The sequence below is a fragment of the Nodosilinea sp. FACHB-131 genome (assembly GCF_014695395.1).
GTDB lineage: Bacteria > Cyanobacteriota > Cyanobacteriia > Phormidesmidales > Phormidesmidaceae > Nodosilinea.
Map to the genome: position 1 here is coordinate 1 of NZ_JACJOF010000017.1, position 56541 is coordinate 56541.

Here is a 56541-nt window from a genome sequence, read left to right on the forward strand (position 1 = left end):
AGTTACATTGAGCGATTCAACAATACTCTCAGACAGCGGGTTTCACGCTTTGTCAGACGCAGCTTAGCCTTCTCTAAAAGTCTGCGCAATCACATTGGCTTGCTGTGGAATTTTATTCACCACTACAACGCATCATTACCTCTCTAGTACTACCCAACAATGGCTCAAATCACTATCGCCATTCCCGATGATCTGGTTCAGCAGTTAGCCCCCTTTCAAAGCCAGTTTTCTAATCTCTTTACTCGGCTCATCGCCGCTACCCTGCTCGGTCAGCCTATTCCAGGCCAAAGCCTTGCTGCCTCTCCCGCGTTTACCACCTCTGCTACCTACCAAGAAATCCTCGACTTCCTCGTCAGCCAGCCTACCTTGGAGCAGATTATGGGCTTCAAAATTTCTGAGACATCGCAAAGCCGCCTGCGAACACTACTACAAAAGAATCGCGAGGCCACTCTCACCTCTGCCGAAACAGCAGAGCTAGACCTCTATAAGCAGTTCGACACTCTGATCGGGTTTCTCAAAGCCCGCGCTCTCACCGGGCTCAAGTCGGCTCCCAACAACTAGTGTTTTTGTCAAGCTTAATCTTTGGGGTTCGTAGGGTACATAACGCCAAGGCGAGGCTTTGCTAGAGCGAGGCAATGCACCATACAGAGGCTAAAAATCATCGATTAAGCCGCTCAGGCGAGACAGCACAGGATCTTCAGGTACCTCTTCGATCTCTTCTGCGTAGTGCACATCGTCTGAGACTGGCTGAGAAAAACTTGGGACAGCAGAACCAGCGCCGGCCAGATGAACCACTTGAAGCGACAACTGCGCCAGTTGAGCTTCCAAGCGCTCTAGCCGGTCTTTCTCCTGGGCAAAAAAACGCTGCTCTACACTGAGCAGCTGGGCCTCAAGGCTCTCGATGCGTTTGTCTATTGATAATTGACTAGGGTAAGAGTGATTACTCAGCAAAAGCTGGTGGAGCGCTTCTTTGCACAGGCCGCTAAAACTCAAGCCTGGCTGTCTATCTAGCTCAGCCTTTACAGCCGCTAATAGATGTTGATCAAGCTCACTTTGGCGAAAAAGAACCAACTTCTTCGTCTGGCGTAACCACTTCAATACCATCATTCTCATCCTGAAACCATGGTGCCACCCACTGGTCAAAATCTCTTCCCAATCGACGGCAGAGTTTGCTTTCCCAAGACACTCATCTAAGCAAGCAAATCAACATTCGATTGGGAAGAGGTTAGGCACGGCTAACGCCCAAATCAAAAAGCCTAAGCTGCCGCGCGGGCCGCACGAGCCCCTGCCACCTGGGCTTCTCCATAAATATACTGCCCTAGGGCGTTAGCCTGTCGGCTCGGCGTAGCGAGGTGGGCATTGATCTTGGCCTCTTTCAGCAAGCGCTGAATATCTTCCCAAAAGAACTCGCCGCCGCCACCCGTGAGAATGACGTCTGTGACTCGCTCCGGCAGCCAGGCCAACAGCCGGTCACACATCTCCCGAGAGAAATTCTCTTTGAGGTTGGGCAAGATGTCATCTAAATTAGTAGGCCGATTGGCGCCTCGCGGACGGTAGAAGCGTTCTCCTTTGGGCTGGTTTACAGCCGCGATTAACGCCAAAGATTGGCTGTCGGCTCCCTCAATTTGGGAGGCTACCTGCTCATAAAACTGGCTCATGGCGAATGCTTCACTTCTAGAGACACCACGCGCAAATCTAAAGTTATCGACCATGATGCAGTCTGTGGTTTGATGCCCAATATCCACGATCGCAACCGGCAGCTTAGTAAAGTCAACATTAATGTCTTTCTTCTCTTGCACCTCGTTCCAGAGAATGCTGCCATACCCTTCGGGCATGACCCAAACCTTATTAATGGTGATGGTGATCGGTTCACCCCGATAGCTCATCACATGCGGCCCCAGCAGCAGGCTCATCAGCTGCTCTTTCTCACGCTCAAACTGATCTTGCGAATGATAGGGCAGTCCCAGCACGACCGAAATCTCATCCCGCATTTGAAAGTAACCGACACAGGCCAAAACCTTGACCAAAGCATCGTTTACCTTAGATTGACCAACCCCTAAATTAGCGCCAAAATCTTCTGCGAGCTGTCCCATGGCATAGCCGCTGCCCTGATAAACCATCCAAATGTCAGATAGAGGATCCGTTGCCCGGGCCTCGAAGGCGCCTCCCTGCACTTGTTCTATCGACAGATGTTTGACATTCGCCGGAATGAATACAACACCGTTAGGATCCCGGCTGATAGAAGTTTTTGTAGAGGTTCGTCCCAAATCAACACTGAGAATAGATTTGGAGGACAACCCAACGTTTTCCTTAGGTGCTGCGGCTTCGCCTGTGGTTCTCACTGGCGAAGTCTGGTTCATCGGTATCGAAGCAGCTTGTGACATGGTCATTGATTCTGAACCCTTTATCGAGCATCACAAAAACCACCAACCTCATGACCCCGCAACAAAGCTGCGTCAAAAACCTCTAAGGACTTTGACGGAGATCAGGTTTTAGACTTGATGGCTAACTGTCCAAGACTCCTAAATCAACAAAGTGTTCCAGAAAAAAGTTTTCTTCTGCAAGTTTTACTTTGGCATCAAAGTGTTAAGTATTTAAGTGATTTTCCGGGCAACCAACCTGTCAGTATTCTCTATCATTAACGGGTCAAAAAAATTACCAAGATTCTCCATGAAAGCCTGCAAATTCTAAATCCGAGGCCCGTTTATTCAATTCCTGTCGTCATCTACCCGGTGGCGTAATAAGCAAAACTGATGATTCTAGCCTGTGGCTTGTCTACCTTGGTCAGTTCGTAGCTGCCACAAATATATGGTTCAAACCAGGTGGTTGGAGTAGGCGTAGTTTTTCACTAAAGCAACCACAAAAAAGGCTCGGCTAATTTAATTAACCGAGCCTTTTTCACATACTTCAGGCAGCCTAGATTCAGGCTGCCTGAGCGAGTTTAGTAGTCGAAGTCGCCGCCCATGCCAGCGCCAGCGCCAGCGGCCGGAGCCTTCGGCTCGGGCTTATCGACCACGATGCACTCGGTGGTCAGCACCATCGAGGCGATGGAGGCCGCGTTTTGCAGGCCAGAGCGGGTCACCTTGGCGGGGTCCACAATGCCAGCCTCGAACATGTCAACAAACTGGTTGTTGGCCGCGTCGTAGCCGATGTTGAAGTCCTTCTCCTTCACCTGCTCAACGATGACGGCACCGTTGAAGCCCGCGTTTTCAGCGATGCGGCTGAGGGGAGCAGTGAGGGCGCGGGTGACGATTTGGGCACCCAGCAGCTCTTCGCCGCTGAGGTTGTCGCTGGCCCAAGCTTCGAGCTGAGGAGCCAGGTGAGCCAGGGTGGTGCCGCCGCCAGGGACGATGCCTTCTTCAACGGCTGCCTTGGTAGCGTTGATGGCGTCTTCGAGGCGCAGCTTGCGGTCCTTCATCTCGGTTTCGGTGGCGGCACCGACCTTGATTACGGCCACACCGCCAGAGAGCTTAGCCAAGCGCTCTTGCAGCTTCTCTTTGTCGTAGGTCGACTCGGTTTCGTCAATCTGACGACGGATTTGCTCACAGCGGGCCTTGACATCCTGCTCGTTGCCTTCGGCGACGATGGTGGTGGTGTCTTTGGTGATGGTGAGGCGGCGAGCCTGACCCAGCATGTCGAGCTTGGTGTTGTCGAGCTTAAGGCCGGTGTCTTCGGAGATCACCTGGCCGCCGGTCAGCACAGCGATGTCTTCGAGCATGGCCTTGCGGCGATCGCCAAACCCGGGCGCTTTCACAGCGGCCACATTCAGCACACCGCGCATGCGGTTCACTACCAGAGTCGCCAGGGCCTCTTTCTCGATGTCTTCGGCGATGATCATCAGAGGCTTGCCGGAGCGAGCCACCTGCTCGAGCACGGGCACCAGATCCTGCACTAGGGCAATTTTCTTGTCGGTGATCAGAATGTAGGGCTCATCGAGCACCGCTTCCATGCGCTCGGTGTCGGTGACGAAGTAGGGCGACAGGTAGCCCTTGTCGAAGCGCATTCCTTCGGTGACTTCCAGTTCGGTGGTCATCGACTTGCCTTCTTCGAGGGAGATGACGCCTTCGCGACCCACTTTCTCCATGGCGTTGGCGATCATTTGGCCAACTTCGTCGTCGTTGCCGGCAGAGATGGCACCGACCTGGGCGATGGACTTAGAGTCGCCCACGGGACGAGCGTGCTCAGCAATTTTTTCGACCAGAAACGCGGTGGCTTTGTCGATACCACGCTTTAGCGAAATGGCGTTAGCGCCAGCGGCAACGTTGCGCAGGCCTTCTTTGACGATCGCATGGCCTAGCACCGTAGCTGTGGTGGTGCCGTCGCCAGCAGCGTCGTTGGTTTTGGAGGCCGCCTGGCGTAGCAGAGAGACGGCGGTATTTTCAATATGATCGTCTAGCTCAATTTCTTTAGCAATGGTGATGCCGTCGTTGATGATTTGGGGTGCGCCGTACTTTTTCTCGAGCACCACGTTGCGGCCTTTGGGGCCGAGGGTGACGGCTACGGCTTCAGCCAAAATGTCGAAGCCACGCTCAAGGGCGCGACGGGCATCTTCGTTGTAGGTGATCGTTTTAGCCATTGGTAAATAATCCTCTCAACAAAAGGTGAATTGTTGAACTAACTGCGTTGTGTGGTTCTATTAGGTGTGTCGCGGCGCAGCCTGACGCACCAGCTTTGTTTAAGAGAATGTCTCGAAAGGGTGAGACATCTCCTTCAGGAGTTTTCCGAGCGATGCATTGCTTCGCTGTTGGCGAAGCCGGGCCTTAGCCCTATGCACCCTACGGGTTGAGTGGCGATCGCCCAGGTTAATGGTGGGCGGTGCCCACCCTACCTAGCCAAAATCGCCAATCTAAAATCCAAAATTGGCCTAGCCGAGGGCAGCAAGAATGTCAGACTCGCGCAGCAGCACGTAGTCATCGGTGCCGAGCTTGATGTCGGTACCGGCGTACTTCGAGTAGAGCACCTTGTCGCCGACTTTGACTTCCACCGGCTGGAATGAGCCGTTGTCGTCGCGCTTGCCGGGGCCGACCTGCACCACTTCACCCACCTGGGGCTTTTCCTTAGCAGTGTCGGGCAGCAAAATGCCACCGGCAGTTTTTTCTTCGGCTTCGCTGACCTTGACCAAAATGCGATCGCCCAGAGGCTTCACAGTAGACACACTCAGGGTGACTGCGGCCATAACGTACCTCCAAAGGTTTGCTTAGTAGACGTTTGAGTAATTCAGAATGCGTTAGCACTCGCGCATCCTGAGTGCTAATTTAGCCGCCAGAAAGTTCTCTCCGCAATTCTCTGGAAGGTGTGGTTTGCCGAACTTAGGAGTAGGGAATGTAAGGGTAGATGAGTGGATAAGTAGGGGGTGGATGAGTTTAACGAAGTGAAGGCGTAAACCGGCAAAAGAGTTATAGAACCGGGTTACCCATCCACCCATCCACTCCCCACTCACCCTTGCCACTCGCCAAACACAATCGACTGCGCCGCCTTCCCAATGCGCCCGAGGTCTTCGTCAAGCAGCGGCGGCCAGGTGACTCCGGCTTTTTGACCCTGGGCGTAGAGCTGACGGCTCTCGTAGGAGAGGATGAAAAGGGCTTTGGTGAGGGTGCGATCGAGGGTGGGTTCGTTCTTTAGGCCTTCAAATAGCGCCTTGAGGGCGAGCAGCAAAGAGGTGACCTGCCCCGGCACGGGCGGTTTGCCCTGGCGTAGGCAGGCGATAAAGGTATCGGGTAGGTCTTCGCTAGTGCCAAGGGTTTGGCGGACGACAAATTCGCGAGAAGTTTCAAAATCCATAGGGGTAACGGTAGCTGAATAGGGTGATTTAGCCCCGCGTGTGCTGAGGATTGCGGCTGAGTCGACGCTAAGTTTGCCCCAGTTTACCGCCTGGTCGGATTTCAGCAGCATGGAACTGTAGAACGGTGTCTCCCTTCAGTTGATAAGGCGTCACAGTATGCGGGCAAGCTGAGCGTAACGGCGATCGCCCGTTGTTAACCCAAACCTACACAGGTGAGTATGACCATCCCTTCTCCACTGGCAGTTCCTTTGGCGGTTCCGTTTGTCGATTTGACCTGGCAGCATGGGCCGTTGCAGGAGGCCATTCAGGGGGTAATTAATGCCGTCATCAACCAGGGAGACTTTGTGCTGGGCCAGGCTTTGGCCGATTTTGAGGCAAACTTTGCTTTGGCCTGCGGCACCCAGTTTGGGGTCGGGGTTGGCTGCGGCACCGATGCGATCGCCCTGGGTCTGATCGCCTGCGGCGTTGCCCCTGGCGACGAGGTGATTTTACCCGCCAATACCTTTGTCGCGACGCTGATGGGGGTGCTGCGGTCGGGGGCGATACCTGTGTTTGTGGACTGCGATCGTGCCACCGCCCTAATGGATCTCGATGCTGCCGAGCGCGCCATCACCCCGCATACTCGCGCCATTGTGCCTGTCCACCTCTACGGCCAAATGGTCTCGCCCCACGGACTGCTGGAACTGGCCAACCGCCACCGGCTGATTATTTTTGAAGATGCGGCCCAGGCTCACCTAGCCCAGCGCGAGGGCTACACCGCCGGTTCCATCGGTCTTGGAGCGGCCTTTAGCTTTTACCCCAGCAAGAATCTCGGCGCTTTAGGCGATGGCGGCATGTTCGTCACCGGAGATCAGCTGATTGCGGGGACGGCGCGATCGCTGCGCAATTACGGTGCCACCAGCAAGTACTACCACACCGAACCCCAGGGCACTAACAGCCGGCTAGACACCCTGCAAGCTGCCGTGCTCAACGTCAAACTGCCCCACCTAGCGGGGTGGAACCGGGCTCGCTATGCGATCGCCCAACACTACGGTCGCCGTCTCGCCCCCCTAGTTGAGCACGGCATCCTCCCCATGCACAACGACGCTGGCCCCGGCCACATCTACCACCTCTACGTCGTGCGCATTACCGATACCTGCCCCATCAGCCGCGCCAACCTCCAAGCTCAGCTTGCCACCGCTGGCATCCAAACCGGCATCCACTATCCCATCCCTTGCCATCTGCAACCCGCCTTTAGCTCCCTCGGCTATGGCCCCGGCAGCTTTCCCCAAGCCGAAGCCCTTAGCCAAGAGATTCTCTCCTTGCCGATGTACCCCGGTATGACTTTAGAGCAGGCCGATTACGTCGTAGACGCTATGGTTGAAGCAGTAACCGCCGCTAGAGCTGTCAGTGTTTTGCAAGCCGTGAATGGTTAAAGAAAAGTTTTAAGTTTTGAATTTTGAGTTTTGAATTAAAGCCAGAACTCAAAATTCAAAACTAAACACTCAAAACTCCCCACCTCCCTCATCCTCCCCATGCCCTCCCTCCGCCGCTACCTCACCCCTCCCTGGGCGATCGCCGCCCTCCTGGCGATCCTCTACGGGCCGCTGCTGCTTCACTGGGTTGATGGCTGGCTAAACAAGTCCATCAGCATTCAGCATGAGTACTTTAGCCACGGGCTGCTGGGGCTGCCCTTTGCCGCCTATATTGCCTGGGGTAAGCGCCAGGCCTGGGCCGAATTGCCCAATCGCTGCCATCCTCTGGGTCTGGGTCTGGTAGGGCTAGCGGGTCTGATGTATCTCACCCGCCTGCCCGACTGGATGAATCTATCGCTGCCGGTGATGCTAGTGGGGCTGTGTCTGAGCCTAAAATCCGTTGCGGGGTTGCGGCTGCAGGCAATTTCTCTGATTTTGGTGGCGCTGGCAACGCCAAACCAGCTGCCTTACCTGATTGAGCCCTACATTTTGCCTTTGCAGCGATTGATTGCGTCGGTGGCGGGGTTCTTGCTGGTGCAGCTCGGCATTCCGGTGACGGTCGAGAATATTTACCTGTTTGTGAACGGCCAAACGGTGGAGGTTGCCCCTCACTGCGCCGGGCTCAAGATGCTGTTTACCAGCCTCTATGTCGCCCTAATGCTGGCCTACTGGACTGGAGCCTACACATCGCGGCTGAGAACTGTTCTCTTCGTTGGCGGCACGATCGCCATCAGCGTGGTGGGCAACATTCTCCGCAATGCGTTTTTGAGCTATTTCCACGGTACTGGGCGCGATGGCGCTTTTGATTGGCTGCACGAGAGCTGGGGCGGCGACCTCTACTCGGCTCTGATGCTGCTCACTATCATCCTATTGCTGCGACTGATTCAAGAGCGGGTGCCCGCTAGCCTCAATCTAGCGGTGCAGTCGCCGTCATCGTCGGTGTAGGTCTGTTGTCTGTAGAATGCGATCGCTCCTATGACTCCTCAGTCTTCGTCTGATAGCCTGCTCCCCAGCCGCTGGGTCAACTTAGTTCTGGTGGTTGTGCTTACCGCTCTGGTGGGGATAGCGATCTTGCCCGCCTACCTGAGCGGGCAGTGGCCCTGGGCCAACAGCCCCCAGGTCGCCCAGATCGATCAGCTGCGCGCCCTGCAAAAAGAAGGGTTAGCTCTGCCCGGCTGGCAGCAAACCACCGTTGAGCCCATCCCCATCAACCGCCAAACCTGGACTTTGGCGGAGTATCGGGCAGACTCCCCTGAGGCACAATCAGCCCCAGTGCAGCAGTTTGCGGTGTTGCTGCACCCCCAGCCCTGGCACAGCAACCAGCCTCAGCTGGAGTGGATCGACCTGGCCGGGGCGCAAAAATGGCGTGTTGAGTCGCGGCGCAAACTCAGGGTTACCTCCCCCCAGGCTGGGCCAGTGGAGGCCAGGTTTTTTCGGGCCTGGGGCGATCGCCAGAGCTTTGCGATCGTGCAGTGGTACGCCCTGCCCAGCGGTGGCCATCCGTCGCCCAGCCACTGGTTTTGGGCCAACCAGTGGTCCCAGCTCACCCAGCGCCGGCTCACCCCCTGGGTAGCGGTGAGTCTGCTGTTGCCCATGGAGCCCCTAGGCACGATGGATGCCTACCAACCCCTTGCTGAAAACTTAACCGGGCTGATTCAGCAACAGCTAATCGCCGCTGCCTTTAACTGAAAAAATGCCTGCCCTGAGCACCAGGGCAGGCAGCCATCGTGAGTAGCTTGGACCTAAATACCCCAGACAGCTTGGTACCCTAAGCTTCGGGCAACGATGTGGGCTGATTGACAGGAGTATGTTGAGCATACGGGTGACTACAGGTGTTGCATCGCTGCTGGTTGAAGCTGGCAGAGCCATGAGGCTCTCGACTGTCTTGGGAAACGGCTGTGTAACCTTTACCGTGGGGGCATTTGAGAAAGACCGGGCTATAGGAGCTGTTGTTCTGAGGAAATAGGCTGATCTTTTCGGTGAGATACTCGCTTAGGTAAGTGCGTCGGGCAGCTGTAGGTAAGTCGTTTTCTTCTACATCGGTATAAAAGTAGTCGATAAACTCTAGCCATTCAATCAGCTGGTCATCCTCTTCGGCACGGCTCCAAATTTTGGAAATTTGTGCCACCTGCTGATCAGAATCCATATCAGAGTTTGTGATCAACAGATAATAATTCCACACCTGAGCTTTTTGGTCGGGGTTCAGGTTAGAAAGAAACTGTTGATCTAGAGTGGGAGTTTTCATGGTGTTTGTTTGAACGCTCCACGTTCTGTGTGATGTTGCTTGTCACAATCGAGGCACCAGACCACTTAACGCTACTGTCTGCTAAGTAAGGAAACAACCCCTTGATGGTGAATATTAGATGAATTGAATGAACTAAAGTGGTCTGGCCTTTTCGAAGCAGCAGTATCTAATGAAATTTGTTGGCACCTCCTTCATACAGCTCAAGAAAGACTTTTCGCAGTCGCTCCAGGGCGCGCGATTCACGTTTTCTCAACGTCTGAGCGGAGGGTACAATGACTTCCTCAGACTCGGCTATGTATTTGTAGTGCTGACGGATTTGCTCGTAGGTTTTGTGGTGAATAAACTTCATGCGGATGAGTGCCTGATCGGCTTTGGAGAGCCGGTTCAAGGCAACTTCTAAACACTCTAACTGTTCGATCAGCTCAGACTCTATCAGCGGGCTTTTAGAATGCTGCGCTAGCTGCGTTGCCATGGCAACTTTGCGTTCATCCTTAATTGTGGCGTCGACCTTGCTCCTGAGAATATTTAGGCAAACCTGGCGTAGCCAAACCTCTGGCTTTTTTATCGGTAGATTGTGCCTAAGAATATACTCAACTCCCCGTTTAATACCCTCAATCACCACATCGTCGAGATCAATGTTGGCAATGTGCCACTGTCGGGCAAAGCGAATTAGAAATTTATACAGTGCGGTGCCCTTAAACTCGTCGGGCATGAGCAAATAGCTAACGGCTGTAACGAACTCATACACCAGCTCGTGGCCAGGCCCCTGATCAGCGGGCTGCTTTGGGGGGGTATTGGTGGCATTGGTCATTGCCAGAGTCCTCGTAGGGTGAGCGGGGGGCTAACGGAGAAAAACAGATACCATTCGGGGTTAATCAGCTTTAAGTCGGTAGTGCGCTCCAGAGGAAAATCGTGACTTTTTGTCAGTTCACCCAGATCGGTTGGAGAATCTAGGCGATCAACGCAGGGTTGCAGCTTTGTTTGAACGAGTGTCCTTAGGTTGTCTAGCACCCGCCGAGTAAATCGAATGGCGCTAGCAATCCAGCCTTTAAATCGCAGCCGATTGGGTATATTGGCTGCGTCTGAGTCGGTAACAGCGAAATGGCGAACCATCGATCTATGTCCTCAACGAACGGTGCAACGAATTGAACTATCTGTGGGGTAGTGGGCTACGACGGCAAAGTGTGACTCAATTAAACGGGAAGTTTTTGTGCAGCCCCTAAACAGTCAATCCCCTAGCAGCTGACTGATTTTAGGCAGGTTCAATTAGCAGGGTGTTGCCCTGACGATCGATTGGGCGAATGGCATCGCCAGCCTGAAAGCTATAGCCCGCCAAGGCAGCGCGAGCCGTCCAATACACGCCGTTGACGCGTACGACCCACTCCAGACCCGGCTGTTCCACAGAATGAATTACCCCAACGCCGGGATAAAATTTGCCGTCAAGAAGAGCCCTTACTGGTGTATTCAAGATAGTCATGGCAGATGTGCCTCCTTTTCTCGCTCACTAATAAGTGGAGGCAGAGGCCAGCATGTGACATATGTAGTACGAAATGTGTACAAAAAAGCTCACCTTGGTAGGGCGAGCTTTTGAGACATCAGCGTAAATTTTGGTGCTAGATCGCGATCGGAGGGGCGCACAGCCTAATCAGCTGCCACTTCGGTCGATAGTCGATGTTGTCGAGGCAAAGGTTGGTCCAAGCGCTCAACGCAACCAAAATGACAAGGGCGATCGCCGCCTGTAAAACGCACAGATGCGTAGCTCATGGGGTGCGCTCCTAACGCTTACACAAGTTGGCTGCGTTGGGGCAGTAGGTGTGACTACGGTGCGCTTAAACTCGGCTCAGCAGTTGCACCCGCTGCGCAGCGGATGACTTTGAGCGTCCTAACTCGAATGGCGATCGCGGTGAACCGCACAGGAGCAGCAGGCTATAGCCCTACTCCACCACTAGGCGGGAGAGGCTGGTGCCGGGGTAGTAGTTGCCCAAAATTTGGGTGTAGTTGTAGCCCTTAGAGGCCAGTTCCATAGCACCGGTTTGGCTCATGCCGTTGCCGCCGTGGGCGGCCTGCACGATCGCATCCGACGCTGCATAGAGCGATTCGACAATGCCGCCGTTATAGCTAATGAACTCGCCCGTAGTGTCAGCCACCGCCGCCTGGGTCGTGTTGGTCTCTTTGGCGATACCCTTGTAGGCCTGGTAGCGCTGAGTATTGTCAAGGTCGTAGGCGCGCTCGGCGTGACGCACGTGGTGCACCAGCGCGTAAGAGCGAGCGGCTACCGCCTGGGCCTTGAGCGCTTCGGCGGGCCAGCCCACATACATTTCGCTGCCGACAACACTGCTGAGGTAATCGTGCATCAGCACATAGTTGACGGCCATCAGGCCAGAGCCATCGGTGATCATCAGCACGCGACCCTTGTACCAGCTGTCACCCACAAAGACATAGCCGCCTTCGCCGGGCTCTAGCCAAGCGGTGTTGCTGAGGGTGCAGTTGCCGACAGCCATGCCAGACCCCTGGGGTTTGAGCACTAGGCTGCTCTGGGCAGGCAGGTTGCAGTGGTTTTGGCCATTGATATCCATCAGGTAGCCGTCTACAGAAGTGGCTACCTCGAGGCTGGAGGCGTTTTTGGCGACTGCCACCCGCATCTCTAGGTTGGTGTCAATGGTTTTGCCGGGGTCAAAGGCGGCGCCAGCATTGCTAGGAGCTGGTGGGGCCGACGGCTGAGGCAGCGATCGCGTTGGGCCAGAGTTACTAGCTGGTTGGGCAGGTTGGACTTGGGCCTTTGCTGGGCTAGGGGCGGCAACTGGGGCAGCGGCCGCCGTAGGAGCTTTGGCTGCGGCGACGGCTGCCTCGTCGTTGGCAGGGAGCGTGGCCTGCACCAGCAATCGCCGCGCCCGATAGAGATCGACAATCGACTGACGCACCATACCCGTGGTCTCCCACAGGACCGGGCTGAGGTTGCCGGCCTTATTCTCCCGACCCCCAAAGGGAGCCGCCGACACCTGCACCAGCAGTAGGCCAGCAAAAACTAGCCCACCAAAAATCTTAATTCGGTGGCTCTTATTACCCATTGCCAAAGGTGATGGCAGCGGCTTGGCATGCAGCGGTTTGAGCCGAACAGATTTGAGTCGCACCGGTCTCAGCCTTGGCAGCTGAGCTTTCCAGAGATCTCTCATGGTTGTTTAGCCCAATACCCACACGTTATGTAATAGGACCATGGTCAGAAGCCTTTGTCACATTTAAGGATAAACGTTAAAAAATGCGTCAGCTCAAACACATTCGTAACATATGCCTAAAGACATAGATTTAGAAAGTTTGGACGTTTATAGCTTATAGAGCGGCTTGTCAGTTCCTGCAGAAAATCCCTCCAGTCCCTGTTGGTCTTAGCATCAGGCTCAAAAGTTGTTGGTCAAAGCATTAGCCGAGCGCGTTATGGGAGTGGGCAACACCATCTTCATAGATCTCCATCGTTCAAAGGCAACGACCAGGCCGTCTAAAGGAGACGGTTCTTAATCCTCTCAAGTTCCCAACCTAGGGAAAAAGCAGGCTTCTGTCTCCAGAGTTGCCTAGAGAGGCGTGCATTCGTAGTGGCTGTAGGGATGGCCACCGCTGCCCGTTTGGCTTAGCTGCCGGCATCCGTTGGCGCTCAAATCGGAGCCAATGTGGATAAACCAGAGGTCGAAGGGGCGAGGCAGGGTGGAGAGAATTTCGGCCAGCTTTTCTTCAGGGGGCACCGAGGGGTTGCTGGGCAAGGTCCAAAGGAAAAATTGGGGCGGCACAGTCCACCCGCTGTCTAGGGTACTGGGGTTGAAATGGCGGTGGATCTCCCAACCGATGCTCAACATCTCATGGCCAATCACCGTGGGCTTGCCTTCTTCAATGGTGGCGGGAAAGCCTATGAGCACTGGGTGGGTCGATTCTGCTTGGATGGTGCGAACCAGCTGGGCCGGCGCAAAATATTTGGCAAAGGCCAGATTGCTGACGACAAAGAGAGCGCTGGCTAGACCGGCAATCCAGAACAGTTGAACGCTGCGTCGCCCGGAGATTTTTTGCTGAGTAAAGGGAATTTGGAGCGATCGCAACTGGGCTGTGGTCTCTGGCCAGTAGACAGCCAACAGCCCCCCTATCAGCACCATCACACCGGGATGGAACACAAAATTGTACCGATGCCCTCGGGTGATATCCATGCCTAAGCTATAGGTGACCGCAAAAAAGAGGGCGATCGCCGCCAGCACAAACCCGCCCATCAAAAACAGGCCAAACCGGCCGTTGTCAGATTGACTCACCAGGTGCCTGGCCCGCAGCAGTTGTGCCACCATCCACAGCAGCACCGGCAGCAGCACCAGCACCGACAGCACCACGGCGGTGATGCCTACAACGCCTTGGGCATTGGTGATGGGCGTGATCACCATAAAGATCAGCCCGACGAGGGTCTGGGCGATCGGGTCGAGCCACACCCTGGGCTGGCTGAGGTCAATGGCCAAATTAGAGGACTGGCTGCTGCCGTAGAAGTTGAGCAGCACCGGCAGCCATACCAGGCAAGCAGCTAGCGTTCCCAGCATGACTGCGTAGAGCCGTCGCCAGGGGCGTTGCCAGAGCGCCTGGGGATGGGTTCGCCCCTGGTAAATAGCCAATGCCGCTAGCACCAAGGCCTGGGCCAGCAGCGCTAGCACCGTAAAGTAGTGGGTGGCAAACGCCAGGGCATTGATCCCCACCCACAGCAGCGCCAAAGGCAGGGAAATTGGTTGGGGGGCGGCTGCTTCGGGGTGGGGGCGGCGCAGGCTCCACCCTCCTGCGGCAAAACAGGCTAGCCCCAGCGTCACCATCAGGGTGGCCATGCTGTAGTGCCGCGCCTCCTGAGACATGGCCACTCCAAAGGGCGACACGGCCATGAAGGCGGCACCGATTTGCCCAGCCAGCACTGAGCGAAACCCTAACCACCCGGCTAGATAGACTGCTGGCGCGCTCAAGGCCCCAAACAGAGCGGGCAGGGCGCGCGCCGCCCAGGGTAAGGCCACCCCCTGGGCGGTGGGAAATAGGTTCATCCACAGATGGGCGATCGCAAAGTAGGCAGGAGGATGGTTGTCTTCCTGCATGAGGTAGTGAATGGCTGAGCCCACGGTCGCCTCTGGCCGGGGCTGAAGGGGCGTCAACAGCTGGTCTAGGGGAACGACCTGGTCGAGGGGAGCCGAGTAGCTGCTGTTGCCCAGGGTGAAGATCACCGTGGCGGCCTCGTCCATCCAGAGGGGCTTGCTCACCAAAAATGACAGGCGCAGGGCCAGGGCTATTCCAAACCACAGCAGCATCCAGAAGGCTGTGGGTGACAGCTGCCATGTTTTGAATAACCGCATAACACTGCCCAAGAAGTTTCAGAGTTGATAATACTCCCCAGCATCGGCTCTGGGGTATTGTGCCTGAGATACGCCCTGGCGATCGCGCCCGTTAGAAAAACTAGAGAGCTGCAAAAAAAATAAGGGCTCCAGCCTTGGCTGAAACCCTAAAACCTCTAAATTAGGCGATCGCTCAAACGGCGACGTCGGACACTGAATTGAGACCCACAATGTCTTCGTAGGCCGCTGCAATGATGCAAACCGAAAGCGGAATGGTCACGAGCAAGCCAACGCCCAGCAGAAGGGCACCGCCAAAATTCAGCAAGAAAATCAGCAGCAGCAGCCCAAAGAACGAAAACCATTTTTTGGTGATCAGTTTACGGCTGGTTTCCATGGCCTGCCAGAAGTCGGCGCTTTTGTCGATCACCAGCGGTTGGGCAAATAGATAAGCCACGGCCAGGTAAACGCCTGGTAAAACCAACAGCACAAACCCGATAGCGATCAAAACACCCGAGACGAGCGAAACCAGAAAGAGGGGCAGAAACTTATTGAACCCTTGAAAAAAGTCGTTAAATACCGTATTGCGATTTCGCGCTATTTGGAAGGCTACAAAGTAATAACCTGCGGTAAGCGCCGGGGTAACTATGTTAAAGGCCAAACTGAGAATGCCGCCGCTGGGACCATCTGCGCTTCTGGTGCCAATGGGAGCAGGCAGAATAGAGATCACAATTTGGATAAGCACTAGCAGCAGCGTAAACGCGACAAACAGCGGTGCTTTAGCCTTAAAGATCTCCCACCCGCGGCTAAAGTAATCACCGATTTTGACCTCGTAGTCTCGGCCGGTCAAATCAGAACTAAAACTACTCATTGTTCTTCACAATCCCCAAAGATTATTGAGTAGGATATCGGTTTCACATTAACCGGGGGTGAAAACGCGGCAAAAATTAACCTGAGTGCACCTATCTTAGGGTTGATTTGTAACTAGTTCTAACGTTGAAGAGAGAATTTTTGATGGGCATGACAGGGGGCGATCGCCCTCAATCGATCACCGGGCTGCCGTGGTGGTGAATCATGTACCACTGATCAGCTATGCGCTCAAACCCATTGGTGGCCATCGATCGCGCCTCTAGACGGCGACTGCCAAAGCGATCGCTCCCGGCTTCGCTGCCGCTGATTTGCAGCACGTTTTCGATCAGCACCACGTAGGCCAGGTCGCCGCTGATTTCAACGGTGAGAATGTCGGTGTCGATTTCGAGGTAGCTGGTGTTCTCAAAGATGCGGACCCAGGCCTCGCGAATGTCAACCCAGCCCTTGAGGGCATCGCGCCCGGGATGGATGCAGAGGCAGCCCATGCCCTTCGACCAGACCGCCTCCATGGCTTCTATGTCCTTTTTCTCGAAGGAGCGGTAGAAAGCCTGGTTTGCGGCCAAGACCAGTTCGCGATCGCCAGCCATAGGGTCCTCACTGATAAGATACAGGGGCTTTCCCTGCCTCCCGTCTTGAGCATAACCAACGGTAGGGGAAGGCAACCACCTCCGGCCGCAAAGTTGCACACCCGATGCTAAAACTCGCCAATCTCTGTAAGCGCTACGGTTCTAAGCCGGTTTTGCAAAATCTCAGCCTGAGCCTACAGCCAGGGGAAATCTACGGTCTGCTCGGGCCCAACGGGGCCGGCAAAACCACCACCATCAACATTATCTGCGGCCTGCTTAAGGCCGATAACGGCACGGTCACCATCGGCGATCGCCCCGCCGGAGAGGCCACCAAAGCCTGGGTGGGGGTGATGCCCCAAAGCAACCTGCTCTACGGCAGTCTGACGTGTAGCGACAACCTGTTTTTCTTTGGCCGCCTCTACGGTCTCTCCCGCCAGGACTGTCAGCGACGGGTGGATGTGTGCCTGGAGTCGGTGCAACTTTTAGACAAAAAACATGTCCCCGTCGAGCGCCTCAGCGGCGGCATGCAGCGGCGGCTAAGCATGGCGGCGGCGATTTTACACCGTCCCAAGCTGGTGATTCTCGACGAGCCCACCACCGGGCTCGATATTGAGGCGCGTCAAGAGCTATGGCAGCTGATTCGCCAGTTTAAGTCGATGGGGGTGACGGTGCTGCTCACCTCCCACCTGCTAGATGAGGTCGAGCGCTTGTGCCAGCGGATCGGCATTCTGCGCCAGGGGCAACTGCTGGCAGAGGGCACCTTAGAGGAACTGCGATCGCGCATTCCCGCCCAGGAGATTGTCACGGTAGAGACTAAGGATCCGCAGGGGGCGATCGCCCGGGCTCGGCAGCTCGGCTACCCCCACCGCACCTACGGCGGCGACCTGGCCTTTTGGGTGCCCAACCAGCTCGAACTCAAGGACCTGCTCGATCGCTTCGACGGCATTCCGCTCGACTCGATCGCCCGTAGCCCGGTCAAGTTAGAACATGTCTATTTGGAAGTGACTCGGCAGCCTGGGAAACCTATGGGGGTATAGGGTTTAAGGTTTTGGGTATAGGGCTCGTCTCGCACCTTGAACCCTACACCTAACACCTGACACCTCACTCATCTACCCATTATTACGACCAGATCGGCTGTGGCGCTTAGCCCCAGCACCAGAGAGGTGTTGGCATTGGGTAAACCCCCTGGGCGAGTGTCACATTGGCCACAGATTTTGCATAGATCGCTAATCGCTCGCGTCGCTTAAGTAACTCGACCTTAGCTCTTCGAGCACCATTGCCGCCAGCTTGGTTGAGGCCCCCGCTGCGCCCCGCACCGATCGCAGCTCCTCACGCATTGCCTTCAGCGCGTCTGGATTTTCTAAATACTCCACCACCTCGGCGGCTACAGTTTTGGGGGTGATTGGGCCAATGCGCTCGGGCACCACCTCGCGTTTTGCCCAGATGTTGGGCCAGGCAAACAGCCGCTCCTCCTTATATATTTGTCGTAAAACCAGCCGGTTAATTAACTTGGCAAAGCCATCCCCCACTAGAGGTAGGTTGGCCAGCAGGCCCGGAATGCCGTCCCAGGCTTTCATCGCTTCTAGCTTTTGGGTGGCCAGCAGCACCATCATCGGAATACCTAGGGATCCCAATTCTGCGGTGTTGGCCCCTACGGTGGTGAGGCAAAACTGCATCTGGCCCATCACATCGTAGGCGGGGGTGCCCTGCCACAGTAGCACCTCTACCCCAGCTGGGGTCTGCAAGCGGGGTAGGGCCGCCTCTGGTTCTACCAGTTCGGCCGTCGTGGCTCCCTCAACTAGGCGGATGTCTGGGTTGCGGGCCGCATCGGCAAACTGGGCCAGCGCCTCTAGCGACAGCATTGGCGCTACCGGAATCACAAACTGGGTCTGGGGCCGCAGGCGATGGATGGCCTCAGCGGCGGCCAGCGCGAAAGGCAACCCCACGCTGAGCTTGTTCTTTTTTGATCCGGGCATGAGGCCAATTAGGTCGTAGCCGGGTTTGAGGTTAAGACCATCGCGTACTGACTGCGCGTCCTTATCGCCCTGCACATCGGCCATCAGGTCGCCAATCACCTCACACTTGCTGCGAAACTCCTCAGGGGCCGCCTCCACAATGTTGGCCGTCATGCAGCCAAAGCGATCGATCCAGCGGTGCCAGCGGGCATCCCACTCAGCGTAGATGACGGTGCGATAGCCCAGGCGCTTGCCAAACACGACTGGATAGATCTGGTCGCCACCCAAAAACAGCACTACGCCGTGGGGGTGCCAGTCCCAATTCTCTGCTGTTTTGCCGGACAGTAAAAAGGAGAAGAAATGCTCTGGCCCCTGGACGCGATTGACCCCCGGCAGGCAACGGGCCATCTCGGCCTCGCGCCCGGAAGCGTTGGCACAGGGCGACAGCACCACAGAAATGCGAATTTGGCTGGAATTGGGGTGGTGCGATCGCAGCGCCTGCACCACCGGGCGCACCCAGGTTGAAATTTCCCCTGGCCCGTTGGAGAGAATCAAAATATCGCCGGGGGCGTCAGCTGGGACGGTCATGGGGGCAACGCTCATCGTGGGAAATACCTTGCTCTGGGGCCGAGTCCAGCTGTTGACGCTAGACTCTGCTATCAAATCACCATGATACGGACTCATGTTTACGCCGGGCTGGGGTGCCAGAAATCTGGTGCTCCGACAGCGGTGGGCTGGCGGTCTGTTGGTGTAGGGCGATCGCTAACGAATAGGTCGATCAATTTGTCTTTCGCAATACAACGATACGTAACTTAGACTACAGGCTTGCTTTCTCAGGTTTAGGTTCCCCACTTTTGTCATTCTCATGGAAGCTGTTGGAGTCTTGAAACTCTTTTAGAGCAAGAACTCTTCATGGGCCTATAAAAATGGCTCCAGGGAATGCCGGGTTCCCAAATACTATATTTATGAGAATGCTGATAAGCACTGTTACAATCTGACGACTTCCTTCAGGATCGTTGTCGGTGTCTGATCCCGGTGCTAACGTCTGAGTCATGGTTCGGATAGCCCTACAGCAAAAAGAGTTAAAACCATGACCCAACCCCACAAATTATTTCTCTTGGCGCATTAGGCCAGCGCCCTGTCCCTCGGTTCAGATTTAGCGCGTAGCTACGCCCCTTGCCCTCGTTATCTGAACCCAGCACCCCACGGGTAGTTCTGACTCATTCAACCGTTTTTGACCTGACTTCACTGACGACTCTAGTGCTACAGAATTCAGCGCTTCTCTAAACAACCGATTCTGATCAGCACCCTAACTCTAATTACGCTGGCCGAAATTCAGGCTCAGCAGGAGGTTTCTATGCTTTTTAACAGTAAAACCGCTTTGATTACTGGCGCTTCTCGCGGCATTGGTCGCGCCATTGCCCACGCTCTAGCTCGCCAGGGCATGCAGCGTATCTTGCTCGTTGCCCGCAGTGCTCCACGCCTAGAGGAGGTTGCCGCAGAGGTGCGGCAGTTCGGAGCAGAGGCCGTCATTTTGCCCGTAGATTTGACTGACCCAATTGCGGCCAATGTGGTGATTGCCCGCGCCTGGCAGCACTACGGCCCAGTGCATCTGTTGGTGAACTGTGCTGGAGTGGCCCACCAGGCCCCGTTTTTGCAGGCCAAACTGCCCCAGGTACAGTCTGAAATTTCGACCAATTTGATTGGGCTATACACGGTTACTCGCCTGATCGCTCGCCGGATGGCGACTCGCCGGGAGGGCTGCATTGTCAACGTGTCTAGCCTGATGGGCAAGGTGGCGGCCCCAACCATGGCTACCTATTCAGCGACCAAGTTTGCGATCGTGGGCTTTACCCAGGCGCTGCGCGGTGAACTGGCCCCCCATCGGGTGCGGGTGGTAGCCCTGCTGCCCTCGCTGACCGACACCGACATGGTGAAAGGGTTTGAGCGATTTCGCGGCGTGCAGCCCTCGACCCCAGAGCAGGTGGCTGAGGCCCTGGTGCAGGGCCTGAAGCAAGGCCAGTCTGAGATTTTAGTGGGCTGGCAAAGCCATGCCGTAGTGTGGGCGCAGCGGTTGGTGCCTTGGCTAGTCGATGCGATGGTGCAAATTTTAGCTCCAGTCAGACCGGGGCAACGTCAGCAGCGCCCCATTCGTTCAACTTGACTGGGCTGTCAAGTTGAAAGGCTAGCAGGTTGAAACTTGCCGCTCTGGCTTGGCAACCTGGTAACCCGCAAGGTTTGCCCTAAGACAAACTGAGGCTACTTGGCAGAGGCTGTAGTACCAAAAAAGTCGATGCGGTAATCGGTAATCGTGATCCCAGTGCGGGCTTCAATCTGCTGGATCAGATCGGCGGGCAGGGTGACGTCAATGTCGATGATTTCGTTGGTGTCGAGGCAGTTGACGTGGCTGTGGGAGTCGCTCAGGTGGCCGTAAAGTCGACCATCGGCGCGCTCAACGCATTCGATAATGCCCTGCTCGGAGAGGGCGTCGAGGTTTTGATAAACGGAGGTGTGGCCGATCTCGCGGCCCTGCTGATTGAGGCGATCGTAAATTTCGCGGGCGGAGAGGTGGCCCTGGTGCTGCCACAGGAGTTCTAAAATGTAGCGCCGCTGCCGGCTCAGCCGCATGCCAAGGGCCTGGCAGCGCTCAATGGCATCATCCAGACAGGTAATGGGCTTTTTCAGGACAGCTAACTCATCCATGGTAGAGGAAGTAATTCATACTCAGTACCACTTTAACTTGTTTGAAAGAATCGTGTCTAGAACTACAAATATAAGGTGGAAACTTGAAGCAAGTCCGGCCTTATCAAGTATGAAAGGTTGGGTTGGCGTCGTCTAGGTTGCCCAACTGTTAGGAGCTTTAGCATCTACATTGAGGTCTGATGAATCTAACCGCAGATAAATTCATTGAGTTCTGCGGCTGAGCTACTTCCTTGAGCTATTTCTTTGAGCCATAGGCTCTAAAGACATTAACTGAAAAGAGTCTGGTTTAAAGACAGGTGTTCAGCCTAGCGTGACCTAATGGGACGTTTCACCGGTAGAGGTTTGATCGGGTATGAGCTGGCTCTCGAACGTCAGCGGAGCCGGTAAGCCCGCAAAGGTGAGTTGCCCGCTAAAACTGGCTCCCTCGTGGGTGCTGGCGATCGCAACCCTCTCGACCGGCTGCCTACATACCGTCATAGCCGGTGAGCGACCGGCCAAATCGAGATTGGGAGAGCGCCATCTCCCATCTAGATTGAAGGGCTCGCCCCCTGCTTCGGCCGACTTCGCCTTGGAGCTGTCTGCCACTAGCGCTCCGTTGACGAAAACGCCCGACTGCTGAAGGCGCAGCTGCAAAGAGGGGGGCTCAGAACACTGTTCGCTGGGCTCAATTTGCAATTGGTAGTTACCTCCGATCGCAGTCGGGGCTTGTAGACGAGTTGTGCCATACCGGCTGACTACGCTGAAGAGGGTCACCACAGAGCTAATGGCAACCCCATAAAAAATCAAAGACTTTCGATCAAAGTGGCTCAAAGCGCAATCCTCGACGGCAGAAATAAGGTTGATAAAATGAGAAACTGAGCAGATTTAAGCGCTCAGTTAACTAAGATGCGGCGTTTGCCGAAGCACTTAGAACAGAGGCCAAATGGGGAGAGGCCACCTGACGATATTTTCGGGTGATGAGTAGCGACGAATGGCAGTGGTTAGACAGAGCATCGGCATAGCGCCCTAGGGTTTGACGCTCTACTCCCCACTCGCGGCTGGCTCCAGCGATGGTCAAATCAGCGTTGCGAGAGGCTTCCACAATGGCTGCGATTGGCTCGCGGGTAGATTTGACCAGAGTTTCGATGCGATCGCCCATAACCTCGTTCATCTGAGCTATTACTCTACTAAACTCAGTGCTCAGCGCGTAATCACTATAATCATTAATGGCAAGCTGCAAGATTTCTAAGTGACATGTAGGCACATTAGCTACCAATCGCAGCCCTAGCTCTAAAGCTAAGTCATTGTGCGCGCTAGCCATATAAGGCACTAAAACTGTGTCAATAGAAGTGAGATTTTTGTCCGACAAAAACTGCCACATCTTTGGGTACTGCACTTAATACTTGCCCAACCCGACCACCTAAACGGTTTTGGTCAAAAACGGGGCGGTGCCAGCCCATTACAATCAAATTAGAGTGCTCTAACTGAGCGATTTCTGAAGTTTCGCGCGCCACATCGTTAGTAACTTGAACAATCGGCAAAATGGTTTGCTTCGATGCGGCAATACCTAAGGACTCAATTAACTGGTTGAGCGATTGCTGCCGTTGCTCAATTAAGCGATCGATTTCAGTCGGCGTTGTCGAAAAAGCATAATCTTCCTGCATCTCAACTAGGTTTAAAAGATCAACCCTCGCAGATGGTTGGTTTCCGTATGAGGATCACAGCAAGTCAGCATTGGGTTCAAATTCCGACTTGAACTTAATCTCTTCCTTGTTGATGGATGGATCTCCACCGAAAAGTCGATTTTATTCAAGTGGGGAAACAACTAACGTTTTAAGCATGGTTCAGTAGAACTAAATCGGCCGTTAGCTTCTATTGAGTAGTAGCTTTTAGAAAGGAATATAGTCAATATGAACGTTAACGAAAGAAATAACCAAAGACCGGATCCAAATCATGATCCGGATTATAAACTGACGCCTGAGCACAAGCCAAATCCTGATAGCAATCCAGACCCGATCACCGGGGAGCATGGCGCTCGTCCTGTGGGTACAGGGGTTGGTGCAGCAGGCGCAGGCGCCATAGGCACCGCTGTTGGGGTTATTGTCGGTGGCCCAGTTGGGGGTGCTGTAGGCGCTGTAGTTGGCTCGGTAGCGGGTGGGCTGCTGGGTAAGGGGGTAGCTGAAACCCTAGACCCCACGGTTGAAGACGAGTATTGGCGCCATAACTATGCCACTCGCCCCTACGTGGAGGCCGACCATAGCTATGAAGACTATAGCCCTGCTTACCGCGTCGGCTATGAAGGTCACTCAACTTACTCGAAACAGGGGCTGTCTTACCAAGATGCTGAACCCCAACTGAGACAACGCTACGAAGAGCAGGGCACCCGTCGCATAGGCTGGGATAAAGCAAGGCACGCTAGTCAAGACGCATGGCATCGGCGCGAGCATAGCGTTTCTGACAATAGGACTACTCTCAAGTAGGTTCTAGGCGCGATCGCTACACAACACACCTGCGGGGTTCAAAGATTACTTTGGACCCCGCAAGCTGTTTTAACTGTTAATCAGCCAAACTGATCGGCGATCGCAGAGTGATACCCGTTGTTAGGCTCCACACAATCAAATCTAAGCGGGTAGCTTAACGATGAACGTGGTTCCTTTGCCTTCTGCACTTTCGATTTCAATCGTCCCATCGTGGGCTTCGACGATGTTCTTGGCCAAGAATAGCCCTAAGCCCCAACCAGTCTTTTCTTCCGCAGCGGGAGTCCGACGAAATTGTTGAAACAGGATAGATTGAGTTTCTGGAGGAATGGGAGGGCCTTCGTTGTGAACGGCAAGGTGAATGTGGTTTTCAGCCTCATAAAGCTTGACTGTAATCGGTGTATCTGGATCGCCATACTTCACGGCGTTGCTGGCCAAATTTTCAATCACTCGCCGAATTTGTTTGCGGCTGCAGTTGCTTGTAATGCTTGGGTCTGAGACTACGACAAAACGGTCTCCGTAGGTGAAGTTTAAATCTTCGACAACATCTTTAAGCAGCTGAGCAAGGTTGCATTCCTCAAACTCTAGCTTTATGTTTTGGCCGGCCCGTAAGCGACTGGCATCAAGCAGATTTTGAATCATTGCATCCATGCGATCGATGGCGCTAATCATTCTGACTGTGATATCAAGATGGGCATCGCCTCGTTCAAACCGACGCAAAATTAGTTGTGTTCCCATTTTGACAATATTAACCGGACCTCTCAGGTCATGGGTTAATGTCACCATAAACATTTCTTGAATATCTCTCAGGGTGTGGGAAAACTGTGTTGCGGCGTCGTTAACGGCTTGCTCAATGGAGTCGATAATGATGTCGCGCTCTCTCACGCCTAGAGGGCTTTCTTCCTCTAAAACCTGAAATATGACCTGGCGAAGAATGTGGTATTCCAAAATGAGCTGACTGACAGTGTAGTCAGCATAACCAGCGCGCTCATGGCCATGCTGCTTGCCTACGTGGGTGCTTTTTAGCCTAGTTGTCTCGATTTGGGCAGAGGTTTTGCTAGCTTGATCTGAGATTGCATCAGCCAGGTGATTTAGGTAAAGGGGCAAAGAGTTTTGTAGGGCTAGCGAGTTTTGGTGAATTGATGCACTCAACTCGTCACGGGTTCGAATCTCCCAAATCTCCAGAATCTTTTTAGTATTCCGCTTGAGATGTTCAGAAACTGAGTTCGACATCGTTTCTTCTGAGGATTGGGAAGCGGACATTCTGGCAGCGGTTGTTTAAATAATACCGAGACAGTTATATCAGGTAGCCCCAAGGAAGTTCATCACCCGTTTGGTAGAAGCTGGCTATCGGTAAGTTTGCTGTCTGGAATTCTCGTGCTGTTGGGCGTGGTAGAGCAATGCAATGGAAAACTTGGGTTCAAAACAATCGCTTTGAATAGGGTTTCCTCTATAGATTAAGATTAAATGAAATAGCAATAAAATAAATAGCTGCGAAATTTGCGATCGCGTATTGCAGGGCAAGCGAGTAAAGATAGCTGCTGATTGATAGCTGTTTATAAGTTGTTAATGACTACACTTCCCAATTAGGTTGCCCTAGAGAAACTGTCGATCGGGGTTAATACTTAAGAACCTGTAATATTTTGAACCGGCTATGCTGAAGGACATTCGAGAGGCGATCGCTGCCCCTGGTAGCCCTTAGCTCTGCCTTGTCCCGCTGGGGTTTATTCTAAAACTGATGGGTAGCTAGATGAGCGATCGGGGTAGGTAGTCTTGCGGTATGCCGAGTAGCATAATAATTTGACTAGCAACTGTGGGAAAGGGGTGAAGCGCTGAGGAGCAAGGCGATCGTCGTCTCCTACGATGGACTCCGCAGCGCATGCCATACAAGTAAATGGTAGACAAAACGCCTAAACGAATTGGTATTATCTGGGACTCGCTGGCTAAGCGCATCGCCTCAGCAGCTCCCCAACCCGCGCCGATATCGTCTGGTGGTCGGGCGCTTTCGCTGAAGTGGTATCTCGTCCTATTGGTTGCGGGGACATTGCTGCCGGTAGTGCTATTTGCCGCTGCCGTCGTGTTTCGGCTGTCAAGTCAGGAGCAGGCTGCATCGGAGCGGCTGATGCTGCGAGAAGCTCGCAATCTGGCCTCGACCGTAGAAAGTGAATTTTCTAGCACAACTCGAACTCTACAGGCCTTGGCGGCCTCTGAGCAGCTCTATCGAGGCGACCTCGATAGCTTTCACAGTGAGGCGCAGCGACTAACGGCGACGCAGCCTACCTGGCTGACAACGATACTGCTGAGGCCCGATGGGCAAGAACAGCTGAACAGCAGGCATTCCTTGAGCACGCCCCTAACTTACACCCCTGAGCCGGACAGTCTAGAGCAACTGATCGAAACCCGTCAGCCTACGGTGGGTGACCTGGGTGAGGGGCAGCTGGGGTACGACTTTACCTTTCCGGTGCTTGTCCCCGTTCTTCAGGACGGCAACTTGCAGTACGTGCTGACGGCGCTGATTACGCCTGAGACTTTGTCTAAAGTGGTGGTTGCTCGCCTCCCAGTCGACGGAGAATGGACGCGCGTCATTGTCGATGGTCAAGGGGTTGTCGTCGCTCGCACCCGCAATCCTAAGCGCTTCGTGGGAAAGTCTGGCACACCCTCCTTCTTAAAGCGGATTAGGGCCACCGACGAGGGCGTCTATCGGGATATTAGCCTGGACGGGAAGCGGGTGTATGTTGCTTTCAGTCGGGTTCACAATACCCCTTGGACGGCGGCAGTCACGGTGCCGGTCAATGTGATTCAAAGGCCCATGCAGCGGGCGATGTTGTTGGTGGTTGGGCCAGGTTTAGCGCTGCTTCTGGTGAGCGGTGTGGGGGCTTTTTTGCTGTCGCGCCAGATTTCTCGCAGCATTACCAAGGCTGCCCTGGCTGCTGAAGCCCTGGCTAAGGGTGAGCCTCCCCAGGTGAGCACGTTGTCCATTCGGGAAATTGTTTTGTTGGGGCAATCGCTAGAATTTGCGGCCAATTTGCTGTCGCAGCGAGAGCGAGAGCGCACTGAAAACCTAATGCGGGCAGAATCTGCTAGAGAAGAAGCGGAGGCGGCTAACCGCATCAAAGATGAATTTTTGGCGGTGCTATCCCATGAGTTGCGCACGCCCCTAAACCCCATTGTGGGTTGGTCTAGTCTGCTGCGCGCTGGCAAGTTGGACTCCAAGAAAACAGCGTTTGCTTTAGAGGCGATCGAGCGCAATGCTAAACTCCAAACCCAGCTGATTGAAGATCTGCTAGATGTTACCCGCATTATGCAGGGGAAACTGAACTTCAATATGATGGCGGTTAATTTAGGGGCAATTGTTGAAGCCGCGATCGAAACGGTGCGATTAACCGCAGAAACCAAATCGATTAATATTCAAGCTGATTTAGACCTGGCGGTGGGGCAAGTGTTGGGCGATCCTACCCGGCTTCAGCAGGTGATTTGGAACCTACTCAGCAACGCTATCAAGTTCACAAATGAGGGCGGAACGGTAGTTGTTCGGCTGGCGAGAATTGGCTCCCAGGCTCAAGTTCAAGTTAGCGATAGCGGCAAAGGCATTCATCCCGATTTTATCGCCCATGTATTTGAATATTTTCGCCAGGAGGATGGCACAACCACTCGTAAGTTTGGCGGCTTGGGGTTAGGGCTGGCGATCGTGCGAAATCTGGTGGAGCTGCACGGCGGCACTGTGCAAGCAGAAAGCCCTGGCGAAGGGCAGGGGGCAACGTTTACCGTGAGGTTGCCGCTGCTGGAGCGGTGAGGATAGGTGCGATCGCACAACATGTCCCCAGCCAGCTAACTAGGGACATAATTGAGTCCATCTACCGCAAAGACTGGGGCAGCTAATTGACGCAAACTAGCCAAAGCACCGCTGTCAAAACTCAACCCCTATAGCGGTAGCTAGATCACCGCCCAATGGAGGACCCTTGCATGAGCGCACCCCAAAAAACCATCGCAGTCCTAGCCGCTGATGCACCGCTGCGAACGAGACCGTCACTCTATCCAGAGCCTTTTGCCTCAAGAATGGCGGGTCGTGAAAAGCGACCGCTGGGAAGTCTCTTTGAGCTGTCGAACTTTGGTGTTAACCACGTGACATTGGCTCCCGGCGGGGTTTCAGCGTTGCGCCATGCCCATGCCACTCAAGATGAATTTGTTTACGTTATTTCAGGCCAACCCACTTTAGTGACTAATGCTGGCGAAACTTTGCTGCAACCTGGCATGTGTGCTGGCTTTAAAGCAGGCGATGGCGACGCCCACTGCTTAGTCAATCAGACCAGCGAGGATGTTGTTTACCTGGAGATGGGCGATCGCAGCCCCAACGATCGGGTTTTATACCCCGATGACGATATTGAAGCGGTGCTCTCCCCAGACGGCCAGTGGCAATTCAACCACAAAGATGGCTCGCCCTACTGAGCTAGGTCACGCTTGGGGCTTTCTAAGCGCTAGGGCTGAGGGCTTTCTCATCGGTCTTACCTGCGATCGCCTGCTCGGCCATGGCCCTCAATCGCTGAATGCGATCGTCGGTGGAAGGGTGGGTCATAAACAGCGTCATCATCCCTTCCTTAGAGAGAGGGTTGACGATAAACAGGGGTGCAAAGGCCGGATTGCCGTGGATGGGCACTTTTTGCCCCGTTTCCTCCAGTCTTTCCAACGCCCGTACTAGCGCTAGAGGGTTACCGGTAATCTCAGCGGCTCCGGCATCGGCGGCATATTCTCGGGTTCTCGAAAGAGCCATGCGCAGTAGCCCAGCGGCGAAAGGAGCAATCACCAGCAGAAACAAAATGGCAAGGGGGTTGTTGCCGCGTCGTCCCCCGGCTCGGGCCATCGGAAAATACAGTGCCCCAAAGGTCAGAATGCGGCCTAGAAAGGTCAGCGATCCCGCTAGGGTGCCCGCTACAGCCTGGGTAAGGGTATCGCGGTTGCGCACGTGGGTGAGTTCGTGGGCGATAACGGCATCCAGCTCGTCATCGGGCAATAGATCGATGATGCCCTTGGTGAGGGCGATCGCCGCGTGGTTGGGGTCGCGGCCGGTGGCAAAGGCATTGGGCGACTCTGCGGGCACCAGGTAAAGGGTCGGGGTGGGAATGTTGGCGCGATCGCTCAGCTTCTCCAGCCGCTCGTACAGCTCGGGCGCCTCTTCGCGGGGCGTGGGCTGAGCCTTAAATGCCGCCAGTGCCGCCTGGTCAGAGTAGTACCACGAGCCAAAGCTGCTCACCGCCGCAAAGCCTAGCCCATAGAGCAAACCTGTCTCATTTCCGACCAATAGGTAGCCTGCCAGCACAATCAGCCCGCTGAGCAACGCTAATAGCGCAAAGGTTCTGAACAGATTCATGCCAACCATAGATCGCTCCTCAGGCCATGGTGTCTGCTCACAGCATCTCAAAGGTATGCATCACTGAAGTCTACCTAGGGAAAGACATTTGCTTAGCCAGCCTCTCAATCACCTGTTACCAGTAGTGAGGACACTAGTAGAGCACATCGGCTCGCTGGGGCGATTGAGGTAATGGGATATGATCAAGTTGCCGCAGAGAGCATGGATCGCCTATGACAACGCTGTTGATCCAGACAGAAAACCTGCCTCTAAGGGTCAATTTCCCGGCCAGTGCCGAGATGACTGCTGCTGAGTTTTATGACTTTTGTCAGGCCAATCAAGATTTGCGCATTGAGCGTTCGGCTAGCGGTGAGGTGATTGTCATGCCCCCGGCCTTTTCGGATACCGGCAATCGCAACCTCAAGATTGCTCAGCAGTTGGCGAACTGGGCCGATGTCGATGGTACCGGAGAAGCCTTTGACTCTAGCGCCGGGTTTACCTTGCCCAATGGCTCAACGCGATCGCCCGATGCTGCTTGGATCCGCTTAGAGCGTTGGATAACACTGACTGAGGCTGAGCAGGCCTCCTTCGCGCCTCTCTGCCCAGATTTTGTGGTGGAACTGCGATCGTCGAGTGATTCACTCAGTGGGCTAAAGGAAAAGATGGAGGAGTACGTCGCCAATGGTGCAGCTCTAGGCTGGCTAATCGATCGCAAGGCTCGTCAGGTGCATGTCTACAGGCCTAATCAAGCACCCGAAATTTTAGTGAACCCTGTCACGGTTAGCGGTGACCCCGAGCTGCCGGGTTTTACCCTTCAAATGGCTAGAATCTGGTAGAGAAACCGAATTGCTTTGAGCAAACGCGAAGCGCGATTGCAACTGTCCAAACTTCCGGTTGCCTGAGGATGCGGTGATTTAACCTTTAGCTAAACCGGCGAATCGATTAGCCCTGGGTGACCCTGTGGGCGGGGGCTGGAGGCATCCCAGAAGAAGCGGCGTTCTTCAGCGGTGATGGGGCGATCGTTGATGCTAGCTTCGCGACGGCGCATGAGGCCGTTCTCATCGAACTCCCAGTTTTCGTTGCCGTAGGCGCGGTACCATTGGCCACCGTCGTCGTGCCACTCGTATTGAAAGCGTACGGAAATGCGGTTGTCGCCGTAGGCCCACACCTCTTTTATCAAGCGGTAGTCGAGTTCTTTATCCCACTTGCGGCGCAAAAAGGCGCGGATGGCGTCGCGGCCCTGGAAGATTTCAGCTCGGTTGCGCCAGTGGCTGTCTTCGGTATACGCCAGGGCAACGCGATCGGGGTCGCGGCTATTCCATGCGTCTTCGGCCATGCGGGCTTTGGCGATCGCAGTCTCTAGGGTAAAGGGGGGGACGATGGGAGTGGGCATGGGGGTGGGGAAGAGCGAAGAAGGAAGAAGGAAAGGCTGTTGGCGATCGCCAACAGCCCGGAGATTGTGAGTCAGGACGCGCAACCGGGGTCTACCACTTTTTGTAGGGCAGGAATTTGCCGTTCATGATCACTTTGACGCGATCGCCCTTCGGATCCTCAACTTTCTCAATATCGAGGGTGAAGTCGATGGCGCTCATGATGCCGTCGCCAAACTTTTCGTGGATGACGGCTTTCATCGGCATGCCGTAGACCTGCATAATCTCGTAGAAGCGGTAGATCAGCGGGTCGGTGGGGATGACGGGATCGAGCCCGCCTTTGACGGGGAAGTCAGTCAGCGCCTCAATCAACGAGACGTCGGCCCCAAGTGCTTCGATGATCTTGGTGGCCTCCTCCACAGAAGCGCTGGCCTGGCGATAGAAGACAGAGGCAATCCAGACTTCGTCGCAGCCGATTTTAGCTTCGAGGTCGGCGAAGCTAAGGCCAGCGGCTTTTTTGGCGGCCAGCAGTTTTTCGGTGATAGGAGAAACAGTCATGGTTGAATCCTCTTAATTACGTCGTTTACTCAAATACTCGGTAGGGTGGGCATTGCCCACTTACGTCCTTAGCGGAGCTGATATCCCTTCGCGCTTCAATGAATGGGCAGGTGACCAAGGTCGGGGACAGAGGTAGCCTGGGTGAAGGCGCGGTGAAATGGTGGGCATTGCCCACCCTACGGGTTGCTTTAGGTTCACCCATCCACCCCATCACTCACCCCCCCACTCGCTCCGCCTCCACCGCGCGGGTTTCACGAAACAGATGGCTCTCCATCTCGGCTTTGAGGCTCTGATAGGCGGGGTGCTGCTGAATGGTTTCGCGGTTGCGGGGTCGGGGAAAGGGCACCTCCAGGATCTCGTCGATGCGGGCGGCGGGGCCACGGGTCATCATGACGATGCGATCGCTTAGCAGCAGCGCCTCTTCGATGCTGTGGGTAATCATGATCACGGTCTTGCGCTGCTGTTCCCAGATGCGCTCGACCTCCTCCTGCAAAAAGGCGCGGGTGAGGGCATCGAGGGCACCAAAGGGCTCATCCATCAGCAAGATCTGGGGGTTGATGGCCAGGGCGCGAGCAATGCCGACCCGCTGGCGCATGCCGCCCGACAGTTCGTGGGGGTGCTTGCGCTCGGCCCCGGCGAGGCCCACCAGCTGAATGTGCTCTTTGATGATGCGATCGCGCTTTTTTGCTGAAATTTTCGGCTCTACGGTTTCTACCGCAAACCGCAGGTTTTCTTCCACCGTCATCCAGGGCATCAGGGCATAGTTTTGAAAGACCATACCCCGGTCTGGCCCTGGCCCTGCGATCGGGGCACCGTTGAGCAAAATCTCGCCGCTCGTGATCGGGCTGAGGCCCGCAATCATGTTTAGCAGAGTCGATTTGCCGCAGCCAGAGGGGCCGATGATCGACACAAAGGTGTTGGGCTTAATATCGAGGTTAATGTCTTGAATGGCGACAAAATCGCGGCGGGTTTTGCCGGTCAGCTTGCTGAGCAGGTCTTTTTTGCCGGGGAAAACCTTGGCCACCTGGCGAATCGACAGCTGGGCAGTCTGCGATCGCGCGTTGGCTAAATCAATCGCGTTCACGGGAGCAATACTCATGAGTTTCGACCAAAGGCAACAAATTTTTCGAGGGCAGCAAACAGACTATCGAGCACTAGCCCCGTCAACCCAATAATGAAAATGGCCACCAAAATATTCGGTATCGACAGGTTGTTCCACTCATTCCAGATGAAGTAGCCCAGGCCTGTGCCCAGCAGCATTTCCGCCGCCACAATCACCAGCCAGGCAATGCCCATGCTGATTCGTAGACCCGACACAATATTCGGCAGCGCCGCCGGAATAATCACCTTCCAGATCGTCCGCAGACGCGAGGCTCCCAGAGTCTTAGACACGTCCAGATAGTCTTGATTGACGTTAGCGACTCCAAAGGTGGTGTTAATCAGCGTCGGCCAAATGCTGGAAATAAAAATGATGAAAACGCCGGTTTTCTCAGAGTCGCGCAGCAAATATAGGCCCAGGGGCAACCAGGCCAGGGGCGAAATCGGCTTGAGCAGCTGCACGTAGGGGTTAAACGCCTTAAACGCCACCGGCGAAATGCCAATCAAAATGCCTAGGGGCACCGCCACCAGCGACGCTGCAATGTAGCCGATCGCCACCCGCCGCAGGCTAATCAGCAGATTCCAGCCGATACCCAGGTCGTTGGGGCCGTTGCGGTAGAAAGGGTTAGTTACCCACCACCAAAACTCTTTAATTGTCTCGGTAGCGGTGGGCACGCCCTTCACAAACCAGCCCGACTTCGCCCCAATTTCCCAAATCAGCAGAAAAACGCTGAGGGAGAGCATAAACAGCGCGAATGCTTTCACATTTTCGTTTTGCCAGAGCGGTGTCTGCCGCTCCGCTCCGATCAATCCAGGCGTGCTGTGACTCGCCGCCATGATGCAATACCTCCTAAAAACTGCGCCGATGCGGTTTCACCAACTCAGACCGGCCCTAGGCCAACGGCGGGACTCATGTCTGGGCCCAAAACTTACTTCCCAAACTGGTCGATTTGGCTTTTGACATAGTCTGCCGACGCGGCCGGATCAAAGGTGTCGAAGGCTAGAGTTTCGGTGCGATCGGTCTCGAAGGGAGGCTCTTGGCCCAGCTCTAGAGCTAGCTCGCGGGCCAGATCCGTTAAAAAGACCTCTGCACCCACCTGATCAATGTCGCTGTTGCTGACGGTGGCAGCGGTGTTGCCCTCCCCCAGCAGCTCCCAGCGCACCAGCTGGGACGAAATCCATTTGGCAAAGCTCTGCCAGGGGTAGGGCTCGAAGCCAATGCGATTGGGTTCTGAAAGGGTGTTGCCCTGGCCATCGTCAAAGTTGCCGGTCAGCACCGCTTCAACGACCTCGGGAGGCTGGTTTAAAAAGGCGCGATCGGAAATCGCAGCGGCAATCTCGGGCCGGTTAGCCGGATCTTGAGCGTAGGCGGCCGCCTCGATGATGGCCTTGTTCAATGAGCGAAAGGCGTTGGGGTTGGTGGTAATCCATTCGTCGCTGGCGGTGAAGGCGCAGCAGGGATGCCCATCCCACAGCTCTTTGCTCAGCATGTGAATATACCCGGCGCCTTCGTACACGGCCCGCTGGTTGAACGGGTCAGGCATCAGCATGGCGTCAATATCGCCAGCGATCAGCTGAGCAATGCTGTCCGGCGGAGGCACGGGACGAATCTGCACATCTACGTCAGGATCCAATCCGCCGGAGGCCAAGTAGTAGCGCAGCAGCAGGTTGTGCATCGAGTAGGGGAAGGGTACGCCGATCACAAAGCCCTTAAAGTCGGCGGGGCCGTCAACCTTGCCCTTGTGGCGCTCGGCCACGGTGATGGCCTGGCCGTTGACGTTTTCGATGCTGGCCAGCTTGACACCAAAGGCGGCGGAGCCAAGGCCTAGAGTCATGGCGATGGGCATGGGGGCCAGCATGTGGTAGGCGTCGAGTTCGCCTGCGATCGCCGAATCGCGCACCGCACCCCAGCTCGGCATCTTCACCACCGTGGCGTTAAAGCCGTACTTTTCGTAGAAGCCCAGCGGCTCCGACATGATAATTGGCGTCGCGCAGGTGATAGGAATAAAACCCACCTGAATGTCGGTTTTCTCCAAGTTGCTAGTGTCAACGGGGGCCACGGTCGACTCTTCTGCCACCGGCTCGTCGCTACCACCAGCGCAGCTGGCCAGGGTCACCAGGGCTGCACCTACGGCCATGTTGCGCAGGAACTCGCGACGGGTCGCCCCACTGTTGCGAACTGAATCGGCAAAGAAGAGCCCGGCCTGGGGGCCAAAGGCTGCCGCAAAGGCATTTTCTAACCCGCCTGCCTGCTCACACAGCGCCAGAATCAGCTTTTCGCGCTTGGGGTCGTTGCGGCCCACTCGCTTGAGGAACAGCGCCTTGCGCAGCTCGTAGGCATTAACAGTGTCGGCAGCGCGCAGCTGGTTTTGCTTGTAGACCCCCATCTTTACTAGGTCGTCGACTATATCGACCGGGTCTTGGGGCATGGTTTCCATAAACCGCGAGTGATTGCCCGTAAAATGCACCGTGCCGCAGTCCCGACAGGGATGACCGGGCAACATTAGGGAGGGCGACGTGCAACTCAAACTGCCCCAGTCGTTGAGCGACTTTGCTACTGCTGAAATGACCATAAACAGATGGTTGAACGCGACAAAACCCTTTCCCGATCAATTTGCAAACCCAACTGAGTAATCTAGATGAAGAGCATTTAGCTGCTTTCATACCTACTCTTATTTGCGGGTCAGATCCAAGTTATTGAATAGGTTACCAAGACCAAATTGAAAGCGCACTGGAACAAATTTTGCACATAGTGGGACTTTCTTTTGGATTTAGTTTCGAGCCTAAAATCAAGCACTAATCTGTTAATTCTGATACAGAAATTCGCCTCCAAATCTGAGGAGAAACACCATGAAGCTGACGAAATTGACGGGTGAAATAGCCCGCATCGCTATAGCCTGAAGCTTCAGCAATTTGGCGGATGCTGTCGGTGGTAGTGGCCAGCAGAGTTTTGGCCTCGGCCATGCGGCGCTCAATAATCCATTGTTTGACCGTGCGCCCAGTGTATGACTGCACCAAACTGGTCAGATAAGCTGGAGAATAGCCCGCATCTTGAGCCACATCATTGAGGCTGATTGGCTTTTGGTAGTGGGCTTCGATAAAGCAAAAGACGTTGGCTAGCTTGGGCTCAACGGGAAAAATATTGGTTGATAGGGAACTTTGGGACAGTTCTTGGGGCTGGCTTACCCCGTCGGCGTAAAGCTTTGAGAGCTGCTCCTGGCGCTGCAAGCGGCTGTTAACGGCAGCCAAAAATTGCTCGACAGTGCAGGGTTTGGTCAAGTAGTCGTCAGCCCCCAGTTCCATGCCTTGGCGCAGATCGGCCATGGTGACCTTGGCGGTGAGAAAGATGAGGGGAATCAGCGCTGTCTGCTTGGTTTTGCGCAGTGCAGAGAGCACCGAATAGCCATCCATATCGGGCATCATGATGTCGCATACAACCAGGTCGGGGGTGTGCTGCTGGGCCATTGCCACCCCGGCGGTGCCGTCGCTGGCCCCCACGGCCCGAAACCCCTCAAACTCTAAGCATTTGAGAAAAAGATGGCGCGTTTGGGTTTCGTCCTCAATGATGAGAATAGTCTTCACAAGAATTCTCGTTTTTTCAGATCGGCAGCGTTTACTGGAGCGATTCAAGTACTGAGTTTTTTAGATCAAATCGACTATCAAAATTTATTATGCAAGTAATATCAATACAGCTTAAATAGAGCTAGAGAGCCAAGCTATAATTCCAAAAAATCCAAATTTGCACCATAGACGCTTGTCCCTACCATTGAGTACGTAAATTGCTCCACAGTTCTGTAGTAAACCTTAGGGGAATAGGCTGTTGTATAGAGTGATACCTTCTTTTTGGCTGACGGAATGGACCTAGGGCTGGCTTTTCCCTAGAGCTGGCAAAATGTTTTGTTGCGATCGCTAACCCCAGATGACCCAAACCTACTGGCTACCCCCTAGAGATGCTTCCTCCACCGCACCCCTGGGACAGCTAGAGCACCTGCGCCGCCAGCACCAGCTGATTCTCAATGCTGTGGGCGAGGGCGTTTACGGGCTGGATATGGCGGGCAACGTCACCTTCGTCAATCCCGCTGCTGCCGCCATGATCGGCTGGTCAACTGAGGAGCTGATTGGCCAGTCAATGCATGCGGTGATGCACCATTCTCTAGCCGATGGTCGCCCCTACCAGCGGGAGGCCTGCCCGATCTATGCGGCGTTTCAGGATGGCAGCGTGCGGCGGGTGACCAATGAGGTGTTTTGGCGCAAAGATGGCACCAGCTTCCCGGTCGAATATATCAGCACCCCCATGCGGGATGAAGAGGGGCGGCTGATTGGCACAGTGGTAACCTTTCGCGACATTACCCAGCGGCGCTGGGCCGAGCAGGTATTGCAGCGGGCCAACGAAGAGCTGGAGCAAAAGGTGCAGGAGCGCACCGCCGAGTTGCAGAATGCCAACCAGCAGCTGCGGCAGCTGAGCGATCTGCGATCGCGCTTTGTCTCCATGGTTTGCCACGAGTTTCGCAACCCGCTCAACAACATTGCGCTGACGGTGTCATCACTCAACCGCTACGACACCCAGCTGCGCCCTGACGAAAAAACTGACTACCTGCTCATTATCAACGCCAACGTCGAGCGCATGACCCAGATGATCGACGACATTTTAGTGATCGGCAAGATCGAGGCCAAGGTGTTGGAGGTCAACCCCAGACCGCTGGATCTGGTAGCTTTTTGCCAGGAACTGCTGGCCGAGGGTGACTACCAGCGGCCCCAGTGCCCGATTCAGTTTGGCTGCCGTAGTCATCGGATGCTGGCCTGTTTAGATGAGCGACTGCTGCGATCGATCCTCAGCAATCTGCTGTCGAACGCAATTCGCTATACTCCGCGCGATCGCCCCATTGGGCTGAAACTGGCCAAGCAGCGGAGCCAGGTCATCATCAAAGTGCAGGACGAGGGGATTGGCATTCCTTCAAGCGATCGCAGGCAGCTGTTTGAGCCTTTTCACCGAGGTCAAAACGTTAGCAACATTCCAGGAACGGGGCTGGGACTGAGCATTGTGAAGCAGTTTGTGCAGCTCCAGCAGGGCTCTATCAAAGTCACCAGCCGGGTGGGCATGGGAACTACGTTCACGGTCAGCCTGCCAGCGTAATGGGCTTACTTAAAAGGTGGCAGGCTGCGGCTGAGTGATTCGCGAAGCGTAAAGCCTACGGCATCCCAGAAACGGGAACCAATTCGGAACGAGTATTCGTTTCAAAATCGCGTCTGGATCCGCTCTGCAACTGCTTTGAGGCGATCGCCCCTAGGGCAGCACCGAATGGGCTGGCCTGTGCCACAATTATCGCCGTGTGATGGAGGGATGACATTGTGGCACAGCAGTCGGGCAAGGGCCTTTTACTGGTCGCGATGGCCTCTTGGGGGCGGTCTTTAACCATTGCAGGGTTAGTTGGGGGAGTGGGCCTGCCCATGCTGCCGGTCTTCGCCCAGGTCGAGATCCCATCTAGGCAAAACCAGCCGGCTAGCGCTGCCCTTCCCGACAGCTTAGAGCTATACCTAGAACTTACTGACGATTCCGAGGTAGAGAGCTTTCCTTTAGTCCCCACTGCCGAGCCATCGCCCGCTCCACGCCCTGGTCGGCGGCCTACCCATGTGCCGTCGCCGCCGCCGCTGCCTCCCTCCCAGCGACCCAGGGTGGTTCAGCCCGCTAATTCAGACAATGCCACAGTAGACTCGCCCAGCCCCACCTCGGGCGACCCCGCCGAGCAGATTGCCCCGGCAGTGATCGAGCTGTCGCCCACCGGCCGGCCCCCCAGCCCGGTCGTGTTTCTGGCCATGCAGCAGGAACTCAAGAACCTGATTGGCCGCTTCGAGAGCGCCCTGATTATGGCGAACTCGCTGGATGCGCCCACGGCCCTCACCCTGCCCGATCGCCTGCCCGTGCTCACCGCTGCCGCCGACCAGGTCAATGTGGCCGGAGGGCGTGGGGCCGATCTGCACCCTACCCTGGGCGAGGCCCAGCAGCTTTTGAATGATTGGGATGGGCTGCTGGCGGCAGATAAACATAGCGAGGTACGCGATCGCTGGCTAGCCACCCGCACCGCCCTGTGGGAGAACTTCCCTACCGATCGCCCCATCAACCAGGGTGAGATTCGCGCTATGTGGCTCGATCGCGGCACCATTGTGCGGGCTAGGTCGCCCCAGGGGCTGAGCGAAATCTTCGACAAACTGGCGGCCGCTGGTATCAACACCGTCTTCTTTGAAACTGTGAATGCGGGCTACACCATCTACCCCAGCCAGGTAGCCCCCGAGCAAAACCCTCTCACCCAAGGTTGGGATCCCCTCGCCGCCGCCGTGGATTTGGCCCACCAGCGGGGCATGACCCTGCACGCTTGGGTGTGGGTATTTGCAGCGGGCAACCAGCGCCACAACCGCCTGCTCAACCAGCCTACCAACTACCCCGGCCCGGTGATCTCGCGACACCCCAGCTGGGCCGCCTACGACAACAGCGGCAGCCTCATCCCTCGAGGGCAAGATAAGCCTTTCTTAGACCCTGCCAATCCCGAGGTGCGCAGCTACCTCACCCGGCTGATGACCGAAATCGTCACCAACTACGAGGTCGATGGCCTGCACCTCGACTACATTCGCTACCCCTTTCAAGATCCTGGGGCCAACCGTACCTACGGCTATGGCGAAGTTGCCCGCTGGCGCTTTCAAGGCATGACCGGCGTGGACCCTGCCACCCTCAATCCCCGACCCGACGACGCCCTCGATCGCAACCAGCGAATTCAGCAGCAGGTGCTCTGGGAGCGCTGGAACGAGTTTCGAGTGCAGCAAGTCACCTCGTTTGTGCAATCCATCTCCAGCACCCTGCGGCGGCAGCACCCCGGCTTGGTAATGTCGGCGGCAGTGTTTGCCAACCCCGAGCACGAGCGATTACAGCGCATTCAGCAAGACTGGGGAGCCTGGGCCCGAGCCGACTACCTCGACTGGATTGTGCTGATGAGCTATGCGGGCGACACCAGTCGCTTTGAGCGCATTGTTTCCCCCTGGTTGGTGAATGAATCCTTTGGCTCAACCCTGGTCATTCCAGCGATTCGGCTGCTGAATCTGTCGAATGCTGCCACCCTCGACCAGATGCAGGCCAGCCGCGACCTGCCCACCCCCGGCTATGCTCTATTTGCCGCTGCCGATCTCAATACTGAACTCAACACCGTGCTGGCCCAAACCCAAAGCGGCAGCCCACCTGGCCCCACTGCCCCCTACGCCATGGCTGCTAGCCGTTATGCTGCTCTCCAGCGCGAGTGGAGCTGGCTGCTGACTCACCAGCGCCTCTCGATGGATCGCAATGACTTAGAACCTTGGATTGGCGAGGTCAATGACCTGGGCGGCAAGTTTGACGCCCTAGCCCAAGAGCCATCCCACCGCAACCTGGAAAATGTGAAAGCTGGACTGGCTAGGGTACGCACCTCGGTGAATCAAAGAATGTCGGTAGATACGGCAAATAGTGGCTATAGGCTGCGATCGTGGCAGCACCGATTAACGGCGATCGAGCAGTTGCTAGAGCATGGGGAGAAAACTCAGCTTTAGCTATAAGGCGAGCAGTCAAGCGCTACAACCGGCACCCTAGGCTATTAATGTCCAAGAAAGGCTTGATTTAGGCTAGGAGATCAAGGATATTCTCTTATTAAATTGACTGCCATCTCTTCGACGAACTCGTGTTCGCAAACTTTGTGAAAGAGCAGAAAAGTTTACGGTTTGAAGCTGAGGTGTTTTTTGTAAGGAAAACTCATGAGTAAGACCTATGCTTTTGACCGCAGGATATCTGCTTTCCCGATCTTCAAGAAGTATTATGTTGACTCATCAGTCAAGAGCGTTGAGACAGGTGGGTGCTCAGACGCCATACCGGAAATTCCCTAGTCCACAACAATTATCGAGCTGCTAATTGCAGTTCGATAACTGTTGTGAAGGTCAAACGGGCGATCGCTAAGAGATTTGGGGATCTTCGGGTAGGGGCACGGTGAAGTTAGCCTGTTTAGCGATCAGCTCTAAAAATTTAGCAGTGCTGCGATCGGGGTCGTAAACACCGTTTTCCCACTCGCTAACGGTTTGGCGGCGTACGCCCATCTGCTCAGCAAACTCCATTTGGGTAAGGCTCATATGCTTGCGCAGGGCGCGGATGGCATCTTGCTGCCAAACGATTTTGCCGTCTTTTTGCTCAATGTTGTATTGAGCCTCAAACTTGCGAAAGGTGACAGTTTTGCTGTCCACATCAATGTCGTAGACGTGGTAGCCCGCTCCTACCCAGGCTCCGGCCTGGAGAGCGGCAGGAGTATCGCGGTTGCTCCACCAGTTCTTGCGCTCAACCGCTGAGTGGGGTAGCGGGTTCCCAAGCAAAGCCTCGATGTCGGCGAAGGTCAGCAAAACTTCGGCCTTGCCAGAGGTCTTCAGGTGATTGAACAGAGGAAAGTATTTGCTGCCGGGTTTCATAGGTAAGCGCGATCGCGACTCAATCTCAGCGGTAAACCATATGACTCTCTATAATGACGCAAAAACCTGACTTAATGACCGCAGAGTTAGCAAGACATTGAGAACTTTGATCTGGGCGGTTCATCGTATCCCTTTGAGTTAATGGTCTTTAAGGGGAAGAGCGATCGCTATTTACGGTCACATCGTTGGTGCTGTTCCTACGCCAAACATTTTCTCTGTTGCACTGGCATCCATAGATTCGTTACGGTAGCAAAGCTGACTCTGCTTCATATCGCCTATGGCCCGTCCTGAGCTCGACCTAAACACCGTTGACCGCGTCATCGAAATGGCCTGGGAAGATCGCACACCCTTTGAGGCCATTGAGACTCAGTTTGGGCTAGCAGAGAAACAGGTGATTGCCATCATGCGTTGCTACATGCAGCCCTCTAGCTTTCGTCTGTGGCGAAAGCGGGTGACGGGGCGCAATACCAAGCATCAGCACAAGCGAGACTTTGCCCTAGGCCGGTTTAAGTCGGCTAACCAAAAATAGAAGCGTGGCATCTCATCTGCGCGCCAAGCCCTGCGACCTGTGCCAGGCTCCAGCAACCGTGCGGTACCGTATTCAATGCGCCCCTGGAGCAGCCTGGGTATTGGCCTGCCCCCACTGCCAAAAGACTCAACGCGAGCAGAACCCCAATTATCGCTATGGCGGCACCTGGAAAGCTCGCCTCAAAAAGGGCTAGCCCCACTCATTTTTATTGCCATAGTCGCTTTTCTTTAAACATGAAAGCGCTCTGTAAAATTACCTAGGCTTATTTCAAGCTTATAAGAAACCTTGTCGATTCTTCACAGACTCAGATTAAACCGAGTTATGTTGAGGGAACTATAGGTGTAACCGTTAATTGCCTAATGCACATAGCCATGAAAACTTCTACAGTTCTGGTGCATTCAACCCTTGCCCAAGCGCCTGCCGCCAGCCGGCCCCAGCTTGATAACCCTTGGATGCTCTCGTCTGGGGGATTGCTAGTGCTATTGCTAGGGTTGGGTGTCTATTCTCACCTGCAAACTCGCCGTCTGTTAAAACAGCTCAAATTCGAATCCTACAAAAATCAAGAGCTGCAAAAAAAGGTCAAGCTAGCTCTCAAAACCATCAGCAAGATGGAGCAAAACCCTGACCTAATTCACTCTCGCGAATTTAACCTTGACTACCTGCGCATGCGCATGGACGAAGAGCATTTCCACACCTCGATTGTGAACCAGCTCAAGGTCAAAGTTAAGCAAAAAATTAGTGTTGCCCTGCGTCCCCGTCAGGCTGAAGAAGGGTTAATTGGGGTGGCTAGCAAGCCTCGCGTAGTGGATGAAATATTTGATGTCGAGTATTCCCCTCAAGACAACCCTACTGCGAAAAAGCGGGTGCTGTTTCGCATTCAAATTCGGCTGGCCAAGCTGCCGACCCAGGCTACTTCCTCGACCATCGGTCAGCTGGTTGAATGTATTGAAAACTTTATGAGCCCCGATGCGGAAGAAACCCACTGGCAGCCCACTATCCAGGGGCGCATCGCCAATATGCACTGGGACCAAAAAGCTAAGCCCACTCCCCTGCTGGTGATTGAACAATCTAGCGAAGGGGCGAATGTGACGTTGCGCAGCCGCAATGAGTTGCCGACCAGCATGAGCAGCACCAGCAGAACGCCCAAAAGGAACCCGGCCTAACTGCTCAGTTACTGGTTGATTGTAAGCAACTAGTCAATAGACAGCGGATGCCATGGCGGTGGCATCCGCCACTGGTGCTGGGGCCGATCGCGCCTGGGCCATATCCGAGAGAATGGCATCAAGCAGTTGCTCGCGCAGGTCGGGGATGACAGCCAGAGCCCGAGTCCAGTCAGGAATTTGAGTACCGGTGGGGTCGTCGAGGTACTGGTTGCCGGCTTCAAGAATCACCTGTTCAAAGGTTTCGATGGTGATTTCTTCCTGGTGGCGATCATACTCTAGACCGTTGAAGCGGGCATCGACGAAATACTGACGAGCAAGGTTTTGGGCCTCGCGGCGGTACTTAATCCGCAGGGCGCGAATGTGGTCTTGGCCAATCACCACCTGTTCGGTTTCGGTCAGGGTTCTAAACACCGACTGCAGAATGTCGCGGCACATTTTTTGCAGCCCTGAGTTGGTTGTGCTGCCTAAGGTCTGGTGCTTGTGCTCAAAAACGCCCAGGTCGATTTGGGCAATGCGCTTGAGGGAGACGTTGCGGTAGACCTCGGCCAGCAGACCCACCTCTAACCCCCAGTTGCCAGGGATGCGGGTGGTCAGCGCCAGGTCGGCGGACAGGGCAAACTCGCCTGAGAGGGGGTAGCGATAGGCGTCGAGATAGCGTAGGTAGTCGCGGTAGCCAAACAGCTCCATCAGCGAGGTGAGCAGCGGAGTAACAAACAGCCGGGTGACCCGACCGTGCATGCCACGGGGATCGCCGCCGACGCGAGCGTAATAGGCTTTGCTGAAGTCGATGCCAAAGTCTTGCTCCAGTAGGGGGTATAGCAGCTTCAGGGGATAGGCGCGATCGTAGGTGACAATGTCGGCATCGTGGAGGGCGATCGCCGCCGCATGCAGAGAAGCTACTCCTAGCCCGAGCCATACGGCGACACCCTTGCCCTTAAATCGCAGCAGGTCTAGCCCTTTGTCTTTAAGGGTTTGCAGAATGTCGGTAATGCGCGGCCCATTTTCCCACAGGACAAAGGTGGGCTGGGGCAGCGGCTCGAAAAACTGCACCGCATGGCGATACTGCTCAAAGGTATCGGCATAGAGGCAGACAATGACGTTATTGACAAACGGAGAATGGCTGAGGTGGTCGCGAATGGTTGCCAGGGCCGGGCGCTCTAGCTCTTCGTAGAGCGACGGAATCAGCACGGCGGTAGGGTTGGTTTGGCTAAGCTCGGTGAGACGCTGCTCTAAACGCTCGAAATCGTACCCCAGGTCGTGGATGGTGGTGATTAGCTCTTGCTTATAGTCCATACCCTGATATCCCTAGAATGCTAGGTCTCATCATAGGGATAAGTGGCGATCGCAAGATGTCTGAATCACTACCCGATGCTCGAACGCTGCCCGGCGTCTATGGATTGCACCTTAGGCAAAGTCGTGGGCCAATATGGCCTGGCCGCGGCGGTAGAGCTCTTCGGCGTAGCCCGTCCAAGTGCCCTGACCCCAGTAGCGAAAGCAGCTGGTTTGCAGCAGCAGGTTGTGAATCAGGGCGTTGCGATAGCGGTGCTGGCCCTCTAGGGCATCGCCCCGCTCGGGTTGACGAGCCATGGTTTGGTGAAATTGGGCCGACAGGCGCTGCATGGGGTCGAGCACGTTGTCGTAGCCCACAACCCAGCTGCGATCGCCCGTCCAAGACCCGCCTTCCATGGAAAAGTTGCTGTCTTCGGCGCGCAGGGCGGCGATCGCCTCTGTCACGGCCTCAGGGCCGCTGGCATCACCCATAGCCTGCCACAGACGAGATTGCCCCACCGCCTGACAGATCGGGAAGGTCTCTGGTCCGGCCCCCGCCGCTGCCAACAGCTCCAGATATTCGGTGCCGTTAAAGCCCACTACCCCTTGGCGGCCGCCCCCCTGATCGCGCATTTCGTACCACGACCGCATGAAGGCGCTGGGGAACTCATTCATCATCACGCCGCCGTTTTCGCCGTCGCTGATTTGGCTGACCAACTGCGGCACTGTAGCGTTGCCGAGGGCAACTTGGCTCAAGGTCTTGGCCTCCCAGTAGGGCTGCATCTGACCCACCAGTTTGGTGTCAGAACCCTGAGTCTTGACGAGAACCACAATCTCTTCCACCTCGCCCTGGGCATTGCGGGCTACCAGGCGGTGGGGCAGGTGGGGCTGCGATAGGCCATGACCCTCTACCGATTCCACCGTGTGCTCCTGCACTAGCATCCAGCGGTAGCCGCAGTCCTTGAGGGTTTTGACAAAGGCGTAGAGCACATCGGGATGGTTGGGCAGGTGCATCTCCGGCGGCGAGAAGCCCCGCACGCGGGCCAGGGCTTCGGCCCCAAACAGAGCGGCAAAGTGGTGCTGCCAGGCGCGAATGTGCAGCTTGAGGTCGGGCACGGGGGTAGAGGGCACCACCGCGTGGCCCCAGCAGGTGCCCAGCCATTCGACGTAGGGTTGGTAAGTAGGGTCGCAGGCCAAGCGGCGCAGCTTGGCCAGAATGTCTTGCCGGTCCATCTGCTGGAGGCCCCACAGCAGAGTGCCCGAGTAGTCGAGCATGACGCGAGGGTTGCAGCCCTGGTTCACCAGTTCTGGAATAAAGTCGCCCAGGCGGGCGTAGCAGTAGGCGAAGGTGCCCGCGTTGTGGTTATCCCCGTCGTAGGGATGCTCAAACATGTATTGGAGGTGGTTGATTAGCTCACCCGTGGCCCCAGCCGGAATGGTGGGCTGGTGCATGTGCAGGGCGATCGCAAAGCCCGCCGAAATATCGGCCAAATTTAGGTTGGTGTGGGGCAAAAACACCGGCTCCGGGTTAGCCATAATGCCGGCGATATCGGCCTCTCGACCCGACAGCGGGGGCAGCCCGTCTTCAAGGGCGGGCCAGTCTATAGGGGAGAGCACAGCACCGGTCATAGACACCTCGTAGAAACGATTTATCCAGCAGCGGTGGATAAACCTATGGTCACTATTTAGTGTGACACCGGGCGGAGCACTTATACTAGAGCGATTTACATTTCGTGGCCAATGGGCTAAAACGGCTTAAAAGCTCAGGCGCACACCGCCATAAGACAGCTCTTAAGGCCGTTATACTAACTTGTAGAATTTCAACACAGCCTGCTGACCTAGTGAGGGAATTGCAGTGAATGTCAAAGAAGCCGTCGCACGGGCTAAGCAATATATTTTTGAGCTTTTTTCGGATGAAAACCCCAAGAATATTGGGTTGGAAGAGGTCGAGTTTGATGATCAAGCTAATGAGTGGCTCGTCACCATCGGCTTTTCTCGCCCTTGGGATAATTTAGCAGAGTCTCCCCTTGCAGCAATCTCTAACCTGCAAAAACCGCCAGCTAGAGCTTATAAGATTGTGAGAATTTCTAACGATAAAGACAAGGTAGTCTCCGTGAAATCCCGTGAGATAAAAGTTTGACTGCGCGCACAGTTTTGGTTGACACGAACCTTCTCGTTTTGCTGATTGTGGGAGCAACGTCGCGAGACTACATAGCCAGACACAAGCGCCTGACCGCATTTATTCCAGGAGATTATGATGTTTTGCTTGGGCTAATCTCAGATGCTCAAGCGGTACGAGTGACGCCAAATATCCTCACAGAGACATCTAATTTGGCCGCTTACATTGACAATCCGGCCAAAAGCCGAATTTTTGACACGTTTCAACAGCTAATTTCCAGTTTTCTGGAGGTGTATGTTCCCAGCACTGCTGCCATCGGACGTTGGGAATTCATTCGCCTTGGGCTAACCGATGCGGCAGTGCTTGAAGCGTTGACCGACCAAGTAGTTCTTCTCACCACTGATTTAGATTTATTTTTGGCGGCTCAGTCCACTGGGGCCGCAGCTATTAACTTTAACCAAGTGCGCGATCAGTATCTATGACTCACGACCTGACTGCTAGCCGCGCTAAACCACCAGTTGGGGACGGCTCGACTGGGGCTGGTTGAGTTCAATGGTGGCTACCACCTGCCCGTGGTCGGACTGCCAGGGTTCAATCGTCTCATCTAGTAGGGTTTGGTCAAACAGGTGGTCATTAAACACCGACACATAGGTGACTTGGCCAATGCGATCGCGGTTTTGGGCCGAAAATTCTTCGCTCACCATGATGTGGTCGAGGCTGTCGTAGTGGCCGTTGTGAATGTGGGTGTAGTAGTGGTCGCCGTAGCCCAGCCGGGCCTGAATGTCTTTGACCTGGTACAGCAGCACGTCCCATACGGGGGCTTTTTTGCGGTAGGGCCAGCGTTCCCAGGGGGGCTGCCCAGCCACAATTTGGGTGGTGACGGCGGTGTGGTTGTCGTTGACATCGCCCACGACAATCACCGGATAGCGGCGATCGCGCAGTCCCTCCATCAGCAAAAACCGTAGGGCAGCGGCCTCGGCGGTGCGACGAATCAGCGAGCGGGCGTAGCCCTTAGCAATTTCGACCGGGTCGCTGCGATCGACACCGTTGGTCATCATCGGTCGCTTTGACTTCAGGTGCACCACAAACACGGTGCAGTGAATCGCCTCAGTTAGAGCCAGATCGACAGCTAAGACCGGGTGCGAAAACCGCCGAATTGGGATCTCAGCCCCCTCTAGATCCAGCACGCTCTCGGGCGGAAAGTTGTCGTACATGCGCTGCCCTAAAACCTGAAACCGGGTTGCCAGAGCCACCCCAGGTCCCCGCCCAAACCCCTCGGCCATGACAATTTCGTGCTGCTGGTGGTACTCACTGCGGTGCAACGCTTCTTTCAGCGCCCCCCGGTGAAACACCTCCTGAAAGCCGCAGATATCGACCTTCATGCGATCGAGCTGGGCCCCAATCCAGGTGAGCTTTTTGAGGTAGTTGACCTGGGAATGGACTTCGCCAGGATAAAACTCGCGATCGGGCAGCATCAGGTTGTTGAGGTTAAACGTGCCGATGCGAAACTGATTGCGTTCCATAGCTGCCGCTGAGTGGGGGTGCGTTTAAGAATAGCGCCGTTGCCACCAGCGGCTATAGACGCTGCTTAAGGGATGGGAGGATTGGGCAAGGGTTCATTGGAGAGGGGCTCAATCGCCATGTCTTCGGGGGCGTTGGTTTCGGCAAACTGGGCGTCTTGCAGCGTTAGCTTGATGGCGGCTAACACCTGAGAGGTGACCTGCAAAAACGACTGCTTGCGGGAGTTCACCCAAAACTGCGCCTCAAGGTTCACAGTGCTGGGGGTCAATTCTCGCACCAGCACAATGGGTTCAGGATCTAGCTCCACCCCCTCAATTTGCTTCATCTGCTGCTGAATGCGGTTAAACAAGTCGGGCAAATCGGCATTGTGGTCGATGCCCACGGTGACGCTGCTGAGGCGCACGGGCGAGGCAGTGTTGTTGGTAATGCTGCTCTGAAATACCTCCTGGTTGGGAATGTAGACCAGGCGCCCGTCGTAGGTTTGCACCGTGGTAGCCCGCAGCTGAATTTGCGTGACCGTGCCCTCGAAACTGTTGATGACGATCTGGTCGCCAATGCGAAAGGGCCGGGTAGCCAGCAAAATTACCCCAGAGATGTAGTTGCTCAACACATCGCGCAGGCTAAAGCCGATGGCAACACTGGTTAGTCCCAAGGTGCCCAGCAGGGCGGCGAAGTTGAGCCCCATTACCCCTAGGGCCACCACAGAGCCCAATGTCCACACGCCGCCGTAGCAGAGGCGGCTGATCAGCTCTTCGGTGGTGCGATCGCCCTCGGTTTTTGAGGCCCACACCAGCACAGCGTGGCGCGCCGCCGCCGCCAGCAGCCAGGTCAGCACCAGCACCACCAGCGCCCCCAGCAGAGCGGGCAAATTGTCTAGAGTGTTTCTCACCAACTGCTGGGCGGTGCCGCGAATGCGGTACGACACCGCCACTGCTAGATTAGTGCGGGCCATAGCCTGGTTGAGCAGCGCGGCCCAGCGCTGGGCTAGGGTGGCTATGTCGCTGTCAAAGTCCAGCGCGTCTTGCTGGGTCACAGTCATGATCACCTGCTGGTTCACTTGCAGGGTGGCCAGGTTGCGATCGCCGTCAATGTTCACGGTCAGGGGGGCTGGGTTATCGGTCTGGTTGAGCAGCGCGGCAATGCGTCGGTTGATTTGCCTCGCTCGCTCAACCGCGCTAACATCGGGCAGCCCTCCTACCTGAAGCACGGGCTGCCCCTGCACCAGCACGTCGGCAAAAAACTGCTCCGCTGGGTCTACGGTTGTCTGGGCAAAGGCGGGTAGGCCCCCTTGGGGCACCGGCCAGCCAAGGCAAAAAGCCAGTCCTAGGCCGAGCGCCAGCAGCCAGAGTCGCCGCCAATGGTTCTGTCTTCCCCAAGCCATACTGTCATCCAACTCCGCTAGGCCAATTACCCGCAATCCCTGCTCGGCAATTCTTCATTCAATCCCATCTCGGGCGCTATGGCACACCCAACCTTGGCCTCAACCCACCGCCGACTGCTGATTACCGGCGCTAGCGGCTTTTTGGGCTGGCATCTGGCCCGTGCGGCCCAGGCGACCTGGCAGGTCGAGGGCACCTACCACCGCCAGGCTCCCCCACTGCCGGGAGTCAAGCTGCACTGTATCGATCTGACCGATGCGATCGCCGTTAACGACTGGCTCACACAGGTCTCTCCCGATGCCGTGATCCACACCGCCGCCCTGTCGCAGCCCAACCACTGTGAGCAAGACCCCGACCTCTCCTACGCGATGAATGTCGAGGCGACGCGGGTGCTGGCCCAGTTTTGTAGCCGCCACCAGATTCCCTTGGCCTTTACTTCCACTGACCAGGTGTTTGACGGCCAGGCGGCTCCCTACGACGAAACCTCGCCTCCAAACCCCATCAGCGTTTACGGTCGCCACAAGGTCGAAGCTGAAGCCATCATTCAAGCCTTACATCCCGCCGCCGCGATCTGCCGCCTGCCGCTGTTGTACGGCCCCCCAAGCCCGACGGCAGAGTGTTTTTTGCAGGGGTTTCTACGCACGCTGGAGGCGGGGCAGCCCCTGCGCCTATTCACCGACGAGTTTCGCACCCCGGCTTACGTCGAAGACGCCGCCGCTGGCCTGCTGCTTGCCCTAGAGAAGGCCTCAGGTCTGCTGCACCTCGGCGGTCCTGAACGCCTCAGCCGCTACGACTTTGGCCTGCGGATGGCCGAGGTCTTTGGCCTCGATCGGGGCCTCATTCTGCCTAGCAAACAGGCCGATGTCACCTTGCCTGCCCCTCGTCCGGCCGATGTGTCCTCTGCCAGCCAAAAGGCGTTTGAGCTGGGGTATCGCCCGCGCGGCATCGTGGCAGGGTTGACGGCCGTGAAAGAATGGACGTTAACATTTGGCGCTCAATAACCTTTTGGGGGCATTGGCGCCTTTGCGTTCTTACCCTCTGCCACTATGGATGACGATAAGCTGCCTCCGGTTTGGCACAAGGTTCAGATTCTCAGTGGTCTGGCGGCAAGCGTCTTGGTGCCTCTAAGCATTGGCATGGTGAGGCAGGGCATCAATGCCAAGGGCTACTCTCCCGCGCCGCTACCCGAGGCCACCCAGCAGGAGCCTCAACAAGATCCAGGAGTTGAGCTGGTGGCCACCTTCGAGGGTAGCCGCTCGGCTGGGGATGGGAAGATCTACTCCTACAACGATGGCTTGGGCAATCAGATCATCGGGTATGGGCACCTGATTCAACCCCATGAGCAACAGTCGGGGACTATCACCATTGACGGTGAAGCGGTGCCCTTTGCCATTGGCATTAGCGCGGCCCAAGCTAAAGCCCTACTCGATCAAGACTTGAAGCCCATTCGCCAAGAGGTTGACAAGCTCGTTGCCGTTGAGCTTACCAACAACCAGCGTGCCGCCCTAGCCTCATTTATGTATAACGTCGGGCCGCAAACTTTTGCGGAAAGCACGCTGCTGAAAAAGCTCAATGCTGGGGAGTACGATGCCGTGCCCGCAGAACTCATGAAATTTATCAGGGCTGGTGCTGAAGAACTGCCGGGCTTAGTGACTCGGCGCAAAGCCGAAATTGAGCTGTGGCACAAGCCCGATGCTCCTGCCCCAGGGAAGCATTCTGCGCTGTGTGGTCGCAAAATCTGTTCTAGTCGCTGAGTTAGCGGAACCCGCACCGCCTGACATCTATTGAGAGATAGACGCCAGGATTAAAAACTGTAAAGTAAATTAAACCCAACAGCTTAGGGGATTCAAGACTATGGTTGGCGAACGGTTGCGAGCGGCCAGAGGCGTCCTGGTCCGTTCATCAAGGCTTTTAGTAATGACGGGCGTTGCGATCGCAACAGTAGCCTGTGGCAAACCCGTAGAGCCCGCTGCCCAGGCCCAGCCCGAGCAGCAAGACGGCCCCACCGTAGTCGATACAGCCGTGGCTGCCGCTGCCGATGATTCGAGCCGCACCTACACTGGCACCACCAGCCCAGCGCGGGAGGTCTCGCTGCGATCGCAGGCCGAGGGGCGGCTGCTCTCCCTGGCCCGTGATGTGGGCGACACAGTGCAGCAGGGCCAGGTGATTGCCACCATCGACAATGTGCTGCTGCAAACCGCCGTGGGCGAAGCCCAGGCCGAACTCGCCGCCCGCCAGTTTGAGGTCGCCCAGGCCGAGGCCGAACTGGCCGACATTCGCACCTCCATCGAAGACGCGCGGGTACGGCTTCAGCAGGCCAGCAACGACGCCCAGCGCCTGGCGACCCTCGCCTCCCAGGGCGCGATCTCGACCCAGGCCGCTGAGCAGGCCCAAACCACCCTGAGCACCTCCGAACAGGCTCTCGCTTCGTCCCAAGAGCAGGTACGCACGCGGCAACAGGCTGTGGCGGCCGCCCAGCAGCGCGTCGAAGCCCAGCGAGCAATTTTGCGCGAGGCTCAGGAGCGGCTCTCCTTTGCTAACCTAACGGCCTCGCTGTCAGGCGTCGTGCTCGAACGCGTCGCCGAACCCGGCGATTTAATTCTTCCTGGCGAAGCCGTCTTAACGCTGGGCGATCTGTCAGAAGTGTTGGTGGTCATTCAAGTGGCTGACAGCAACCTCAGCGAATTTAGCGTTGGGCAGTCGGTTGAAATTGCCATTGATGCTTTCCCCGACGACACCTTCACCGGGCGAGTGACGCGCATTTCGCCGGTAGCCGACAGCACCTCGCGCCTGCTGCCCATTGAGATTACCGTGGCTAACCCCGGCAACCGCATCAGCAGCGGTCTGCTGGCCCGGGTTACCAGCACCGGCAATGAGTCCGATGTCGTTGTGGTGCCTGAAAGCGCCCTAGAAACCGCAGAAAACAGCGACAACCAAATCTTTGTCGTCACTGAGGCCGAGGGCGACCCGGTGGTTGAGTCGCGATCGGTGCAGGTGGGCGATCGCGCCGATGGCCAGGTCACCATTCTCTCCGGCCTCACCCCCGGCGAGCAGTATGTTGTCCGCAGCAGCCAGCCCCTAGAAGCAGGGCAAGCCGTAGAGCTCAGTTTGACCTCTGAAGGATAAGCAAAGTTTTGAATTTTAAGTTTTGAGGTTTGAATTGAGCGCTTCCTAGAGAACTCAAAACTAAGCACTCAAAACTAACTTCACCATACTGATCGCCACGCTCCCTCATACCCTCCCCACCATGACCACCCCCTCCTCCTTTCCTAAGAGCAGCTTTAGCATCAGCGGGCTGGCGATTCGGCGGCACATTGGCACCCTGATGCTGACGCTGACTGTTTTCGTGATGGGCTTTTTCATTACCTCTCAGCTGCCGGTAGACCTGCTGCCCTCCATCACCTACCCCCGCATTGGCCTGCGGGGCGACACGCCGGGTCTGTCGCCCGAGGTAGCCATCGACGAGGTGACTCGACCCCTAGAGGAAGCCCTGTCCGCCACCGAAGGCGTCGTTCAGGTGTTTTCGCAAACCCGAGAGGGGCAGGTCAGCATTGACCTCTATTTTGAGCCCGGCGGCAATATCGACCAGGCTCTCAACGACGCCACCGCCACCCTCAACCGTGCCCGCAGCACCCTGCCCGAAAACATCGAAACCCCGCGCCTGTTTAAGGCCGACCCCTCGCAGCTGCCGGTGTACGAAATGGCGCTCACCTCTGACCGGCTCAGCTCGCAAGAACTGCGTATTTTTGCCGAAGAAGAGCTGGCCCGAGAGCTTCAGCAGGTGCCTGGCGTCGCTAGCACCGATGTCTCTGGTGGTGTCAACGAGCAGGTGCAGGTGAACGTCGATCTGCGCCGCCTTCAGGCCGCAGGCATTGCTGTGACCGACATCCTCGACGCCCTGGAAGAGCGCAACCAGGATATCTCTGGCGGGCGGCTGCGGGGTGGCAGCGAAGAAAATCTCACTCGCCTAGTGGGACGGTTTGAGTCAGCGGATGAGCTGCAAAATATTTCCATTACCGTGCCGGATACCGACCCGCCTCAGCAGGTCTACTTACAGGATGTTGCCACCGTCATTGATGGCACCGAAGAGCAGCGGGTCTTCGTCAATTTGAACGGTCAGCCCGCCGTCAAGGTGAGCATTCAAAAGCAGCCCGCCGCCAACACCATCGATGTCGTAGATGGGGTCAAGGCCAAGATAGAAGAAATGCGTCAGGCTGGCCAAGTGCCTGAGGGTATGAACACGGTTGCCACCCTCGACGAGTCACGGTTTATTCGCAACTCCATTAACAACGTGACCATGTCGGGGTTGAGCGGTGCTGCCCTAGCAGGGTTGGTAGTCCTCCTGTTTCTAGGTTCTCTGCGGCAAACCTTCATCATTCTCACCGCTATTCCCCTAGCCACGCTGATGGCCCTCATCTTGATGGGGCTGTTTGGGCTGTCGCTCAACGTGTTTAGCCTGGGGGGCTTGGCTCTGGGCGTTGGCATCGTGGTGGATAACTCCATTGTCATGCTAGAGAATATGGCCAAACGGGCCGAAGAACTGGAAAAATCTCGCCAGGAAGGTGGCTACAGCGTTCGTGAGGCGATTTTTCAGGCCGAAGCCAGCAGCCAAGAGTTAGAAAGCGCTCTGTTTGCCTCTACTATCACCAACCTGGTAGCAGTGCTACCCTTTTTGCTGATTGGCGGCTTCATTGCGCTCATCTTCAACGAGCTGATTTTGACTGTTAGCTTCTCCGTTGCCGCGTCTCTGGTGGTGGGTCTGACCGTCGTGCCCGCTCTAGCCGCACGACTGATTATGGGTCGGCCAACGCGATCGCTGCAAAGCTGGGGGCCATTCCGCTGGTTTAACAACCGCTTAGAGGGCGTTACCATCGGTTACGGTCGCTTACTCAGCCGCGTCATTCAGAACAAGATTTTAGTCATTGCTGTGGTGCTACTAGTCTTTGGCGGCGGTAGTCTTTGGATGGTAGGCCAGATTCCCCAAGAAATTTTGCCCCGCATTAGCACTGGCCAGGCCCGGGTCAACGCTCGCCTACCCGCTGGCACCTCCGTCGAAGATAACCGACGGGTTATGCAAGCCGTTGATGAAGTGCTGCTAGCCCAGCCCGAAACCGATTATGTATTTACCACCGCTGGCGGTTCTCTGTTTGGCAGCAGCACCAGCGAAAATACCCTGCGGGGCAGCAGCACTATTACCCTCAAGCCCGGCACCGATACCGTGGCCTATGTGGAGCGGGTCAATGGAGAGCTAAGCGGTCTTCCCCTGGTGGATACCCGCATTAACGTTAACCCTGAATCGGTTCGGGGTCTGGTCCTGAGCAACTCTCCAGTGCGCTCTGACCTAGATGTCGGCCTCCAAGGCAATGATAGCGAGGCTTTACTTGAGGCCGGTCAGCAGGTGGTTGCTGCCCTGGGTGAGCGGGCTACCCTGGCCCGCTTTCGTCCCGAAGGCGAAGAACCCCAGGAGGAAGTACGCATTCTGCCCGACTGGGCTCGGGCTGCTGACCTAGGCCTCTCGGCCGCAGATATTGGGGCTACTATTCAAACTGCCCTAAACGGCTCGGTGCCCACTCAGCTTCAGCGAGGCGATCGCCTAGTGGATGTGCAAGTGCAGATCGAGCCCGGCAGCGTGCAGCAGTCGTCTCAGCTGCTCGACATTCCGCTCTTTACCGATGGTGGTCAGCGCATTCAGCTGGGTGATATTGCCACGGTTGGTCTGGGGCCAGCGCCGGGCGAAATCCAGCGCATCAACCGGCGGCAGGTTTACCTGATTGGGGGCGACTTAGCTGAGGGGGCTAGCCTAGGGGCAGCCCTGGCTGAGGCGCAGGCCATTCTTGCAGACATCGATCTGCCTGAGGGCGTGTCTGTGCTGCCGAGTTCTGCCGCCGCAACCAACAGTGAACTACAGAAATCTTTGGTGGTGCTCGGTGCCCTCGCCGCTTTCCTGGTGTTTGTGGTGATGGCAGTGCAGTACAACTCGCTGATTGACCCGCTAGTGATTATGCTTACCGTGCCCCTGGCTCTAGCTGGGGGGATTTTGGGTCTCTATGTAACCCAGACGGCGATCGGGGCCACGGTAGTGGTGGGTGCGGTACTGCTGGTGGGCATTGTGGTTAACAACGCCATCATTATGGTGGAGCTGGCTAATCAAATCTATGAGGCCACTGGTTGCTCGCGCGAAGAGGCCATTCTACGCGCGGCTCCCCATCGTCTGCGCCCTATCTTAATGACCACATGCACTACGGTACTGGGGCTGTTTCCCTTGGCCCTAGGTATTGGTGAGGGAGCGGAGTTTCTGCAACCCTTGGGCGTTGTGGTGTTTTCGGGCTTATCGCTAGCCACAGTACTGACGCTGTTTATCATTCCCTGCTTCTACACCCTGCTCCATGGCGGGTTTGGTTCAGGTGGCAAACGCGCGATCGCCGAAGACGATTCGATTGAGCCGGTGGATTCGCCTGAAGTTCTTCGGTCCTAGATACCAAGACTTTCTACCGTTGAACACAAAGCCCCACCTAGTGAGCTGGGTGGGGCTTTGTGTTTAGCCGTCTATTTGAGGCTAGGATATGCCGCTGAGTGAGCCTTGCTCAGCCGAGAGTTCCAGTTTCAGTCGGTGTTGATCATGCCCTCTTCGGGGTTAATTAGCCGCCAGAGCTTTTGCTTGATCTGAGTGTCAAAGACTTCCCACTTAAGCCGGTTGAACTCCGAGTTTTCGTAAAAGCCCGACAAAAAGCCTACCGGAATTTCAAAGCCCCCGGCCATCGATCGCCCGCCGCCAAAGAAGCGGCCCTCGCTGTCTTGGCCAAAGGCTTCTTTGATAAACTCGTCGGGGTCGAGGGTGATTTTGCTGGTGCGCAGCGAGCCAATCACCACCTCGCGCTCTTCATCCTCGTCGTGGACAATGCCGTAGACCACGGCAGTATGCACGTTTTCTTCAGTGACCAGAAAGTCTGCTGCTTGAGGAATGGCGTCGCGGTCGTCGTAGCGCAGGTAGCCGACCCCGGCGATAGAGACGTTGTTTTGCACTTTGCGGTTGCGCAGCGATCGCTCGATCACGTCCATCACCCGCTTTGAGCGCGAGGCTTGCAGCACCGCACTCAGCAGTTGACCATCGTAAAACTGGCTCAGATAGGCCGCCGCCATAAAGTCGCTAGCCCCAGCATGCATCAGCTGGTTGGTGTCGGCTCGCAGCCCGTGCATGAGAGCAGTGGCGCACTTGGTGTGTTTGCTGTTGTTGCGATCGAGGTTCAGCAGCCCCTGCTGCAAATACTGAGTGAGAATGGTGGCCGTGGCCCGAATGTGGGGCCGCAGATCGACATATTCTGCGTCGAGCTTAGACTGGGGGGCGTGGTGATCGATCACCAGCACCAGGGGCAGCCCACCCTCCCGCAGGTGTTCGTAGAGCTGGCTCGTCGTTCCTTGGTTATCTACCAGCACCAGCCCCTGGTAGTCGGCCAGGCTAGCCCCATCGGCAGCGGTCAGCCAGCGACGGGCAGGCAGACCCGTGAGCCGGACGAGGGCAATATTTTCCTGGTGGCTGAGGGTGCCCGCGTAGACAATGTCGCACTCGATTTTGTAGTTGCTGGCAATCAGCTTGTAGGCCCAGGCCGACGACAGCGCATCGGGGTCAGGAAAGTCTTGCAGCAGCACTAGGTGGCGATCGCCGCGATGCTTCTCCAGCAGCCGACGCACCGCCAGTACCGGATCCTCGGAGTCGCTGTCGTTTTCGGGGCGGGGCACAAGAGAAATCATCCCGCTGCCGTTAGAAAAGTTGGCTTCAGCGGTCTCGGAGTCTATATTGAATGTCATCATGGGCAATTCCTTGTGCGACAGCGCGCTCGATGGTAGTTAGACATAGCCCCTTAGTGCAAAGACAAGGGATCGACCTCAACGGCGTTAGGGGAGCTAACGTCAACCCGCTTGGCTCACCATCGTCTTGATTCAAAAGCGCTGTCAATAGCGCTGCGGCCCTATTTCATTATCGCAAATTGCAGCGGAACTGCTAGAGTCACCCGATAGAGTCTTGTGCTAACGGTTGTTAGACTGTGGGATTTCACATTTTCATGACCCTGAGGCCGCACCTCAAAGGATGAATCTAGCCGATGGCTTCGACGCTACACCATCGGCTACTCTTAGCGCAGTCATGAGATGCCAATAACGTACTTCTTCCACTCCTGATGTACGCCGCTGTGAATTTGCCGCGTCACCTCAAAGTAGAGGCTGCTGTGGGGCTTACGGGGTTGGCTAAAGAGCGGCATGTTGGCCTCCCGCGGGGTGCGGTTGCCCTTTTTCACGTTGCAGCGGACGCAGGCGGCCACCATATTTTCCCAGGTGTCGCCGCCGCCGCGCGATCGAGGTATCACGTGGTCG

56 protein-coding genes and 1 pseudogene (1 of these 57 only partly in view) are annotated in these 56541 nt (G+C 55.8%); 23 read left to right on the forward strand and 34 right to left on the reverse strand.

Annotated elements, in window-relative coordinates; translation table 11 throughout:
- The coding region (locus tag H6F75_RS11515; protein WP_242019556.1) for an IS1 family transposase at window positions 1–147 on the forward strand (147 nt) is incomplete at its 5' end.
- Between the two features lie 12 nt (window positions 148–159).
- Window positions 160–561, forward strand: coding sequence for a hypothetical protein (locus H6F75_RS11520; RefSeq protein WP_190752318.1), 402 nt, complete (start codon window positions 160–162; stop codon window positions 559–561).
- 90 nt (window positions 562–651) lie between these two features.
- On the opposite strand, the gene H6F75_RS11525 is transcribed toward H6F75_RS11520, so the two are convergent.
- Together H6F75_RS11525 and H6F75_RS11530 are read right to left on the reverse strand one after the other, a co-directional pair.
- Window positions 652–1107: a plasmid segregation centromere-binding protein ParR gene (locus H6F75_RS11525; protein WP_190752320.1), complete on the reverse strand. Its 456-nt coding sequence runs from the start codon at window positions 1105–1107 to the stop codon at window positions 652–654.
- A gap of 149 nt (window positions 1108–1256) precedes the next feature.
- Window positions 1257–2297, reverse strand: coding sequence for a ParM/StbA family protein (locus tag H6F75_RS11530; protein ID WP_242019921.1), 1041 nt, complete (start codon window positions 2295–2297; stop codon window positions 1257–1259).
- Here H6F75_RS11530 and H6F75_RS28095 point away from each other — a divergent pair.
- A complete protein-coding gene (locus H6F75_RS28095; protein ID WP_242019938.1) occupies window positions 2209–2496 on the forward strand; it encodes a hypothetical protein in 288 nt (95 codons plus the stop codon). The genes H6F75_RS11530 and H6F75_RS28095 overlap by 89 nt on opposite strands.
- A gap of 445 nt (window positions 2497–2941) precedes the next feature.
- Here the strand turns inward: H6F75_RS28095 and groL are convergent, their stop codons facing one another.
- From groL to H6F75_RS11545, 3 genes are all read right to left on the reverse strand, one after another.
- Complete coding sequence (groL, locus tag H6F75_RS11535) at window positions 2942–4576, reverse strand: chaperonin GroEL (protein WP_190752325.1); 1635 nt, start codon at window positions 4574–4576, stop codon at window positions 2942–2944.
- Between the two features lie 288 nt (window positions 4577–4864).
- The gene (groES, locus tag H6F75_RS11540; protein WP_073609036.1) at window positions 4865–5176 is read right to left on the reverse strand and encodes a co-chaperone GroES; all 312 of its coding nucleotides are present in this window, start codon (window positions 5174–5176) and stop codon (window positions 4865–4867) included.
- 260 nt (window positions 5177–5436) lie between these two features.
- Window positions 5437–5781, reverse strand: coding sequence for a Dethiobiotin synthetase (locus H6F75_RS11545; RefSeq protein WP_190752327.1), 345 nt, complete (start codon window positions 5779–5781; stop codon window positions 5437–5439).
- A 219-nt stretch (window positions 5782–6000) separates the two neighbouring features.
- Between H6F75_RS11545 and H6F75_RS11550 the strand changes: the two genes are divergently transcribed.
- From H6F75_RS11550 to H6F75_RS11560, 3 genes are all read left to right on the forward strand, one after another.
- Window positions 6001–7197, forward strand: a complete 1197-nt coding sequence (locus tag H6F75_RS11550) for a DegT/DnrJ/EryC1/StrS family aminotransferase (RefSeq protein WP_190752328.1) — start codon at window positions 6001–6003, stop codon at window positions 7195–7197.
- Window positions 7198–7296: 99 nt separating this feature from the next.
- Window positions 7297–8181, forward strand: coding sequence for a cyanoexosortase B (crtB, locus tag H6F75_RS11555; RefSeq protein ID WP_190752330.1), 885 nt, complete (start codon window positions 7297–7299; stop codon window positions 8179–8181).
- Window positions 8182–8211: 30 nt separating this feature from the next.
- Window positions 8212–8925 carry a cyanoexosortase B system-associated protein gene (locus H6F75_RS11560; protein ID WP_190752332.1) on the forward strand — a complete coding sequence of 238 codons (714 nt, stop codon included), beginning with the start codon at window positions 8212–8214 and terminating at the stop codon, window positions 8923–8925.
- Window positions 8926–9004: 79 nt separating this feature from the next.
- On the opposite strand, the gene H6F75_RS11565 is transcribed toward H6F75_RS11560, so the two are convergent.
- The 9 genes from H6F75_RS11565 to H6F75_RS11600 form a co-directional block, all read right to left on the reverse strand.
- Window positions 9005–9481, reverse strand: a complete 477-nt coding sequence (locus tag H6F75_RS11565; protein WP_190752334.1) for a hypothetical protein — start codon at window positions 9479–9481, stop codon at window positions 9005–9007.
- Window positions 9482–9647: 166 nt separating this feature from the next.
- Entirely contained in the window at window positions 9648–10292 is a 645-nt protein-coding gene (locus tag H6F75_RS11570; protein WP_190752336.1) for a sigma-70 family RNA polymerase sigma factor, read from the reverse strand.
- A complete protein-coding gene (locus tag H6F75_RS11575; RefSeq protein WP_190752339.1) occupies window positions 10289–10594 on the reverse strand; it encodes a hypothetical protein in 306 nt (101 codons plus the stop codon). Before H6F75_RS11575 ends, H6F75_RS11570 begins: the two co-directional genes overlap by 4 nt.
- Window positions 10595–10733: 139 nt before the next feature.
- On the reverse strand, window positions 10734–10958 hold the full coding sequence (locus H6F75_RS11580; protein ID WP_190752340.1) for an NfeD family protein: 225 nt from the start codon (window positions 10956–10958) through the stop codon (window positions 10734–10736).
- Between the two features lie 164 nt (window positions 10959–11122).
- Complete coding sequence (locus H6F75_RS28480; protein ID WP_277874253.1) at window positions 11123–11245, reverse strand: hypothetical protein; 123 nt, start codon at window positions 11243–11245, stop codon at window positions 11123–11125.
- Between the two features lie 170 nt (window positions 11246–11415).
- Window positions 11416–12654 carry a SpoIID/LytB domain-containing protein gene (locus H6F75_RS11585; protein WP_242019912.1) on the reverse strand — a complete coding sequence of 413 codons (1239 nt, stop codon included), beginning with the start codon at window positions 12652–12654 and terminating at the stop codon, window positions 11416–11418.
- 390 nt (window positions 12655–13044) lie between these two features.
- Complete coding sequence (locus H6F75_RS11590; protein WP_190752342.1) at window positions 13045–14829, reverse strand: hypothetical protein; 1785 nt, start codon at window positions 14827–14829, stop codon at window positions 13045–13047.
- A 172-nt stretch (window positions 14830–15001) separates the two neighbouring features.
- Entirely contained in the window at window positions 15002–15676 is a 675-nt protein-coding gene (locus H6F75_RS11595; protein WP_190752344.1) for a hypothetical protein, read from the reverse strand.
- A 169-nt stretch (window positions 15677–15845) separates the two neighbouring features.
- Window positions 15846–16262 (reverse strand): nuclear transport factor 2 family protein, encoded by a 417-nt coding sequence (locus H6F75_RS11600; RefSeq protein ID WP_190752346.1) that lies wholly within the window; start codon window positions 16260–16262, stop codon window positions 15846–15848.
- Between the two features lie 104 nt (window positions 16263–16366).
- Here H6F75_RS11600 and H6F75_RS11605 point away from each other — a divergent pair, with 104 nt between their 5' ends.
- Complete coding sequence (locus H6F75_RS11605) at window positions 16367–17278, forward strand: ABC transporter ATP-binding protein (RefSeq protein ID WP_190752348.1); 912 nt, start codon at window positions 16367–16369, stop codon at window positions 17276–17278.
- A gap of 189 nt (window positions 17279–17467) precedes the next feature.
- Here the strand turns inward: H6F75_RS11605 and H6F75_RS11610 are convergent, their stop codons facing one another.
- Window positions 17468–18880 carry a lipid-A-disaccharide synthase gene (locus H6F75_RS11610; RefSeq protein WP_347710641.1) on the reverse strand — a complete coding sequence of 471 codons (1413 nt, stop codon included), beginning with the start codon at window positions 18878–18880 and terminating at the stop codon, window positions 17468–17470.
- 673 nt (window positions 18881–19553) lie between these two features.
- Here H6F75_RS11610 and H6F75_RS11615 point away from each other — a divergent pair.
- The gene (locus H6F75_RS11615; RefSeq protein WP_190752350.1) at window positions 19554–20360 is read left to right on the forward strand and encodes an SDR family NAD(P)-dependent oxidoreductase; all 807 of its coding nucleotides are present in this window, start codon (window positions 19554–19556) and stop codon (window positions 20358–20360) included.
- Between the two features lie 95 nt (window positions 20361–20455).
- Here the strand turns inward: H6F75_RS11615 and H6F75_RS11620 are convergent, their stop codons facing one another.
- From H6F75_RS11620 to H6F75_RS11635, 4 genes and pseudogenes are all read right to left on the reverse strand, one after another.
- Window positions 20456–20899: a Fur family transcriptional regulator gene (locus H6F75_RS11620; RefSeq protein WP_190752352.1), complete on the reverse strand. Its 444-nt coding sequence runs from the start codon at window positions 20897–20899 to the stop codon at window positions 20456–20458.
- Window positions 20900–21214: 315 nt separating this feature from the next.
- The gene (locus H6F75_RS11625) at window positions 21215–21655 is read right to left on the reverse strand and encodes a hypothetical protein (protein ID WP_206754678.1); all 441 of its coding nucleotides are present in this window, start codon (window positions 21653–21655) and stop codon (window positions 21215–21217) included.
- 124 nt (window positions 21656–21779) lie between these two features.
- A complete protein-coding gene (locus H6F75_RS11630) occupies window positions 21780–22049 on the reverse strand; it encodes a hypothetical protein (RefSeq protein ID WP_190752356.1) in 270 nt (89 codons plus the stop codon).
- A gap of 169 nt (window positions 22050–22218) precedes the next feature.
- A pseudogene (locus tag H6F75_RS11635) lies at window positions 22219–22566 on the reverse strand (universal stress protein); the annotation flags it as partial.
- A gap of 354 nt (window positions 22567–22920) precedes the next feature.
- Between H6F75_RS11635 and H6F75_RS11640 the strand changes: the two are divergent.
- A complete protein-coding gene (locus tag H6F75_RS11640; RefSeq protein WP_242019914.1) occupies window positions 22921–23358 on the forward strand; it encodes a hypothetical protein in 438 nt (145 codons plus the stop codon).
- A 141-nt stretch (window positions 23359–23499) separates the two neighbouring features.
- On the opposite strand, the gene H6F75_RS27735 is transcribed toward H6F75_RS11640, so the two are convergent.
- Complete coding sequence (locus H6F75_RS27735; protein WP_199303891.1) at window positions 23500–24618, reverse strand: HAMP domain-containing sensor histidine kinase; 1119 nt, start codon at window positions 24616–24618, stop codon at window positions 23500–23502.
- A gap of 631 nt (window positions 24619–25249) precedes the next feature.
- Between H6F75_RS27735 and H6F75_RS11650 the strand changes: the two genes are divergently transcribed.
- Together H6F75_RS11650 and H6F75_RS11655 are read left to right on the forward strand one after the other, a co-directional pair.
- Complete coding sequence (locus tag H6F75_RS11650) at window positions 25250–27148, forward strand: ATP-binding protein (protein ID WP_190752360.1); 1899 nt, start codon at window positions 25250–25252, stop codon at window positions 27146–27148.
- Window positions 27149–27318: 170 nt separating this feature from the next.
- Window positions 27319–27801 carry a cupin domain-containing protein gene (locus tag H6F75_RS11655; protein ID WP_190752362.1) on the forward strand — a complete coding sequence of 161 codons (483 nt, stop codon included), beginning with the start codon at window positions 27319–27321 and terminating at the stop codon, window positions 27799–27801.
- A gap of 22 nt (window positions 27802–27823) precedes the next feature.
- Here H6F75_RS11655 and H6F75_RS11660 read toward each other — a convergent pair whose 3' ends face one another.
- Window positions 27824–28729, reverse strand: coding sequence for a M48 family metalloprotease (locus tag H6F75_RS11660; protein WP_190752364.1), 906 nt, complete (start codon window positions 28727–28729; stop codon window positions 27824–27826).
- A gap of 203 nt (window positions 28730–28932) precedes the next feature.
- Between H6F75_RS11660 and H6F75_RS11665 the strand changes: the two genes are divergently transcribed.
- Window positions 28933–29535, forward strand: coding sequence for a Uma2 family endonuclease (locus H6F75_RS11665; RefSeq protein WP_190752366.1), 603 nt, complete (start codon window positions 28933–28935; stop codon window positions 29533–29535).
- 89 nt (window positions 29536–29624) lie between these two features.
- On the opposite strand, the gene H6F75_RS11670 is transcribed toward H6F75_RS11665, so the two are convergent.
- The 6 genes from H6F75_RS11670 to H6F75_RS11695 all read right to left on the reverse strand — a co-directional run bounded on the left by H6F75_RS11670 (window position 29625) and on the right by H6F75_RS11695 (window position 35307).
- Window positions 29625–30092, reverse strand: coding sequence for a nuclear transport factor 2 family protein (locus tag H6F75_RS11670; RefSeq protein ID WP_190752368.1), 468 nt, complete (start codon window positions 30090–30092; stop codon window positions 29625–29627).
- 91 nt (window positions 30093–30183) lie between these two features.
- The gene (cynS, locus tag H6F75_RS11675; RefSeq protein ID WP_190752370.1) at window positions 30184–30627 is read right to left on the reverse strand and encodes a cyanase; all 444 of its coding nucleotides are present in this window, start codon (window positions 30625–30627) and stop codon (window positions 30184–30186) included.
- Window positions 30628–30841: 214 nt separating this feature from the next.
- Complete coding sequence (locus H6F75_RS11680; RefSeq protein ID WP_190752372.1) at window positions 30842–31726, reverse strand: ABC transporter ATP-binding protein; 885 nt, start codon at window positions 31724–31726, stop codon at window positions 30842–30844.
- Window positions 31723–32562 (reverse strand): nitrate ABC transporter permease, encoded by an 840-nt coding sequence (gene ntrB / locus H6F75_RS11685; protein WP_190752374.1) that lies wholly within the window; start codon window positions 32560–32562, stop codon window positions 31723–31725. Before ntrB ends, H6F75_RS11680 begins: the two co-directional genes overlap by 4 nt.
- A 92-nt stretch (window positions 32563–32654) precedes the next feature.
- The gene (locus H6F75_RS11690) at window positions 32655–34298 is read right to left on the reverse strand and encodes an ABC transporter substrate-binding protein (RefSeq protein WP_190752376.1); all 1644 of its coding nucleotides are present in this window, start codon (window positions 34296–34298) and stop codon (window positions 32655–32657) included.
- 223 nt (window positions 34299–34521) lie between these two features.
- Window positions 34522–35307 carry a response regulator gene (locus H6F75_RS11695; RefSeq protein WP_190752378.1) on the reverse strand — a complete coding sequence of 262 codons (786 nt, stop codon included), beginning with the start codon at window positions 35305–35307 and terminating at the stop codon, window positions 34522–34524.
- A 337-nt stretch (window positions 35308–35644) separates the two neighbouring features.
- Between H6F75_RS11695 and H6F75_RS11700 the strand changes: the two genes are divergently transcribed.
- Both H6F75_RS11700 and H6F75_RS11705 read left to right on the forward strand, forming a co-directional pair.
- Entirely contained in the window at window positions 35645–36859 is a 1215-nt protein-coding gene (locus H6F75_RS11700) for a PAS domain-containing sensor histidine kinase (RefSeq protein ID WP_190752380.1), read from the forward strand.
- Between the two features lie 215 nt (window positions 36860–37074).
- Window positions 37075–39294, forward strand: coding sequence for a family 10 glycosylhydrolase (locus H6F75_RS11705; RefSeq protein ID WP_347710642.1), 2220 nt, complete (start codon window positions 37075–37077; stop codon window positions 39292–39294).
- Window positions 39295–39690: 396 nt separating this feature from the next.
- On the opposite strand, the gene H6F75_RS11710 is transcribed toward H6F75_RS11705, so the two are convergent.
- Window positions 39691–40194, reverse strand: coding sequence for a helix-turn-helix transcriptional regulator (locus H6F75_RS11710; protein ID WP_190752383.1), 504 nt, complete (start codon window positions 40192–40194; stop codon window positions 39691–39693).
- A gap of 277 nt (window positions 40195–40471) precedes the next feature.
- Between H6F75_RS11710 and H6F75_RS11715 the strand changes: the two genes are divergently transcribed.
- The 3 genes from H6F75_RS11715 to H6F75_RS11725 all read left to right on the forward strand — a co-directional run bounded on the left by H6F75_RS11715 (window position 40472) and on the right by H6F75_RS11725 (window position 41886).
- Window positions 40472–40723, forward strand: a complete 252-nt coding sequence (locus H6F75_RS11715) for a TIGR03643 family protein (RefSeq protein ID WP_190752385.1) — start codon at window positions 40472–40474, stop codon at window positions 40721–40723.
- Between the two features lie 4 nt (window positions 40724–40727).
- Window positions 40728–40916: a hypothetical protein gene (locus tag H6F75_RS11720; protein WP_190752591.1), complete on the forward strand. Its 189-nt coding sequence runs from the start codon at window positions 40728–40730 to the stop codon at window positions 40914–40916.
- Between the two features lie 178 nt (window positions 40917–41094).
- Window positions 41095–41886, forward strand: coding sequence for a hypothetical protein (locus H6F75_RS11725; protein ID WP_242019915.1), 792 nt, complete (start codon window positions 41095–41097; stop codon window positions 41884–41886).
- Between the two features lie 33 nt (window positions 41887–41919).
- On the opposite strand, the gene H6F75_RS11730 is transcribed toward H6F75_RS11725, so the two are convergent.
- Window positions 41920–43179 carry a glucosyl-3-phosphoglycerate synthase gene (locus H6F75_RS11730; protein WP_190752387.1) on the reverse strand — a complete coding sequence of 420 codons (1260 nt, stop codon included), beginning with the start codon at window positions 43177–43179 and terminating at the stop codon, window positions 41920–41922.
- 111 nt (window positions 43180–43290) lie between these two features.
- Entirely contained in the window at window positions 43291–44784 is a 1494-nt protein-coding gene (locus H6F75_RS11735) for a glycosyl hydrolase family 57 (protein WP_190752389.1), read from the reverse strand.
- A gap of 226 nt (window positions 44785–45010) precedes the next feature.
- Here H6F75_RS11735 and H6F75_RS11740 point away from each other — a divergent pair, with 226 nt between their 5' ends.
- Together H6F75_RS11740 and H6F75_RS27740 are read left to right on the forward strand one after the other, a co-directional pair.
- The gene (locus H6F75_RS11740) at window positions 45011–45295 is read left to right on the forward strand and encodes a hypothetical protein (protein ID WP_190752391.1); all 285 of its coding nucleotides are present in this window, start codon (window positions 45011–45013) and stop codon (window positions 45293–45295) included.
- Window positions 45296–45486: 191 nt separating this feature from the next.
- Window positions 45487–45756 (forward strand): hypothetical protein, encoded by a 270-nt coding sequence (locus H6F75_RS27740; RefSeq protein ID WP_199303893.1) that lies wholly within the window; start codon window positions 45487–45489, stop codon window positions 45754–45756.
- A 24-nt stretch (window positions 45757–45780) separates the two neighbouring features.
- Here the strand turns inward: H6F75_RS27740 and H6F75_RS11750 are convergent, their stop codons facing one another.
- Complete coding sequence (locus H6F75_RS11750; RefSeq protein WP_190752395.1) at window positions 45781–46797, reverse strand: endonuclease/exonuclease/phosphatase family protein; 1017 nt, start codon at window positions 46795–46797, stop codon at window positions 45781–45783.
- A 65-nt stretch (window positions 46798–46862) separates the two neighbouring features.
- Window positions 46863–48176, reverse strand: a complete 1314-nt coding sequence (locus H6F75_RS11755) for a mechanosensitive ion channel family protein (protein WP_190752397.1) — start codon at window positions 48174–48176, stop codon at window positions 46863–46865.
- A gap of 78 nt (window positions 48177–48254) precedes the next feature.
- Between H6F75_RS11755 and H6F75_RS11760 the strand changes: the two genes are divergently transcribed.
- The 4 genes from H6F75_RS11760 to H6F75_RS11775 all read left to right on the forward strand — a co-directional run bounded on the left by H6F75_RS11760 (window position 48255) and on the right by H6F75_RS11775 (window position 54649).
- Entirely contained in the window at window positions 48255–49175 is a 921-nt protein-coding gene (locus H6F75_RS11760) for an SDR family oxidoreductase (protein ID WP_190752399.1), read from the forward strand.
- A 45-nt stretch (window positions 49176–49220) separates the two neighbouring features.
- Window positions 49221–49928 (forward strand): lysozyme, encoded by a 708-nt coding sequence (locus H6F75_RS11765; protein ID WP_190752401.1) that lies wholly within the window; start codon window positions 49221–49223, stop codon window positions 49926–49928.
- A 163-nt stretch (window positions 49929–50091) separates the two neighbouring features.
- Window positions 50092–51300 (forward strand): efflux RND transporter periplasmic adaptor subunit, encoded by a 1209-nt coding sequence (locus H6F75_RS11770; RefSeq protein ID WP_199303894.1) that lies wholly within the window; start codon window positions 50092–50094, stop codon window positions 51298–51300.
- Between the two features lie 121 nt (window positions 51301–51421).
- On the forward strand, window positions 51422–54649 hold the full coding sequence (locus H6F75_RS11775; RefSeq protein ID WP_190752405.1) for an efflux RND transporter permease subunit: 3228 nt from the start codon (window positions 51422–51424) through the stop codon (window positions 54647–54649).
- Window positions 54650–54777: 128 nt separating this feature from the next.
- On the opposite strand, the gene H6F75_RS11780 is transcribed toward H6F75_RS11775, so the two are convergent.
- Both H6F75_RS11780 and H6F75_RS11785 read right to left on the reverse strand, forming a co-directional pair.
- Window positions 54778–55923: a bifunctional oligoribonuclease/PAP phosphatase NrnA gene (locus H6F75_RS11780; protein ID WP_279308302.1), complete on the reverse strand. Its 1146-nt coding sequence runs from the start codon at window positions 55921–55923 to the stop codon at window positions 54778–54780.
- Window positions 55924–56312: 389 nt separating this feature from the next.
- On the reverse strand, window positions 56313–56541 hold the 3' portion of the coding sequence (locus H6F75_RS11785) for an HNH endonuclease (protein ID WP_073606362.1). It continues 272 nt past the right edge of the window; 229 of the gene's 501 nt are visible here — the last part of the coding sequence; its start codon lies off the right edge, out of view; its stop codon occupies window positions 56313–56315.

Coding starts and splice junctions, on each gene's coding strand:
- H6F75_RS11520 (WP_190752318.1), top strand. CDS start 160: ATGGCTCAAATCACTATCGCCATTCCCGATGATCTGGTTCAGCAGTTA.
- H6F75_RS11525 (WP_190752320.1), bottom strand. CDS start 1,107: ATGATGGTATTGAAGTGGTTACGCCAGACGAAGAAGTTGGTTCTTTTT.
- H6F75_RS28095 (WP_242019938.1), top strand. CDS start 2,209: ATGAATACAACACCGTTAGGATCCCGGCTGATAGAAGTTTTTGTAGAG.
- groL (WP_190752325.1), bottom strand. CDS start 4,576: ATGGCTAAAACGATCACCTACAACGAAGATGCCCGTCGCGCCCTTGAG.
- groES (WP_073609036.1), bottom strand. CDS start 5,176: ATGGCCGCAGTCACCCTGAGTGTGTCTACTGTGAAGCCTCTGGGCGAT.
- H6F75_RS11545 (WP_190752327.1), bottom strand. CDS start 5,781: ATGGATTTTGAAACTTCTCGCGAATTTGTCGTCCGCCAAACCCTTGGC.
- H6F75_RS11550 (WP_190752328.1), top strand. CDS start 6,001: ATGACCATCCCTTCTCCACTGGCAGTTCCTTTGGCGGTTCCGTTTGTC.
- crtB (WP_190752330.1), top strand. CDS start 7,297: ATGCCCTCCCTCCGCCGCTACCTCACCCCTCCCTGGGCGATCGCCGCC.
- H6F75_RS11560 (WP_190752332.1), top strand. CDS start 8,212: ATGACTCCTCAGTCTTCGTCTGATAGCCTGCTCCCCAGCCGCTGGGTC.
- H6F75_RS11565 (WP_190752334.1), bottom strand. CDS start 9,481: ATGAAAACTCCCACTCTAGATCAACAGTTTCTTTCTAACCTGAACCCC.
- H6F75_RS11570 (WP_190752336.1), bottom strand. CDS start 10,292: ATGACCAATGCCACCAATACCCCCCCAAAGCAGCCCGCTGATCAGGGG.
- H6F75_RS11575 (WP_190752339.1), bottom strand. CDS start 10,594: ATGGTTCGCCATTTCGCTGTTACCGACTCAGACGCAGCCAATATACCC.
- H6F75_RS11580 (WP_190752340.1), bottom strand. CDS start 10,958: ATGACTATCTTGAATACACCAGTAAGGGCTCTTCTTGACGGCAAATTT.
- H6F75_RS28480 (WP_277874253.1), bottom strand. CDS start 11,245: ATGAGCTACGCATCTGTGCGTTTTACAGGCGGCGATCGCCCTTGTCAT.
- H6F75_RS11585 (WP_242019912.1), bottom strand. CDS start 12,654: ATGAGAGATCTCTGGAAAGCTCAGCTGCCAAGGCTGAGACCGGTGCGA.
- H6F75_RS11590 (WP_190752342.1), bottom strand. CDS start 14,829: ATGCGGTTATTCAAAACATGGCAGCTGTCACCCACAGCCTTCTGGATG.
- H6F75_RS11595 (WP_190752344.1), bottom strand. CDS start 15,676: ATGAGTAGTTTTAGTTCTGATTTGACCGGCCGAGACTACGAGGTCAAA.
- H6F75_RS11600 (WP_190752346.1), bottom strand. CDS start 16,262: ATGGCTGGCGATCGCGAACTGGTCTTGGCCGCAAACCAGGCTTTCTAC.
- H6F75_RS11605 (WP_190752348.1), top strand. CDS start 16,367: ATGCTAAAACTCGCCAATCTCTGTAAGCGCTACGGTTCTAAGCCGGTT.
- H6F75_RS11610 (WP_347710641.1), bottom strand. CDS start 18,880: ATGAGTCCGTATCATGGTGATTTGATAGCAGAGTCTAGCGTCAACAGC.
- H6F75_RS11615 (WP_190752350.1), top strand. CDS start 19,554: ATGCTTTTTAACAGTAAAACCGCTTTGATTACTGGCGCTTCTCGCGGC.
- H6F75_RS11620 (WP_190752352.1), bottom strand. CDS start 20,899: ATGGATGAGTTAGCTGTCCTGAAAAAGCCCATTACCTGTCTGGATGAT.
- H6F75_RS11630 (WP_190752356.1), bottom strand. CDS start 22,049: ATGAACGAGGTTATGGGCGATCGCATCGAAACTCTGGTCAAATCTACC.
- H6F75_RS27735 (WP_199303891.1), bottom strand. CDS start 24,618: ATGTCCGCTTCCCAATCCTCAGAAGAAACGATGTCGAACTCAGTTTCT.
- H6F75_RS11650 (WP_190752360.1), top strand. CDS start 25,250: ATGGTAGACAAAACGCCTAAACGAATTGGTATTATCTGGGACTCGCTG.
- H6F75_RS11655 (WP_190752362.1), top strand. CDS start 27,319: ATGAGCGCACCCCAAAAAACCATCGCAGTCCTAGCCGCTGATGCACCG.
- H6F75_RS11660 (WP_190752364.1), bottom strand. CDS start 28,729: ATGGTTGGCATGAATCTGTTCAGAACCTTTGCGCTATTAGCGTTGCTC.
- H6F75_RS11665 (WP_190752366.1), top strand. CDS start 28,933: ATGACAACGCTGTTGATCCAGACAGAAAACCTGCCTCTAAGGGTCAAT.
- H6F75_RS11670 (WP_190752368.1), bottom strand. CDS start 30,092: ATGCCCACTCCCATCGTCCCCCCCTTTACCCTAGAGACTGCGATCGCC.
- cynS (WP_190752370.1), bottom strand. CDS start 30,627: ATGACTGTTTCTCCTATCACCGAAAAACTGCTGGCCGCCAAAAAAGCC.
- H6F75_RS11680 (WP_190752372.1), bottom strand. CDS start 31,726: ATGAGTATTGCTCCCGTGAACGCGATTGATTTAGCCAACGCGCGATCG.
- ntrB (WP_190752374.1), bottom strand. CDS start 32,562: ATGGCGGCGAGTCACAGCACGCCTGGATTGATCGGAGCGGAGCGGCAG.
- H6F75_RS11690 (WP_190752376.1), bottom strand. CDS start 34,298: ATGGTCATTTCAGCAGTAGCAAAGTCGCTCAACGACTGGGGCAGTTTG.
- H6F75_RS11700 (WP_190752380.1), top strand. CDS start 35,645: ATGACCCAAACCTACTGGCTACCCCCTAGAGATGCTTCCTCCACCGCA.
- H6F75_RS11710 (WP_190752383.1), bottom strand. CDS start 40,194: ATGAAACCCGGCAGCAAATACTTTCCTCTGTTCAATCACCTGAAGACC.
- H6F75_RS11715 (WP_190752385.1), top strand. CDS start 40,472: ATGGCCCGTCCTGAGCTCGACCTAAACACCGTTGACCGCGTCATCGAA.
- H6F75_RS11725 (WP_242019915.1), top strand. CDS start 41,095: ATGAAAACTTCTACAGTTCTGGTGCATTCAACCCTTGCCCAAGCGCCT.
- H6F75_RS11730 (WP_190752387.1), bottom strand. CDS start 43,179: ATGGACTATAAGCAAGAGCTAATCACCACCATCCACGACCTGGGGTAC.
- H6F75_RS11735 (WP_190752389.1), bottom strand. CDS start 44,784: ATGACCGGTGCTGTGCTCTCCCCTATAGACTGGCCCGCCCTTGAAGAC.
- H6F75_RS11750 (WP_190752395.1), bottom strand. CDS start 46,797: ATGGAACGCAATCAGTTTCGCATCGGCACGTTTAACCTCAACAACCTG.
- H6F75_RS11755 (WP_190752397.1), bottom strand. CDS start 48,176: ATGGCTTGGGGAAGACAGAACCATTGGCGGCGACTCTGGCTGCTGGCG.
- H6F75_RS11760 (WP_190752399.1), top strand. CDS start 48,255: ATGGCACACCCAACCTTGGCCTCAACCCACCGCCGACTGCTGATTACC.
- H6F75_RS11765 (WP_190752401.1), top strand. CDS start 49,221: ATGGATGACGATAAGCTGCCTCCGGTTTGGCACAAGGTTCAGATTCTC.
- H6F75_RS11770 (WP_199303894.1), top strand. CDS start 50,092: ATGACGGGCGTTGCGATCGCAACAGTAGCCTGTGGCAAACCCGTAGAG.
- H6F75_RS11775 (WP_190752405.1), top strand. CDS start 51,422: ATGACCACCCCCTCCTCCTTTCCTAAGAGCAGCTTTAGCATCAGCGGG.
- H6F75_RS11780 (WP_279308302.1), bottom strand. CDS start 55,923: ATGATTTCTCTTGTGCCCCGCCCCGAAAACGACAGCGACTCCGAGGAT.